At 61.9% G+C, this 55812-nt stretch carries 57 protein-coding genes and 1 pseudogene (2 of these 58 running past the window's edge); 25 read left to right on the top strand and 33 right to left on the bottom strand.

What is annotated here, in order from left to right:
* The 3 genes in view from R3E82_22815 to ubiA are tightly spaced (at most 5 nt apart) and all read right to left on the bottom strand, a layout consistent with a single transcriptional unit that may run on beyond the window.
* Positions 1 to 1332, bottom strand: the 5' portion of a protein-coding gene (locus tag R3E82_22815; GenBank protein MEZ5553728.1) for a TRAP transporter large permease subunit. Its footprint begins 120 nt before the window's first position; only the first 1332 of its 1452 coding nucleotides appear in the window; it begins with the start codon at positions 1330 to 1332; its stop codon lies off the left edge, out of view.
* Entirely contained in the window at positions 1322 to 1834 is a 513-nt protein-coding gene (locus tag R3E82_22810; protein ID MEZ5553727.1) for a TRAP transporter small permease subunit, read from the bottom strand. The genes R3E82_22815 and R3E82_22810 overlap by 11 nt, the downstream gene beginning before the upstream one ends.
* 5 nt (positions 1835 to 1839) lie before the next feature.
* Complete coding sequence (gene ubiA / locus R3E82_22805) at positions 1840 to 2724, bottom strand: 4-hydroxybenzoate octaprenyltransferase (protein ID MEZ5553726.1); 885 nt, start codon at positions 2722 to 2724, stop codon at positions 1840 to 1842.
* A gap of 169 nt (positions 2725 to 2893) precedes the next feature.
* On the opposite strand from ubiA, the gene R3E82_22800 reads away from it, so the two are divergent.
* Both R3E82_22800 and R3E82_22795 read left to right on the top strand, forming a co-directional pair.
* Positions 2894 to 3061, top strand: a complete 168-nt coding sequence (locus R3E82_22800) for a rubredoxin (protein MEZ5553725.1) — start codon at positions 2894 to 2896, stop codon at positions 3059 to 3061.
* Positions 3062 to 3132: 71 nt separating this feature from the next.
* A complete protein-coding gene (locus R3E82_22795; GenBank protein ID MEZ5553724.1) occupies positions 3133 to 4419 on the top strand; it encodes a dicarboxylate/amino acid:cation symporter in 1287 nt (428 codons plus the stop codon).
* 55 nt (positions 4420 to 4474) lie between these two features.
* On the opposite strand, the gene R3E82_22790 is transcribed toward R3E82_22795, so the two are convergent.
* From R3E82_22790 to R3E82_22760, 7 genes are all read right to left on the bottom strand, one after another.
* Positions 4475 to 5794 (bottom strand): HDOD domain-containing protein, encoded by a 1320-nt coding sequence (locus R3E82_22790; protein MEZ5553723.1) that lies wholly within the window; start codon positions 5792 to 5794, stop codon positions 4475 to 4477.
* Between the two features lie 89 nt (positions 5795 to 5883).
* Positions 5884 to 7899, bottom strand: a complete 2016-nt coding sequence (gene recG, locus R3E82_22785) for an ATP-dependent DNA helicase RecG (GenBank protein MEZ5553722.1) — start codon at positions 7897 to 7899, stop codon at positions 5884 to 5886.
* On the bottom strand, positions 7883 to 8278 hold the full coding sequence (locus R3E82_22780) for a RidA family protein (GenBank protein MEZ5553721.1): 396 nt from the start codon (positions 8276 to 8278) through the stop codon (positions 7883 to 7885). Before R3E82_22780 ends, recG begins: the two co-directional genes overlap by 17 nt.
* Positions 8279 to 8317: 39 nt before the next feature.
* Positions 8318 to 10648: a bifunctional (p)ppGpp synthetase/guanosine-3',5'-bis(diphosphate) 3'-pyrophosphohydrolase gene (locus R3E82_22775; GenBank protein MEZ5553720.1), complete on the bottom strand. Its 2331-nt coding sequence runs from the start codon at positions 10646 to 10648 to the stop codon at positions 8318 to 8320.
* The gene (gene rpoZ, locus R3E82_22770; protein MEZ5553719.1) at positions 10626 to 10898 is read right to left on the bottom strand and encodes a DNA-directed RNA polymerase subunit omega; all 273 of its coding nucleotides are present in this window, start codon (positions 10896 to 10898) and stop codon (positions 10626 to 10628) included. Before rpoZ ends, R3E82_22775 begins: the two co-directional genes overlap by 23 nt.
* 47 nt (positions 10899 to 10945) lie before the next feature.
* A complete protein-coding gene (gene gmk, locus R3E82_22765; GenBank protein ID MEZ5553718.1) occupies positions 10946 to 11599 on the bottom strand; it encodes a guanylate kinase in 654 nt (217 codons plus the stop codon).
* A complete protein-coding gene (locus R3E82_22760; GenBank protein MEZ5553717.1) occupies positions 11596 to 12450 on the bottom strand; it encodes a YicC/YloC family endoribonuclease in 855 nt (284 codons plus the stop codon). The genes gmk and R3E82_22760 overlap by 4 nt, the downstream gene beginning before the upstream one ends.
* A 163-nt stretch (positions 12451 to 12613) precedes the next feature.
* Between R3E82_22760 and rph the strand changes: the two genes are divergently transcribed.
* From rph to R3E82_22745, 3 genes are all read left to right on the top strand, one after another.
* A complete protein-coding gene (gene rph / locus R3E82_22755) occupies positions 12614 to 13330 on the top strand; it encodes a ribonuclease PH (protein ID MEZ5553716.1) in 717 nt (238 codons plus the stop codon).
* Positions 13331 to 13990 (top strand): orotate phosphoribosyltransferase, encoded by a 660-nt coding sequence (pyrE, locus tag R3E82_22750; protein MEZ5553715.1) that lies wholly within the window; start codon positions 13331 to 13333, stop codon positions 13988 to 13990.
* An 82-nt stretch (positions 13991 to 14072) separates the two neighbouring features.
* Positions 14073 to 14684 (top strand): hypothetical protein, encoded by a 612-nt coding sequence (locus R3E82_22745; GenBank protein ID MEZ5553714.1) that lies wholly within the window; start codon positions 14073 to 14075, stop codon positions 14682 to 14684.
* Between the two features lie 39 nt (positions 14685 to 14723).
* Here the strand turns inward: R3E82_22745 and slmA are convergent, their stop codons facing one another.
* The 4 genes from slmA to coaBC all read right to left on the bottom strand — a co-directional run bounded on the left by slmA (position 14724) and on the right by coaBC (position 20270).
* Positions 14724 to 15305 (bottom strand): nucleoid occlusion factor SlmA, encoded by a 582-nt coding sequence (gene slmA / locus R3E82_22740; GenBank protein MEZ5553713.1) that lies wholly within the window; start codon positions 15303 to 15305, stop codon positions 14724 to 14726.
* A complete protein-coding gene (gene argB, locus R3E82_22735) occupies positions 15298 to 16242 on the bottom strand; it encodes an acetylglutamate kinase (GenBank protein ID MEZ5553712.1) in 945 nt (314 codons plus the stop codon). The genes slmA and argB overlap by 8 nt, the downstream gene beginning before the upstream one ends.
* Positions 16243 to 16248: 6 nt before the next feature.
* Entirely contained in the window at positions 16249 to 18876 is a 2628-nt protein-coding gene (locus R3E82_22730; protein ID MEZ5553711.1) for a phosphomannomutase/phosphoglucomutase, read from the bottom strand.
* A 119-nt stretch (positions 18877 to 18995) separates the two neighbouring features.
* The gene (gene coaBC / locus R3E82_22725; protein ID MEZ5553710.1) at positions 18996 to 20270 is read right to left on the bottom strand and encodes a bifunctional phosphopantothenoylcysteine decarboxylase/phosphopantothenate--cysteine ligase CoaBC; all 1275 of its coding nucleotides are present in this window, start codon (positions 20268 to 20270) and stop codon (positions 18996 to 18998) included.
* A 17-nt stretch (positions 20271 to 20287) separates the two neighbouring features.
* Between coaBC and radC the strand changes: the two genes are divergently transcribed.
* From radC to R3E82_22700, 5 genes are all read left to right on the top strand, one after another.
* On the top strand, positions 20288 to 20992 hold the full coding sequence (radC, locus tag R3E82_22720) for a DNA repair protein RadC (protein MEZ5553709.1): 705 nt from the start codon (positions 20288 to 20290) through the stop codon (positions 20990 to 20992).
* Positions 20993 to 21122: 130 nt separating this feature from the next.
* Entirely contained in the window at positions 21123 to 21359 is a 237-nt protein-coding gene (gene rpmB, locus R3E82_22715) for a 50S ribosomal protein L28 (protein ID MEZ5553708.1), read from the top strand.
* Positions 21360 to 21417: 58 nt separating this feature from the next.
* Complete coding sequence (gene rpmG / locus R3E82_22710) at positions 21418 to 21573, top strand: 50S ribosomal protein L33 (GenBank protein ID MEZ5553707.1); 156 nt, start codon at positions 21418 to 21420, stop codon at positions 21571 to 21573.
* 72 nt (positions 21574 to 21645) lie between these two features.
* Positions 21646 to 22482: a bifunctional DNA-formamidopyrimidine glycosylase/DNA-(apurinic or apyrimidinic site) lyase gene (gene mutM, locus R3E82_22705; GenBank protein ID MEZ5553706.1), complete on the top strand. Its 837-nt coding sequence runs from the start codon at positions 21646 to 21648 to the stop codon at positions 22480 to 22482.
* A gap of 122 nt (positions 22483 to 22604) precedes the next feature.
* The gene (locus R3E82_22700) at positions 22605 to 22934 is read left to right on the top strand and encodes a hypothetical protein (GenBank protein ID MEZ5553705.1); all 330 of its coding nucleotides are present in this window, start codon (positions 22605 to 22607) and stop codon (positions 22932 to 22934) included.
* 101 nt (positions 22935 to 23035) lie between these two features.
* Here the strand turns inward: R3E82_22700 and coaD are convergent, their stop codons facing one another.
* Positions 23036 to 23515: a pantetheine-phosphate adenylyltransferase gene (gene coaD / locus R3E82_22695; GenBank protein MEZ5553704.1), complete on the bottom strand. Its 480-nt coding sequence runs from the start codon at positions 23513 to 23515 to the stop codon at positions 23036 to 23038.
* A gap of 57 nt (positions 23516 to 23572) precedes the next feature.
* Positions 23573 to 24115: a 16S rRNA (guanine(966)-N(2))-methyltransferase RsmD gene (gene rsmD, locus R3E82_22690; protein ID MEZ5553703.1), complete on the bottom strand. Its 543-nt coding sequence runs from the start codon at positions 24113 to 24115 to the stop codon at positions 23573 to 23575.
* A gap of 22 nt (positions 24116 to 24137) precedes the next feature.
* Here rsmD and ftsY point away from each other — a divergent pair, with 22 nt between their 5' ends.
* From ftsY to trmB, 6 genes are all read left to right on the top strand, one after another.
* Complete coding sequence (gene ftsY / locus R3E82_22685) at positions 24138 to 25133, top strand: signal recognition particle-docking protein FtsY (protein ID MEZ5553702.1); 996 nt, start codon at positions 24138 to 24140, stop codon at positions 25131 to 25133.
* Positions 25133 to 25855, top strand: a complete 723-nt coding sequence (ftsE, locus tag R3E82_22680) for a cell division ATP-binding protein FtsE (GenBank protein ID MEZ5553701.1) — start codon at positions 25133 to 25135, stop codon at positions 25853 to 25855. Before ftsY ends, ftsE begins: the two co-directional genes overlap by 1 nt.
* The gene (locus R3E82_22675; GenBank protein ID MEZ5553700.1) at positions 25848 to 26849 is read left to right on the top strand and encodes a permease-like cell division protein FtsX; all 1002 of its coding nucleotides are present in this window, start codon (positions 25848 to 25850) and stop codon (positions 26847 to 26849) included. The genes ftsE and R3E82_22675 overlap by 8 nt, the downstream gene beginning before the upstream one ends.
* 111 nt (positions 26850 to 26960) lie before the next feature.
* A complete protein-coding gene (gene rpoH, locus R3E82_22670) occupies positions 26961 to 27815 on the top strand; it encodes an RNA polymerase sigma factor RpoH (protein MEZ5553699.1) in 855 nt (284 codons plus the stop codon).
* A gap of 84 nt (positions 27816 to 27899) precedes the next feature.
* Complete coding sequence (locus tag R3E82_22665) at positions 27900 to 28226, top strand: DUF423 domain-containing protein (GenBank protein MEZ5553698.1); 327 nt, start codon at positions 27900 to 27902, stop codon at positions 28224 to 28226.
* A gap of 26 nt (positions 28227 to 28252) precedes the next feature.
* Positions 28253 to 28978 (top strand): tRNA (guanosine(46)-N7)-methyltransferase TrmB, encoded by a 726-nt coding sequence (gene trmB / locus R3E82_22660; GenBank protein ID MEZ5553697.1) that lies wholly within the window; start codon positions 28253 to 28255, stop codon positions 28976 to 28978.
* Positions 28979 to 29001: 23 nt separating this feature from the next.
* Here trmB and hemW read toward each other — a convergent pair whose 3' ends face one another.
* The 8 genes from hemW to R3E82_22620 all read right to left on the bottom strand — a co-directional run bounded on the left by hemW (position 29002) and on the right by R3E82_22620 (position 35251).
* Complete coding sequence (gene hemW, locus R3E82_22655) at positions 29002 to 30132, bottom strand: radical SAM family heme chaperone HemW (protein ID MEZ5553696.1); 1131 nt, start codon at positions 30130 to 30132, stop codon at positions 29002 to 29004.
* On the bottom strand, positions 30129 to 30734 hold the full coding sequence (gene rdgB / locus R3E82_22650; protein MEZ5553695.1) for an RdgB/HAM1 family non-canonical purine NTP pyrophosphatase: 606 nt from the start codon (positions 30732 to 30734) through the stop codon (positions 30129 to 30131). Before rdgB ends, hemW begins: the two co-directional genes overlap by 4 nt.
* Positions 30731 to 31240, bottom strand: coding sequence for a DUF4426 domain-containing protein (locus R3E82_22645; GenBank protein MEZ5553694.1), 510 nt, complete (start codon positions 31238 to 31240; stop codon positions 30731 to 30733). Before R3E82_22645 ends, rdgB begins: the two co-directional genes overlap by 4 nt.
* Positions 31237 to 31836 carry a methionine biosynthesis protein MetW gene (gene metW, locus R3E82_22640; GenBank protein ID MEZ5553693.1) on the bottom strand — a complete coding sequence of 200 codons (600 nt, stop codon included), beginning with the start codon at positions 31834 to 31836 and terminating at the stop codon, positions 31237 to 31239. Before metW ends, R3E82_22645 begins: the two co-directional genes overlap by 4 nt.
* Positions 31826 to 32980, bottom strand: a complete 1155-nt coding sequence (locus tag R3E82_22635) for a homoserine O-acetyltransferase (GenBank protein ID MEZ5553692.1) — start codon at positions 32978 to 32980, stop codon at positions 31826 to 31828. Before R3E82_22635 ends, metW begins: the two co-directional genes overlap by 11 nt.
* Positions 32981 to 33090: 110 nt before the next feature.
* A complete protein-coding gene (locus R3E82_22630) occupies positions 33091 to 33633 on the bottom strand; it encodes a YggT family protein (GenBank protein MEZ5553691.1) in 543 nt (180 codons plus the stop codon).
* Entirely contained in the window at positions 33630 to 34496 is an 867-nt protein-coding gene (proC, locus tag R3E82_22625; protein MEZ5553690.1) for a pyrroline-5-carboxylate reductase, read from the bottom strand. Before proC ends, R3E82_22630 begins: the two co-directional genes overlap by 4 nt.
* Entirely contained in the window at positions 34493 to 35251 is a 759-nt protein-coding gene (locus tag R3E82_22620; GenBank protein MEZ5553689.1) for a YggS family pyridoxal phosphate-dependent enzyme, read from the bottom strand. Before R3E82_22620 ends, proC begins: the two co-directional genes overlap by 4 nt.
* Positions 35252 to 35523: 272 nt before the next feature.
* On the opposite strand from R3E82_22620, the gene R3E82_22615 reads away from it, so the two are divergent.
* Together R3E82_22615 and R3E82_22610 are read left to right on the top strand one after the other, a co-directional pair.
* A complete protein-coding gene (locus R3E82_22615; GenBank protein MEZ5553688.1) occupies positions 35524 to 36558 on the top strand; it encodes a type IV pilus twitching motility protein PilT in 1035 nt (344 codons plus the stop codon).
* An 8-nt stretch (positions 36559 to 36566) separates the two neighbouring features.
* Positions 36567 to 37709 carry a PilT/PilU family type 4a pilus ATPase gene (locus tag R3E82_22610; protein MEZ5553687.1) on the top strand — a complete coding sequence of 381 codons (1143 nt, stop codon included), beginning with the start codon at positions 36567 to 36569 and terminating at the stop codon, positions 37707 to 37709.
* A gap of 254 nt (positions 37710 to 37963) precedes the next feature.
* Here R3E82_22610 and ruvX read toward each other — a convergent pair whose 3' ends face one another.
* Genes ruvX through gshB form a run of 4 tightly spaced genes read right to left on the bottom strand, consistent with a single transcriptional unit; the run spans position 37964 to position 40755 of the window.
* Positions 37964 to 38359: a Holliday junction resolvase RuvX gene (gene ruvX, locus R3E82_22605; protein ID MEZ5553686.1), complete on the bottom strand. Its 396-nt coding sequence runs from the start codon at positions 38357 to 38359 to the stop codon at positions 37964 to 37966.
* Positions 38360 to 38364: 5 nt separating this feature from the next.
* A complete protein-coding gene (locus R3E82_22600; GenBank protein ID MEZ5553685.1) occupies positions 38365 to 38925 on the bottom strand; it encodes a YqgE/AlgH family protein in 561 nt (186 codons plus the stop codon).
* Complete coding sequence (locus R3E82_22595) at positions 38915 to 39775, bottom strand: TonB family protein (protein MEZ5553684.1); 861 nt, start codon at positions 39773 to 39775, stop codon at positions 38915 to 38917. Before R3E82_22595 ends, R3E82_22600 begins: the two co-directional genes overlap by 11 nt.
* Positions 39763 to 40755: a glutathione synthase gene (gene gshB, locus R3E82_22590; protein MEZ5553683.1), complete on the bottom strand. Its 993-nt coding sequence runs from the start codon at positions 40753 to 40755 to the stop codon at positions 39763 to 39765. The genes R3E82_22595 and gshB overlap by 13 nt, the downstream gene beginning before the upstream one ends.
* Before the next feature lie 366 nt (positions 40756 to 41121).
* Between gshB and pilG the strand changes: the two genes are divergently transcribed.
* From pilG to R3E82_22560, 6 genes and pseudogenes are all read left to right on the top strand, one after another.
* Positions 41122 to 41505 (top strand): twitching motility response regulator PilG, encoded by a 384-nt coding sequence (pilG, locus tag R3E82_22585; GenBank protein ID MEZ5553682.1) that lies wholly within the window; start codon positions 41122 to 41124, stop codon positions 41503 to 41505.
* Between the two features lie 19 nt (positions 41506 to 41524).
* On the top strand, positions 41525 to 41890 hold the full coding sequence (locus R3E82_22580; protein MEZ5553681.1) for a response regulator: 366 nt from the start codon (positions 41525 to 41527) through the stop codon (positions 41888 to 41890).
* Positions 41891 to 41892: 2 nt separating this feature from the next.
* Positions 41893 to 42438: a chemotaxis protein CheW gene (locus tag R3E82_22575; protein ID MEZ5553680.1), complete on the top strand. Its 546-nt coding sequence runs from the start codon at positions 41893 to 41895 to the stop codon at positions 42436 to 42438.
* 215 nt (positions 42439 to 42653) lie between these two features.
* A pseudogene (locus tag R3E82_22570) lies at positions 42654 to 43748 on the top strand (methyl-accepting chemotaxis protein).
* 9 nt (positions 43749 to 43757) lie between these two features.
* Entirely contained in the window at positions 43758 to 50036 is a 6279-nt protein-coding gene (locus tag R3E82_22565) for an Hpt domain-containing protein (protein MEZ5553679.1), read from the top strand.
* Between the two features lie 3 nt (positions 50037 to 50039).
* Entirely contained in the window at positions 50040 to 50510 is a 471-nt protein-coding gene (locus R3E82_22560) for a chemotaxis protein CheW (protein MEZ5553678.1), read from the top strand.
* Positions 50511 to 50596: 86 nt separating this feature from the next.
* On the opposite strand, the gene R3E82_22555 is transcribed toward R3E82_22560, so the two are convergent.
* Positions 50597 to 51823 (bottom strand): hypothetical protein, encoded by a 1227-nt coding sequence (locus tag R3E82_22555; protein MEZ5553677.1) that lies wholly within the window; start codon positions 51821 to 51823, stop codon positions 50597 to 50599.
* Entirely contained in the window at positions 51823 to 52356 is a 534-nt protein-coding gene (locus R3E82_22550) for a hypothetical protein (GenBank protein ID MEZ5553676.1), read from the bottom strand. The genes R3E82_22555 and R3E82_22550 overlap by 1 nt, the downstream gene beginning before the upstream one ends.
* A 104-nt stretch (positions 52357 to 52460) precedes the next feature.
* On the opposite strand from R3E82_22550, the gene R3E82_22545 reads away from it, so the two are divergent.
* Positions 52461 to 53315 (top strand): LLM class F420-dependent oxidoreductase, encoded by an 855-nt coding sequence (locus tag R3E82_22545; protein ID MEZ5553675.1) that lies wholly within the window; start codon positions 52461 to 52463, stop codon positions 53313 to 53315.
* Between the two features lie 25 nt (positions 53316 to 53340).
* On the opposite strand, the gene R3E82_22540 is transcribed toward R3E82_22545, so the two are convergent.
* The 3 genes in view from R3E82_22540 to metK are tightly spaced (at most 25 nt apart) and all read right to left on the bottom strand, a layout consistent with a single transcriptional unit that may run on beyond the window.
* The gene (locus R3E82_22540) at positions 53341 to 54069 is read right to left on the bottom strand and encodes a 16S rRNA (uracil(1498)-N(3))-methyltransferase (protein MEZ5553674.1); all 729 of its coding nucleotides are present in this window, start codon (positions 54067 to 54069) and stop codon (positions 53341 to 53343) included.
* The gene (locus tag R3E82_22535; GenBank protein ID MEZ5553673.1) at positions 54066 to 54944 is read right to left on the bottom strand and encodes a methylenetetrahydrofolate reductase; all 879 of its coding nucleotides are present in this window, start codon (positions 54942 to 54944) and stop codon (positions 54066 to 54068) included. Before R3E82_22535 ends, R3E82_22540 begins: the two co-directional genes overlap by 4 nt.
* A 25-nt stretch (positions 54945 to 54969) precedes the next feature.
* Positions 54970 to 55812, bottom strand: the 3' portion of a protein-coding gene (gene metK, locus R3E82_22530) for a methionine adenosyltransferase (protein ID MEZ5553672.1). Its footprint extends 312 nt past the window's final position; the window shows 843 of its 1155 coding nt (coding positions 313–1155); its start codon lies off the right edge, out of view — the gene reads right to left on this strand; it ends in the stop codon at positions 54970 to 54972.

Raw genomic sequence — 55812 nt, 5'->3', positions numbered from 1 at the left:
GACCGAGTCCGGGGCCGCCCCGCGAAGATAGAAGAGCGCAAAACCGAAGGGTGGAGTGAGGAAGGAGGTCTGCAGATTCACGGCAATGAGCACGCCGAGCCAGACCGGATCCATACCCATGGCGAGCAGCGCGGGCCCGACGATGGGCACCACCACATAGGTGATCTCAATGAAGTCGAGCATGAAGCCCAGCAGAAAGATGACCAGCATGACGATTCCCAGCGCGCCCCACATGCCGCCGGGCAGATCCACCAGCCAGCCGTGCACGAGCACATCGCCGCCGAAGCCGCGGAACACCAGGGTGAAAATCGATGCGCCGATCAGGATGAAGAACACCATGGCTGTGGTGGTGAGCGTGGAGCGGCAGACGTCCCTCAGGGTGGTGAGGTCCAGACCGGAGCCGAACAGTGCGAGTGCACTTGCGCCGGCAGCGCCAACACCTGCGGCCTCGGTTGGCGTTGCGAAGCCGCCGAGTATGGAACCGAGTACCAGCACGATCAGTCCCAGCGGTGCAAGCAGGTCGCGCAGCAGCAGCCAGTAGTGGTTGCGCCTGACAGACGGATCTGTGCCGTGGAGGGTTGCGCCTCCCGTGAGCTCCGGTGCTGATTCAGGTGCGGCAACGCCAGGCACCGCGGCAACCGCCGCCGCTGGTGCTTGTGCGGGTCTGAGAAAGGCGACGGCAAGCACGTAGGCAAGGTAGAAGAACACCAGCAGCAGTCCGGGCAGCAGCGCGCCGGCAAACAGATCGCCGACGGACACCGTCTTCGGCGCGAAGACACCCTGGCTAAGCTGCGCCTGCTGATAGGCGTTGGATAACACGTCACCGAGCAGGACCAGTGCGATGGAAGGCGGAATGATCTGGCCGAGCGTCCCGGTGGCCGTGATCACCCCGGTGGCAAGCCGGGGGTCGTATCCGGCGCGTAACATGGTCGGCAACGCCATCAGACCCATGGTCACCACAGTAGCGCCGACGATGCCCGTGCTCGCCGCGAGGAGCATGCCGACGATCACTACCGCAAGTCCGAGACCGCCACGCAGGCCCATCATTGCCGTGGTCAGCTGGGTGAGAAGGCGCTCGGCGATACGCGTTTTTTCAAGCATCACGCCCATGAATACAAACAGGGGTACCGCGATCATGGTTGGGTTGGTCATCACCCCGAACAGGCGATTGGGAATGAAACCGAAGTCGGTAGGATTGAAACTGCCCAGCGCAACTCCGGCGAAGGCAAACAGCAGCGACACACCTGCCAGAGTGAGCGCAACGTTGTAACCGAGTAACAACACGGCAAACACCGCAGCGAACAGCAGCAGGGGAATCAGCTCAGCGTCCATCGACCGGGACACCGCGGCGAAGCAGGCTGATCGAGCGAACGCTTTCTGCCACGCCCTGTAACAGCAGCAGACCGGCGGTCAGAGGCAGCAGGCTCTTCAGCAGAAAAATCCCCGGAATGCCGCCGACTTCCGGCGAACCTTCCAGCACCCGCCAGGATGCCGCCACATAGGGCAGGCTGGTCCAGAGTATGGTGACTGCCACCGGTACCAGTAGAAACAGGTGACCAGACAGATTCACCCAGGCTTTGCCTGCCGGACTGCGGCGGGTGTAGAAAACGTCGACACGCACATGGGCGTCCTGCTGCAGCGCGTAGCCGATGCCGAGCATGAAGCTGGTGGCGTGCAGGTAGAGCACGGCTTCCTGCAGAACAATGGAACCGTCGCCCGCCAGATAGCGGAGCAGCACCACCAGCAGAGTAGATGCCACCATGATGGCCATGCACCAGGACACGGTATGTCCGATGCTGCGGGTGATCCGATCGATGAAATGGGTGGTGCGCATTGTGTTCAGACCGGTGCCGTCCCGCTGGCCAGCACAACCTCAGCCACACTGCCGAGGAACAGCGCAAACCCGACCCAGACATTGTTGAGAAAGGCTGCGAAGCATCCGGCTTTGGTGCGATCGCGGATCAGATACTGCTGGTAGACGAAGAAGCCTCCGGCGGCGACAACGCCTGCCTGAAAGAATCCTGCATAGTCCTGCTGAGAAGCCAGCATCAGCAGTGTGGTCAGCGTGGCCGTCTGCAGCAGACCGACCATCAGGCGGTCCGCCGACCCGAACAGGATGGCGGTGGAACGGATACCGACCTTGAGATCATCGTCCCGGTCGACCATTGCATAGAGGGTGTCATAGGCCACGATCCACAGCAGGCTCGCGATGAACAGCAGCCAGGCCACGGGGGGCACTTCGCCCTGCACGGCAGCGTAGGCCATAGGCAGTCCCCAGCTGAATGCAGCGCCCAGGCCGACCTGAGGCAGATAGGTCCAGCGTTTCAGAAAGGGATAGAGGGCGGCGATGGCGACACCGGCGAGGGCCAGCCAGCGCGTAATCGGATTGAGCGCAAGCAGCAGTGCAGCACTGGCCAGCAGCAGGAGGACGAGAATGCCGAAGGCGTGAGCGATGGGAATGCGCCGGGTTGCCAGGGGTCGATTCGCGGTGCGTGCGACGGCGCCGTCGAAGTCGCGGTCCGCGAGGTCGTTGATCACGCAGCCTGCGGTACGCATCAGCAATGTGCCGGCGGCAAACACCAGAACTAGGTGCAGGGGCGGCCAGTTTCCGGCTGCCAGAAACAGGGCGGCGAGAGTAGGCCAGAGCAGCAGCAGTGTGCCCACCGGCTTATCGAGCCGCATCAGCTGAAGGTAGGGTCGGTAGTTGATTTTGTGTCGCAGCATGATGACCGTGCGCCGGGCAGTGTAGCGGATTCACGCTGGGCGGGCGGCTCGCGTACATTGATTTTTAGGGATCGGACCAGTAGCTTACCGGCCTTGCTTCAGAAGCGCCGCAGGTATCTCAGGATGTCGCGGAGCGCATGCCGTGTAAGCGGCCGACAAGGAAAAACCCATGCGTAAATGGCAGTGCATCGTCTGCGGCTGGATCTACGACGAGGCCGAAGGCTACGAAGATGAAAACATCGCCCCCGGCACCCGCTGGGAAGATGTCCCGGAGGATTTCGTGTGCCCCGAGTGTGGCGTCAGCAAGGAAGACTTCGAGATGATCGAGATCGGCTGATCGTCCGGTCGGCGAGAACTTCGACCGAACGGGTCTGGCGGATGCCGGCATCCGGTCCCTAAGGAGCGCACATGAACCTGACCGTCCGTATTCTCATCGGCATGGCTGCCGGCGTCGTGCTGGGGCTGGGTGTGCAGGCACTCGGTCTGCCGGCAGAGCACTGGTTGCGCAGTGTCGTCGTGGATGGCTTTGTCGATGCCGGTGGCGACATCTTCATCCGCTCGCTGATGCTCATGGTGGTTCCCCTGGTCTTCATTTCCCTGATCTGCGGTGCGGCCAGCCTCGGCAGTCATGGCAACATGGGCCGGGTCGGCGGTAAAACCATCGGCCTGTATCTGCTGACGACCTCAATCGCGATCTCGGTCGCACTGCTGCTGGCCACCATCGTGGCACCCGGTGAAGGCGCGCGGGGTAAGGAAGTGGTCTTGACCGAGTTCGTGGCGAAAGATCCGACACCGATCAAAGACACGTTCGTGAACATCTTCCCCACCAATCCGGTTGCGGCCATGGCGGAAGGCAACATGCTGCAGGTCATTCTGTTTGCGCTGCTGCTGGGCATTGCTCTGAGTCGCAGCGGTCCGGCAGGGACCCGGCTGCTGGCGCTTTTCGACGATCTCAATACCGTGATGATGAAACTCATCACACTGCTGATCGAGCTTGCACCATTGGGCGTCTTCTGTCTGATGACGACGCTGTTTGCCTCGGTCGGCTGGCAGGAAATCTACAAACTGCTCGCCTATTTTCTGACCGTGGTTGTGGCGCTGCTGGTTCATGCCGGCATTGTCTTCCCGACCCTGCTGACTCTGCTTGGCCGGGTGAGTCCGGTGAAATTCTTTGTGAAGATGCGGGAGCCGATGCTGGTGGCTTTTTCCACGGCGTCCAGCGGCGCCACGCTGCCTGTCACCCTGCGCACGGTGGAGCAACGGCTCGGAGTGAAAAATGAAGTCGCCGCCTTCGCCATACCTTTAGGTGCGACCATCAACATGGACGGCACCGCCATCATGCAGGGTGTGGCCACGGTCTTCATCGCCCAGTTCTATGCCATCGACCTGACGCTGGCCGACTATCTGATGGTGATCCTTACAGCAACCATGGCATCGATCGGTACGGCTGGCGTACCCGGCGTCGGCCTCATCATGCTGGCCATGGTGCTCAATCAGGTCGGCCTGCCGGTGGAAGGCATCGTGCTGATCATCGGTGTGGACCGTCTTCTCGACATGCTGCGCACTTCCGTGAACATCACCGGCGACGCCATGGTGGCGACCATCGTGGCGAAGTCCGAAAACGATCTGGATCTGGCGGTGTTCGAAGACCCGGATGCAGGTCGGGTGATCCCGAAGAAGGCGCACGCTGACTGACGCGGAGGCGGCTCGGGGTATAGGTGCGCTGAACGGCTCTTTCGGATCGACCCTGCTACATCGCGGCTGCCAGTCCATCCAGCTGATCCCGTGAATCCCGGATCAGCGTGACCACACTGTCGAGTTGAACCTCGGAGATTCCCAGACGCGCGTCTTCCACCGCGGGCAGCAGCCCCGCCGGGGGCAGATCGGTGATGCCCTGATTTCCCAGTGCCTGGCGTGCGACGCGCAGCAGGTTCACATAGGTTGCGTTCGCGCCCCGATAGTCGGCGGCGTGCTGGAAGCGGATTGCATCACAGATCGGCTCCGGCAGTTCCCACTGTTCGAGCAGCGCGCTGGCCAGCACCTCGCGACCCACACCGAGGATGTGGGTGTCTGCGTGGAGGTGAGGCAGATGGCGGTTGACCTCCTGCAGGAGACAGATTTCCCGATACTGGGGCGGGAAAACATGGCCGAGCACCAGAGTCCCGAAATTGGCGAGCAGGCCGGCCAGATAGCAGAGACCCCGCTCGGGACGCTGACCGGCAGGCACCTGCCGCGCCAGTGCTTCCATGGTGGCCGCCGTGTATACCGCGTCCAGCCAGTAGGAGGGCAGACCGTTCACGTGGGACTCGGGCAGCCTCAGTGAGGCACCCAGCGACATGCCCAGAGCCATACTCAGCACCGTGTCGAAACCGAGCACGCGCATGACGGCGTCATCTATGGAGTTTGCGGGCGGATTCACATGATAGAAGGCCGAGTTGGCCCAGCCCATGATGCGGGCGGCGATGCTCGGGTCGGTCTCGATGATGGCCACCAGATCCTTGAGGTCATAATCGTCCGTCGCCTGCAGGGCGATGATGCGGCGTGCGGCCTCGGGCAGAGGTGGAATGTGCAGGGTCTGGTCAAGCCGCTGCTGGATGCGGCGCTCGGTAAAGCGGCTCACCGCGGCATCGATGCGGATCCTGTCCGCATCGCGGCTGCCGCTGGGCTGATCGAGCTGCACCGGGGCAGTAAACGGAAATATGCGGGTTTCAAATGACTGCTGGGCCAGGGCCTCGCCCCGGATGCGGAAGTACTCCCCGGGGATCGCCCCCGCGAGGGCCAGCTCGGATTTCTGAATGAGGCACTGATCGACTACCACGGGCAGGCGATAGTCACCCGGTACCGCGCTCGTGCACTCTTCGAGATCGTACATGCGGGCCCGGAGTTGCCGCTGCAGGGTCTGGTTGAGGCGGCCGTGTTCGATGAGCCCGACTTCGGGTGCGACCACCTGCACTTCACCCTGGCTGTCGCACATGATCAGTCCCCGGACCCGGGCCGCCATGGGCGGGTTGCTCCAGCGGGGCAGATCGGGCGGCGGGGATGCGCCGGAGGCGCGGCTGGATTCGGGCATGTTAATCGCCTGTTCTCGAAGGGACTTGGAGAAAGTATAGAAAGGGATGGGATTTTGGCCCGGAACGGTCGGTCAGACTGAACCTGGCCTCATACTCCGATGGGTCCGGTATCAGCGGGCGCCCAGATGCGCAGAAGCTGGGTAACGGTCTCCGGGTCTTCGGCGAGCAGCCGGTCTCCGAGGGCGACGGCCTCGGGGATCATGTGGGCATGTTCGCGCAGATCGGCGATACGAAACTGCTGTTCGCCCGTCTGGCGCAGGCCCATCAGGTCGCCGGGACCCCGCAGCACCAGATCCTGCTCTGCGATGTAAAAGCCATCCTGGCTGCTGCGGATGACTTCGAGTCTGGCGCGACTGACCTCGCTCAGCGGGCCGTGGTAGAGCAGCACACAGTGGGACTGAGCCCGGCCCCGACCCACCCGACCCCGGAGCTGGTGCAGCTGAGCCAGGCCCAGACGTTCCGGGTTTTCGATGACCATGAGGGTGGCGTTGGGGACATCCACCCCCACCTCCACCACAGTGGTCGCCACCAGCAGCTGGATGTCGGCGGCCTTGAATCGGGCCATGATGGCCGCCTTTTCCTCACCCTTCATCCGGCCATGGAGCACGCCCACCTGGATCCGTGGCAGGGCTTCGATCAGATGGGCGGCGGTGGTTTCGACCGACGCGGCGGGCACTTCGTCGGACTCCTCTATGAGCGGGCAGATCCAGTAAGCCTGTTCACCCCGTTCAAGCTGTACCGCCATGCGCGCGATCACCTCATCACGGCGGCCATCGGCCAGCACCCGGGTTTCGATCGGCCGGCGGCCGCTGGGCAGCTCGTCGATCACGGAAACGTCCATGTCCGCATAGAGCGCCATGGTCAGGGTTCGGGGGATGGGGGTGGCGGTCATGACCAGCTGGTGAGGCAGTTCGCCCTTGGCGCGCAGGGCCATGCGCTGGTGCACGCCAAAGCGATGCTGCTCATCGACAATGGTCAGCACCAGCCGCCTGAACACCACCTGGTCCTGGAAGAGCGCGTGGGTACCTACCGCGACCTGTGCCTCCCCCGAGCCGATGGCGGCGAGCGCCTGGTTACGCTCCCGCGCGCTCTGGGAACCGGTCAGCAGTACCACCCGGATGCCCAGGGGTGTCAGCCACTCCGAGAAGGTCAGATAGTGTTGTTCTGCGAGGATCTCAGTGGGGGCCATCAGGGCCGTCTGGCAGCCGTGCTCGCAGGCGCGGATCGCGGCGAAAGCGGCGACCACCGTCTTGCCCGCACCGACATCACCCTGCAGCAGTCGCCACATGGGTTTGGCCTCGGTGAGATCCTCCAGCACCTCACGCACAACGCGTTTTTGTGCGCCGGTGAGCGCAAATCCCAGGTTCTTCAGCAGTTGCCGGCCGAGGTGTTGGGCCTGGGGCAATGGCACGGCGGGCTGTTGCTGGCGCAGCGCCTGACGCCGCCGCATGACCAGATAGTAGGCAGTGAGCTCGTCCCGGGCGACGGTTGCCTGGACATGGGCGATGTCCTCCGGAGTGGCAGCCGGCGGCGGCCGATGGAGAAATTTCAGGGCAGCGAAGGGCAGTCCCTCGCCCTCGGGCCAGTCCCGCTCGAGCAGCTGGCCGGTGAGCGCGCGCAGGCGCGCCTGACCCAGGCCCTGGGTGATGGGGTACACGGGGGTCAGCGTGCCCTCGGGTGTGCCTGGCGGTTCGTGAAAGGTCCGGTATTCGGGATGCACCAGCTCCAGAGACTCATGACCGAACCGGGCGCGGCCGTAGGCCTGCACGTAGATGCCGGGCTGCAGCGCTGCCTGCTGGGCACGGGAAAAGTAGAACAGGCGCAGATTCAGGAAGCCGGTGCCATCCTCGAGGGTCACCAGCAGGCTGCGGCGACGACCGTAGGTCAGTCGAGCGGCAACGATCCGGCCCGACACCAGCCCCTCCTGATCTGCGCGCAGGGCACCCAGTGGCACGATGCGCGTGCGATCCTGGTAGCGGCTGGGCAGATGCAGCAGCAGATCGAGCAGGCGCTCGACCCCGAGGCGGGCCAGCTTCTCCGCCAGACTGGGCCCGACGCCTCTGAGCGCGGTTACCGGCTGCTGGGGGTCAATGGGCCCCGCCACCGGGCACCATGATTGCCTCGACCTCCACACCCGCGCCTTTCGGGAGCGCAGAAACCCCGATGGCGGCGCGAGCGGGGAACGGTTCGCTGAAGTGACGCGACATGGTTTCGTTGACGATGGGGAAGTGGCTGAGATCGGTGAGGTAGACGGTGAGCTTGACGATATCATCGAGGCTGCCGCCGGCGGCGGTCGCAACCGCGGCAAGATTGACGAACACCTGTTCGGTCTGGGCGCGTATGTCCCCGTCGACCAGCACCATGGTGTCCGGAACCAGCGGAATCTGCCCCGAGAGAAACACCATCCCGCCGGCCTCGATGGCCTGGGAATAGGTGCCGATGGCGGCCGGAGCGGCTGTGGTACTGATAGCACGTCTGGTCATCTGGTTTCCTCTGAATGCGGGTCAGGCGCTGACCGCGGGTCAGGCGCTGACCCGGTTGATACCCAGGACGTTGGGCACGGTGCGCAGGCGGCGGATCACCCGGGCCAGGTGACGGCGGTCGGTGATGGACAGCCGGGCGATCACACTGGTGACCTCGGCGTTGCGCTCCTCGACATGGATGTTTTCCACCCCGGCATCCGACTCCGAAATGGTGGTGGCAAGCTCCGCGATGATGCCCTTTTTGCGGTTCACTTCGATGCGCAGAGTCGTGAGGAACTCCTCGTGTTCGGTGCCCGCCCAGTGCGCCGGAATGATCTCTTTCGCCCCGCGTCGACGGATCTCCACCATGTTCGGGCAGGTCTCCACGTGCACCACGAACCCCTTGCCAGGAGTCATGTGACCGACGATGGGATCTCCCGGCACAGGACCGCAGCAGCGGCCATAGTTGATCACCAGACCTTCGCCGCCGCGGATAGCCACCGGCCCGCCGGACTCCACCGGCACCCCTTCGAAATCCGGATCATCGACGACCAGCAGCCGCTGGGCAACGACGTAGGACATCAACTGTCCGTTGCCGATTGCCGCGAGTACATCGTCCAGGCGCTTTACTCCGAACTCCTTGAACACCCGGCGCAGGCGGCGGAAGTCGAGGTCGTTGATGGACTTGTTGGCCGTGGCCAGGGAGCGGTTGAGCAGCTGGCGGCCGAAGACGATGGCCTGGGATTTCTGCTGGGTCTTGAGTGCCTGACGGATACCGCTGCGCGCCTTGCTGGAGACCACGAAGGTCAGCCAGTCCGGGTTCGGGCGCGCCTCCTGGGAAGTGATGATCTCCACGTTCTGACCACTCTGCAGCTGCTGCGATAAAGGCGCGAGGTTGCGATCGATACGGCAGGCGACGCAGTGATTGCCGACATCCGTGTGCACGGCGTAGGCGAAGTCGACGGGGCATGCGCCTCGCGGCAGCTCCATGATGTCGCCTTTCGGAGTGAATACGTAAACCTCGTCCGGGAACAGATCGACCTTCAGGCTTTCGATGAACTCCATCGGATTGCCCGCCCGCTGCTGGAGATCGAGCAGGTCCCGGACCCAGCGATGGGCACGCTGCTGAGAAGGCCCGAAATCCGCGGTCTCGGACTTGTACAGCCAGTGCCCGGCTATGCCGTTGGCAGCGACGGCGTCCATGTGCCTGGTGCGGATCTGCACTTCGATGGGTACACCGTGCATGCCGAAGAGTGTGGTGTGCAGCGACTGGTAACCGTTGGCCTTCGGAATCGCGATGTAATCCTTGAAGCGGCCGGCAACGGGCTTGAAGAGATTGTGCACCACCCCGAGCGCGCGATAGCAGTCGTCGACATCGTCGACCACCACCCGGAAGCCGAATACGTCCATGATTTCCGAAAAGGACTTGTGCTGGGTCTTCATCTTCCGGTAGATGGAGTAGAGGTGTTTTTCCCGACCATGCACCTCGGCGGGAATCTCCTCGGCCAGCAGCGATTTGCGGATCGACTTGCGCAACTCCTCCATCAGTTCCTTGCGGCGCCCGCGGGCGGTCTGCACCGCCTCGCCGATCCGGTCGGCGCGCAGTGGATAGAGGGCGTGAAAGCCGAGCTCCTCGAATTCGAGCTTGATGCTGTGAATGCCCAGCCGGTTGGCGATGGGTGCGTAGAACTCGAGGGTTTCCCTGGCGATGCGCTTGCGCTGCTCATCAGACATCACACCGATCGTGCGCATGTTGTGCAGCCGGTCGGCCATCTTCACCATGATGACCCGGATGTCCTTGGCCATCGCCAGGGCCATCTTCTGGAAGTTCTCCGCCTGGGCTTCGGCCCTGGAGCGGAAGATTTTCGAGAGTTTGGACACCCCGTCCACAATATCCGCCACCGAAGCGCCGAAGCGGTCGCTGAGGTCTTTCTTGCTGACTCCGGTATCTTCGATCACGTCATGGAGCAGGCCGGCGATGATGGTTTCCGGATCCATGCGCAGACTGGCGAGGATGTTGGCCACCGCGAGGGGGTGGGTGATGTAGGAGTGCCCCGTGCGCCGCCACTGGCCTGCGTGGGCGGATTCCGCGAACGCGTGCGCTTCGGCAATGGTGCGGACGTGCTCGGCGGGGAGGTAGCTGGCGGCGAGCTTCAGCAGTTTATCGATGGTTGCCGGTGCGGCGACCGCATCCCGACGGGCGGTATCCGCCAGGCGGCGGGCGAAAAAGGATTCGGACGGGGTTCGCCGGCTGGCGGCGGCGCTGGACTTTCGCTGTTTGGCTGCCTCGGCACCCGTGTGCTGATGCGCAAGGTGGCCGCCGGCGCGTCTGCTACGCGCGCGGGAGGACTTGCCGGTCTTGCGTGCGTTAGAAGTCGCTGGCCTCGTCATTGCCCACGGAGAAAGTGATCTTGACGTCTTCATCCTCCGTGGAGGCCTCTTGTGCGTCAAGCATTTCTTCGGAGATCAGGCCGGCTGCAATTTCCCGGAGGGCGATGACAGTGGGCTTGTCGTTTTCTTCGGGAACCAGTGGATCCACACCATAGCGGCGCATCTGTCGGGCACGGCGGGTCGCGAGCATCACGAGGTGAAAGCGGTTGTCGACGTGATCGAGACAGTCTTCGACAGTAATTCGTGCCATGGGCTTGAAACCGTTGTGAAAAACGAGCGCGCGAGTTTAGCGGCCGGTCAGGGGGCTGACAAGAGATCCTTCAGCAGCGGTTGCAGGAGTGCGGCGCGCCGCACCTGCCGGCAGCGCTGTGCCCGGGTGATGGCGCAGAGCTCCTCGAGGGCATCTTCGAAGCGGTCGTTGACCACCAGAAAATCGAATTCCGCGTGATGAGCCATCTCGCCCCGGGCCTCGGCCAGCCGGGTTTCGATCACCGCAGGGTCGTCCTGGCCGCGCTTGATCAGCCGGGCTCTGAGGGTGGCGGTGGAAGGTGGCAGGATGAAGACGCTTACCGAATCGGGGTGGCTGCGACGGATCTGGGCCGCCCCCTGCCAGTCGATTTCGAGAATCACATCCGCGCCCTGCCCCAGGCGTGCATCCACCACGGCGCGGGCGGTGCCGTAGCGGTGGCCGAAGACTTCGGCGTGTTCGAGAAAATCGCCGGCTGCCACCATCGCCTCGAACCGGGCCGGGCTCACGAAGTGATAGTTCACTCCGTCGGTCTCGGACGGCCGTCGGGGCCGGGTGGTGTGGGATACGGATACCGCCAGAGCCGCATCTTTCTCCAGCAGGGCGTTCACCAGGCTGGTTTTTCCCGCACCCGAGGGGGCTGAGACAATAAACAGGGTACCCGGCGGCGTGGCAACGGGCGAAGTCGTGGCGGTTGAACTCATTCGATGTTCTGCACCTGTTCGCGGATCTGCTCGATGGCCACCTTGAGGTCCACGGCTTTCTGGGAGATTTCCGCCATGCTCGATTTAGCACCCAGGGTGTTGGCCTCCCGGTTGAGCTCCTGGGTGAGGAAGTCGAGCCGGCGACCGTGGGGGCCCGCTCCGCGCAGATTACCCCGGGCCTCCTCGACATGAATGCCCAGCCGGTCCAGCTCTTCCGCCACATCCGCCCGCTGCGCCAGCAGGGCGATCTCCTGTTCGAGCCGCTCGGCGTCGACGCGACCCGTCAACTCAGTGAGCCGGTCGGCAAGTTTCTTCTGGATCTCGTGGCTTAAGGAGGTGGTGCGGGCCTTGATGGTGGCGACCAGACGGTCGATGTCACTGAGTCGCTCGTTGATGGTCTGGGCGAGCTGGGTACCTTCGCGCTGGCGGTGTTCGAGGAGCTGACTCAGGGCTTCTTCGAAGAGATCCGTGACCGCCTCGGCAAGCCCGTCGTCTTCCAGACTGGCGTTGTCGCCGATCACACCGGGCCAGCGCAGCAGGTCGATGGCGCTCGGTGCAGCCAGCTCCGGCGCATCCCGGCGGACCTGTTCGACGATGCCGAGAATCTGAATCAGTAAAGGACGGTTGAGCTCGAGACTGGCATCACCCCCCTGGCGCTCCACCCGCAGGGCGCAGTCCAGCTTGCCGCGATGCAGGTGGGCGCGGGTCGTTTCCCGCAGCGGATGCTCCAGGCCCCGCAACTGCTCGGGCAGCCTGAACTGGGTTTCCAGAAACCGGTGATTTACGCTCCGCAGCTCCCAGGTCAGAACCAGACGATTGAGGTGGCTCTGGCTGCGGGCGAAGGCCGTCATGCTGTTGACCATGTGAAAAAGGGCTTGCCGCTGGAGAGGGAGCCGATTGTAACCCGCGCCTGGGGACTGCGCTCGTGGTCGGCACGGTGGAACCCTATAATGGCCGCCACGCGAAAGAGGCGTCGTGTACAGACGACTCAGCGAAAGCCAGATCAGGAACCCGATGACAGCCAGCAGACCCAGCGGGCGCGCGCCCGACCAGCTCAGAACCGTTCGCTTCACCAGAAATTTCACCAGACATGCAGCGGGGTCGGTGCTCGTGGAATTTGGCGATACCCGGGTAATCTGCACCGCGTTCGTAGAGGAGTCGGTCCCCGGCTTCCTTCGCGGGGCGGGGGTGGGCTGGGTCACGGCGGAATACGGCATGTTGCCCGGCTCCACCCACACCCGGGTGGATCGCGAGGCCGCCCGGGGTAAGCAGGGCGGTCGAACGCTGGAGATTCAGCGCCTCATCGGCCGCTCGCTGCGCTCGGCGGTGGACATGAAGCAGCTTGGTGAACGGACCATCCGCATCGATTGCGATGTGATACAGGCGGATGGTGGCACCCGCACTGCCTCGATTACCGGCGCTTCGCTGGCGCTGGCGGACGCCCTCTCCCAGGCGGGAGTTCAGGGCGCATTCAGGGAGCATGTGGCATCTGTATCCGTAGGATTGTGGAAAGGTATACCCGTGCTCGACCTCGATTATGCGGAAGACTCCACCGCGGACACGGACATGAATCTGGTTTCCCTTGCCTCCGGCGGCATGGTGGAGATTCAGGGCACCGCGGAAAAGGCACCGTTTTCCGATGAGGAACTGGCCGCCATGCTGAAACTGGGTCGGGCCGGTATGGCCGAGCTGTTGCAGCTCCAGCAGCGGGCACTGGAGGGCGCTGCCTGAATGGACGTCCAGCGACAGACCCTTCTGCGACTGCTGATCGACCAGCGGGTGCTCCAGTTTGGTGAGTTCACGCTCAAATCCGGAAGGCTCAGTCCCTATTTCTTCAATCTCGGCATGATCAGTACCGGGGCCGGGATTACGACCCTGGGGGACGCCTATGCGTCCCGCATAGAAAGCCTCGATCTGGCCTATGACACCGTATTCGGACCGGCCTACAAAGGCATTCCCATCGCGGTTGCCACCAGTGCGGCACTGGCACGCAGGGGCACAGATACCGGCTGGTCCTTTAATCGCAAGGAGGCCAAGGACCATGGTGAGGGTGGCCAGTTTGTCGGTGCCCCGGTCACAGGCCGGGTGCTGCTGGTAGACGATGTGCTGACCGCAGGTACCGCCGTGCGTGAAGCTGTGCAACTCATCAGAGCGGCCGGCGGCACACTGGTCGGGGTGCTGATCGCCCTCGACCGTCAGGAGCGGGTGGCCGGTGCACAGACCGCGGTGAGTGCCCTGGCGCAGGAGCTCGGCGTACCTGTCGTCAGCATCCTCACACTTCAGGACGTGATCGAGTACCTTGACTTGAATGCGGGGTCAGACAACCATCCCGCGACACTGCTGGCGGCCATGAAGGCCTATCAGAAAGCGTTCTGTGAGGCACCACTTTGAGCGCGGTGCGGGTTCTCACGGCGGTTGTGAACGGGAAGCTGTTTTCGAGGATGGTTCGAAGCGGGTGGCTGCGATGGTAAGAATGAGCATTTTAGCGACGGGACTGCTGGCACTGCTGCTCACCGCGGCCGTCAGTCAGGCAGCTCAGCTTTACCGCTACATCAACGAAAAGGGTTATCAGGAAATCGGCCATGCGATACCCCCGCACCTGGTGCCGAACGGTTACGACGTGATCGATGAGAGCGGACGCCTGGTGCGCCGGGTAGCCCCCCAGCTTTCAGAAGACGAGTATGCGGCGAAGCTCGAGCGCGAGCGGCTGTTCGACGAGTGCGAAAGAGCCCTCACCCGTGTGAAACGCCTTTACCAGTCCATGGCCGACATCGACCAGGCGGAAATGCTCTATGAGCGGAATGCTCAGCAGAGCATGCAGAATGATCAGGTGAATGTGGAGCTGGCGCAAACCGAGCTGAAGCGATTGCAGCAGAGCGCTGCCCGTTTCGAACGGGAAGGTACGCCGGTTCCCGAAAACGAGCTTACCCAGATCGCCCGGCGGGAATCAGAGATCCGGACCCTGACCGCCCAGCTGGAAGCCCGGCGCAACGAGTTGCCCGCAAAGGCGGGAGAATTCGAGGAAGACCGGCGGCTTTTCAAACGGGGCAGCTGCGACCGGGAACAGCCGGTTGCGGGGCGCTGAGGACAGCGGCAGAGTCTGATCTCCTGCCCGGGCTGAACTTCAGCGGAACACAGAACGCTCCAGCGCTTTCCATTGCTCGGCCCAGTTCGAGGTGGGCAGATTGCGGAACTCGCTGCGCACAAACTGACTGATGCGACCTTCCGCAGCTGCCAGCAGCAGATTCGCACCCGCCGCTGTGCCGAGCTCCGGTCCTGGCACACGCGTCACCGCCCACTCCCGCAGTATCAGCCGCAACTGAGTTTCGAGCCTGTCGAAGACCTGGCGCATGCGGGTTCGCAGCCGCTCGGTTTCACCCTGCAGCGCATCCCCCACCAGCAGTCGGGCCATGCCGGGATTCCGCTCAGCGAAGGTCAGCAGCAGGCCGAGAACTTTGTTGCAGCGGCTCTGCGCCGTGGGTTCTTCTGTCATGATCCGGCTGATGCGGGCAAACAGGGTTTCTTCGATGAATTCGATCAGACCTTCCAGCATCTTCGCTTTGCTGGGGAAATGCCGGTAAAGGGCCGCTTCCGAAACCCCCACCTGTGCAGCCAGCGCTGCGGTTGTGATGCGCGAGCCCGGATGGGTCTCCAGCATGGTGGCGAGCGCTTCGAGGATTTCCTGACGGCGATTCGGTTTAGCCATTGCTGCCGGAGGTTCCAGCGCCTTGAGCAGAAATGTCTTCGAAAACGTTGGCCAGCTTGGTACCAATACCCGCGTCCGTAAAAACTTCGAGCAGCAGTGAATGGGGCACGGTCCCGTCAATGATCTGCACGCTCGCCACACCGTGTTCAAGCGCAGAAAGCGCACAATCGGTTTTGGGAATCATGCCTTCATTGATGACACCCTCGGCCATCAGTCTCCGGGCTTCTTCCGGGGTCAGGGAGGTGATGGTATTGCCATCTGCATCGAGTATGCCGGGCTTGTTGGTCAGCAGAATCAGTTTTTCCGAACGAAGCTCTTCAGCGATTTTCCCTGCGACCAGATCTGCATTGATGTTGTATGAAGTGCCCCTGGGACCGACGCCGATCGGTGCAATCACTGGAATGAAGTTGTCCCGGATCAGTGCGTTGATGACGGCGGGATTCACGCTGGCAACTTCGCCCACGTGGCCGATGTCGATGATCTCAGGCGCAGATACTTCCGCGCCGGTCTGGGAAACCTGCAGCTTGCGCGCGCGGATGAGATCGCCGTCCTTGCCGGTGATACCGACCGCACGTCCGCCATTGGCATTGATCAGAGAGACTATTTCCTGGTTGACCAGACCACCGAGCACCATCTCCACGACATCCATGGTCTGTTCGTCGGTGACGCGCATGCCATTTACGAATCGGGTCGGGATGTTGAGCCGCTTGAGCAGATCGCCTATCTGAGGGCCGCCACCGTGTACGACGATGGGATTCAGTCCGACGAGTTTCATCAGCACCACATCGCGGGCGAAGGTATTCTTCAAACGCTCTTCCACCATGGCGTTGCCACCGTATTTCACGACCAGGGTGCTGCCATGAAAACGCTGTATATAAGGCAATGCTTCGGTGAGAACACTCGCGACGTTGCGCGCCTGTTCCGGGGAAATGGCCATGTCGGATTATCCTATCTTCAAGCTGGGATCGAGTCTGGTCAGCTGAGTCTGAAAGATCTTGCGGATTCTTTCCAGCGCTGACTGACCGTCAGCCTCGAAACGCAGTGTGAGTACCGGACTGGTATTCGAAGCGCGCACCAGTCCCCAGCCATCGGCGTAGTCCACCCGCACGCCATCAATCGTGGTGACTGTGCCGTCGCTCCATGTCGCGGTTTTTGCGAGCTTCTCAATGATTTCGAACTTTGCTTTCTCGGTGGTCGCGATCTTGATTTCGGGTGTGCTGTAGGTAATCGGAAACTGACCGAAGATTTCGTCCGCGGATTTGTCTTCCGAACCGAGAATCTCAAGCAGTCGCGCAGCTGAGTAGAGCGCATCATCGAAGCCGAACCAGCGCTCGCCGAAACAGATATGGCCGCTGAATTCCCCCGCAAGAAGCGCACCGGTCTCCTTCAGTTTGGCCTTCATGTGCGAGTGGCCCGTGCGCCACATGATCGGGCGACCGCCGTACTCGCTGATGAGATTGTTGAGGTGACGCGAGCATTTCACGTCATAAATGATGTCGGCACCGGGATTGCGTCCGACAATATCCCGGGCGAACAGCATCAGCAGTTTGTCCGGCCAGATGATTTCGCCGCTGCTGGTGACCACACCGAGCCGATCGCCGTCGCCATCGAAAGCCAGACCGATATCGGCCTTTTCCGCTTTCACCACCGTGATCAGGTCTTCCAGCGTATCCGGATCTGCAGGATCCGGGTGGTGGTTCGGGAAGTCGCCGTCGACGTCGCAATACAGGGGCACGACTTCGCAACCCAGTTCTCTGATCAGCCTCGGTGCCAGATTTCCTGCGACACCGTTGCCGCAATCAACGACGACTTTGCAGGGCTGAGCGACGACCACGTCTTCGAGTATCCGGTCCACATAGTGATCGTTCAGATCGACGGTCTCCACATCGCCGCTGCCTTCGCTGAGGTTGTTCTCCTCGATGCGCGTACGCAGCGCAAGGATACGTTCCTCGGCAAGGGTTACACCGCCGATCATCATCTTCAGACCGTTGTATTCCGGTGGGTTGTGGCTGCCGGTAATCATGATACCAGTGCCCGTATCCAGCGCATGAGTTGCAAAGTAGAGAACGGGTGTCGGAACTTCACCGATGTCGAGTACGTCCACACCGCCTTCAGTCAGTCCGCGGACCAGTGCTTCCTGCAGCGTCACAGAGGAATGGCGACCGTCCCTGCCGACGGCGACACGGGTCTGTTGTTCGGATTGCGCTTCGGCTGCGAACGCGCGGCCGATCCAGTAGACGACATCCGTTGTCAGATTGCGGGTAGTGATGCCGCGAATGTCATAGGCACGGAAGATTTCGGGAGACAGCTTCAGTCCCATGTCGATGGGACCGACGTCTTCGCTGACCTCGATACCGAAGTTGTCCGCCGCGCTGTTGGAGTTGTCGACTTCGAGGAAGCTGTCGCCGTCGTCGAGCAGCTCGTCGGTATCCGCGTCTGCCGGCTGCCTGGCCTGCCGCCTGCTGCCCCGCGCCGGTTTTTTCGCTGCCGGCTCCGAGAGCAGATCGTCCACTGAGCCATCTTCGAGTGCGACGTCCTGCCCCGCAGCCGGGCCCTTGCGATTGCGACTGTTCTGAGCGAATGCGGCCGCCAGCTGTTGAAACAGAGGCAGGCGATAACGTTCGAGCTTCGCACCGCGGCGTCGGAGAAGTTGCAGCGTATAGCCGGAGAGCTGGTCGGCGTCTGCCTGCAGCTTGCGCGACAGGCTGGAAAAAGCGAACAGAATCGCGGCCAGTATGAATGCGGCGAGCATGGCGAGACCTGTAAGCAGCTCGGTTACCCCGGCGTGGGCTTTCAGCTCCGCCATGTTCGGGTCGAACCTCAGCTCCCAGTTCGGCACGTTCAGCTGGGTGCGCAGGGGTGCTGCACTGCCACCCTCTACACCAAAGGCAAACACTTCGTAGGGGCTGGCACCATCCAGCGACTGCATGATGGTGACCCGACCGAGATTGGCATCCATATGCACCAGAGGATCGAAGAACAGTCCTTTCTTATCGAGGGCGCCGAAGAGTACGCCCCGTACCACACCATCCTGCAGAATAGGCTGGGCCAGGAAAACCAGGTCCTCCTGGGTTCGGGAAATTTCCGGACCCACGAAGGGTGCGTTTTCGGCGCGCTGAATCAGATTCAGAGCGGCAAAGGAAATGGGCGCAGAGCCGAAATTGTCTGTCTCCGCCTGACCCTTCGGAATGATCTCGATACGGCGGGCGAATCCATGCTGGGCGGTGAGCTGGCGGCTCAGCGCGGCGATTCTTTCCGGGTCGTTGCTCGCCAGTGCATCAATGGTTTCTCTGGAATTGGCGAAGGCGGCGAAACGCACTCTGATCTCCGCAACCTGGCCGTTGAAGAACCCTGCGTAATATCGGTTGATGAGTTCGATCTGTTCCCGGGAAGCGCTTTCTCCGGCTCCGGCGACAAGCTGCCACCACATCAGCAGGCCGGTACAGAACAGTCCGAAACCGCTGATCAGGATGGCGATGAGGGCGTGATTCCAGATTCCGTTACTGGTTCTCCGACCTGAGGGTCGCCGCGGCGTTTTCAGAGGAGTTTCGCCGCTTTTTGCTCTGTCCATGAGGGATTCCGTGTGTTCCGTTCGGCCCGTTGGCACACCGCCGCAGCACGGCGTGTCGCTGCGGATCCGCGTGTGGTCGCTGCGGTATGGTAGAACGCAAGCTTCGGGCTTGCCAGCCGCTAATCTGCCATGTCTGCGGGGTTGGTGTGCGCTAACTGGTGCACAAAAAGGGTGCTCACCTGCCTGAGCACTGCCTGTGCAAGGGAGTATTTGTCCTGTTTTGCCAGCTGCATCTCACCCTCTGCCCAGATGAGGGTTGCAGCGTTGTCATCGCTGTTGAAGCCGATATCAGTCCGGGAGACGTCGTTGACGACGATGGCGTCGAGGCCCTTGTGCTTGAGCTTCCGGCGGGCATGGGCGAGCGCCTGCTCGGTTTCCGCAGCGAAGCCGATTACCACAGGGCCGCCAGGAAGCGCTGCGACGCCGGCGATGATGTCCGGGTTCTCGATGAGGTCCAGTGAAAGCCGGCCGCCAGCCCCGGGCTTTTTCTTGATCTTCTGATCGGCCGCCGCCGCCGGGCGGTAGTCGGCGACCGCGGCTACACCGATGAACAAGGCGCAGTCAGGCGCGTGCTGGAGGCTGGCGTCGTGCATTTCCAGTGCACTGTTTACGGCAATCAGGGTGACTCCGGGCGGTGCCTGGAGCCGCACAGGACCGGAAATCAGTATCACCTCCGCGCCGGCGTCCCGGGCCGCTTCGGCCATGGCGTAGCCCTGTTTGCCCGAGCTGTGATTACTGATGTAGCGCACGGGGTCAATCGCCTCCCGGGTGGGGCCCGCGGTGATAACGACCCGCTTCCCGTGCAGAAAAGCTGGATCAGCAGGCGACGACTGATCCAGCGGCTGGCCGCTGGCCGCCGCGCAGAGCCGGGCGATGATCTGTTCGGGCTCAGCCATGCGGCCATCGCCCGTCTCGCCGCAGGCCTGGTCGCCGTACTCCGGTCCGATGATGTGAACACCGTCGGCTTTGAGCGTCGCCAGATTGCGTGCGGTAGGGGCGGCTTCCCACATGACAGTGTTCATGGCCGGAGCCAGCCATTTCGGAGCTCGGGTCGCCAGCCAGATGGCCCCGAGCAGATCGTCGGCGTGCCCGGTTGCGGCACGGCTGAGACGATCGGCGGTCGCAGGCGCCACCAGCAGCAGCTGGGCCCAGCGGGCGAGTTCGATGTGACCCATGTGGGCCTCAGCCGCAGGATCCCAGAGGTCATCGCGTACCGGGCGTCCGCTCACCGCCTGCAGGCTGGTCGCTGTCACAAAATGTGCAGCACCCGCCGTCATCACGACCTGAACCTCCGCACCCTGCTGGCGCAGAAGGCGCACAAGTTGCGGTGTTTTGTACGCTGCGATGCCGCCGGTGATTCCCAGTAGGATGCGTATTCCGTGGAGCGGGCTCATGGGCGCGATCATATAGCATGCGGATCAAGGCACCAACGCGAGAGGGCAAGCGTCCGCGGCGGCCGCGAGAAGGGCCGGATCCGCGCCGTCACCTCCTCGAGCGCGGCGGCGAAGGGCTTTCGGATGCAGACCTGCTTGCCGTCTGTATGGGGGCCGGAAGTTCGACCACGGATGTTTTCGAGCTGGCGCGCAATCTCATCGTGCGGTTCGGAGGTTTAGGGAATCTACTCGACGCAGAGGTAGCGGTGCTCCTGCTTGAGGCAGGTCTGGGCCCTGCGCTGGTGTCGCGGCTGAAGGCGGCGGTGCTTCTGGCCGAGCGCCGTGCCGAGGAGCGGCTGCGGGATACTCCCCTGCTGACCAGCGCAGAGGCGGTCCGTCGCCATCTGCGTCTGAAGCTGGCGCGCGCGCCCCGGGAGATATTCCTGTGCCTGTTCCTGGACAGCCGCCACCATCTCATCGCCAGCGAATCCCTGTTCCAGGGCACTGTGGATCGGGCTTCCGTGCATCCCAGGGCCATACTGCAGCGCGCCCTGGCATTGAACGCCGCTGCGGTGATTCTGGCGCACAATCATCCTTCGGGGGTGGCGGAGCCGAGCGCCAGCGATCTGGATCTGACCCGGGATCTTGCAACCCTGCTTGCGAAGATTGATGTCCGGGTACTCGACCATATTGTGGTAGGCCGGGGGATCGAGGTGTCCTTCGCGTCCCGGGGCTGGCTGTAGGGCGGGGTCTGGAGTTAAGCTGTTTTACTGACAGAATCAGTGAACATGGCATCCCACAGGCGTGGTCCGGCTTGCCCGCCTTCGGGCACTGGTGTATAAACGCGCCTCATTTTTTCAAGGGTTCCTGATCATGTCGCAGGTTTGTCAGGTGACGGGAAAACGCCCGATGTCGGGTAACAACGTCAGCCACGCGCAGAACAAGACTCGGCGGCGCTTTTCGCCGAATCTGCACAGTCACCGCTTCTGGGTCGAGAGCGAAAACCGCTTCATCAGGCTGCGGGTCTCCTCCAAGGGCATGCGCATCATCGACAAGAAGGGCATCGATGTGGTGCTCGGTGAAATGCGCAAGCGTGGTGAAAGCGTCTAGCAGGGTCGGGCCTCACCAGCCTGCCTGAACTTTCTGTCGTTAGCTAAAGGAGCCCATTATGCGGGACAAAATCAAACTGGTTTCCAGTGCGGGCACTGGCCACTACTACACCACCGATAAGAATAAGCGTACGACTCCGGACAAGCTGGAGATGAAAAAGTATGACCCGGTGGTCCGCAAGCACGTCAAATACACCGAAGCCAAGATCAAGTAGGCCGCTTGCGGCCGTCCGGCCGCCGAGCGGTGGCGGCTGATCGTTGCACGATGCATACCTCCCCCGCACCCCTTGCCTGAACTGCCTGAGGTCGAAACTACCCGGCGCGGCGTAGCGCCCCTCCTCGAATCCCGAATCCTCGAGTCGTTTGATGTCAGAGATGCGCGTCTGCGCTGGCCTGTTGTGCTGCCGCCGACGCTGGCCGGCCAGCGACTGCTGGGTGTCGAGCGCCGCGGCAAATACCTGCTGTTCCGCTTCGAAACCGGGACACTCATTGTCCATCTGGGGATGTCCGGCAGTCTGCGGGTGCTGGCGGTCGGTGCACCCCGGCGGAAACACGATCACCTCGAGTTCAGGTTTGCCGATGGCCAGGCCCTGCGATTCCACGATCCGCGACGCTTCGGCAGCGTGCACTGGCACACGGGGGATCCTGCCGAACACTGGCTGCTCGCCCCTCTCGGCCCGGAGCCCCTCGATGCGTCATTCGACGGGTCGCTGCTGAAACGGGCGGCCCGGGGCCGCCGGGTCGCGGTGAAGAGTTTCATCATGGACAGCCATGTCGTGGTGGGCGTGGGCAATATTTACGCCAATGAGGCGCTTTTTCTCGCCGGTATCCGACCCACAGTCGCGGCAGGACGGGTGACCCTGGCGGCTTATCAGGCACTGGCGGACGCCATCCGCCGCACACTGCATGCCGCCATCGAACAGGGGGGCACGACCCTCAGAGACTTCGTAAAGGAAGATGGCAACCCGGGCTATTTCAGCCAGTCGCTCAATGTCTATGGCCGGGAAGGACAACCCTGCCGGGCCTGCGGCCGTGCACTGCAGTCGCTGCGCATCGGCCAGAGAGCGACGGTTTTTTGCAAACATTGCCAGAAGTCTCAGTGTTTTAGCCGACCCCGGTGGTAAAGTGCCTAAGCTTTGATCCCCGCGTGGGACTTCAGCATATTGACTGGACTGGCCAGGAGACCGATCCGCCATCGGCGGCTGAGCGTTCACGGCCGGGAGATATGGACATTGAGGAACCTGCTATGACACTCATCAACCGTGCAGCCTTTCGCGCCATCGGTGCAGCTCTGCTGATCGCAGTGACAGCCACTCCGGCACTGGCGAGGGAAGATGCACCGCGCTGGGAAGATCAGACCCTGGATATCGTCGTTGCGCGACCGCTGGGGGTCGTGGCCACCGGTGTGGGCGCCGTGCTGTGGGGCGTGAGTCTGCCGTTCACCCTGCTTGGCGGCAACGCCGGAGAAGCTGCCGACTCCCTCGTCCTGGGCCCGGCCCGGGAGACCTTCATTCGCTGCCTGGGCTGCAGATCCGAAGGTCGGCGTCAGAAGGTGGCGACGGACGATGCGCGCTGAAGCACGAGCGCGCTGAAGCACGAGCGCGCTGAAGCACGAGCGCGCTGAAGCACGAGCGTATTAAAGTCCGGGCGCCTGAGGCCAGGCAGGAAGCCGGTCGATCAGCGTCCGGTCGGTGCGTAAGCCTTTACGACTGCGGGATGTACAAACTGTGAAATGTCGCCGCCGAGTGCGGCGATTTCCCGCACCAGCGTCGAAGAAATAAACGAACAGTCTTTGGATGTGGGCAGGAACACGTATTCGATGCCGGGATCCAGGGACTGATTCATTTCCGCCATCTGAAATTCGTAGTCGAAGTCAGTCACCGTCCGCAGTCCGCGGAGGATGAATCGCGCTTCCCGGCTGCGCACGTAGTCCACCAGCAGCGTATTGAAGCCTTCCACGCTGACACGGTCACCGAACTCGGCCAGTACCTCTTTGCAGAGGCTGATCCTGTCCGCGAGGTCTACGGAGGGGTTCTTCTGGGCAGATGTGCCGATTGCGAGAATCACGTGATCGAATAACCGCAGCGCGCGTTTGATCAGGTCTGTGTGGCCGTTCGTGATTGGATTGAACGAACCCGGATACACCACCGATTTCATGACGGCCCCATTCCTCTGTCCCCCCTGGATTGGAGTCGGCGGATGGTAGCGGCCTGGTCAGGGCCTGGCAAGCAAACCGAATTGACAATCCCCCGCGCGACTGTGCTTGTGCAGCAGCTCCGGGTGGGGCAGCTGGTCCTTCCCGGAGCGTTCTATGTAGATCAGACCGTTCGGCGCCAGGTGATCCTTGAGTATCAGTTCCAGCAGGCGATCGCTGTCGGGATAGCGGAAGGGAGGATCAAAAAAAACCAGATCCCAGCTGCTGTGATCGCGATTGAGGAAGGCTTCCGCCGTTTCGCAGTGTATTGTTGCGGACGTCGCTTCGAGCCGATCTGCGCTGGCTCGAAGCGCAGCCGCCACTCTGGGTGCCTGGTCGACCAGGACGACTTCGGCGGCACCGCGGGACAGGGCCTCGAATCCAAGCGCACCGCTGCCCGCGAAAAGGTCGAGGCAGCGGGCGTCCAGCACCGCGCGATTGAGCCAGTTGAAGAGGGTTTCCCGTACGCGCCCCAGTGTCGGACGCAAATCCTGACTTTCGGGAAACTTCAGCTTCCGCCCTCTCCACCGACCACCGATAATGCGAACTTCGTTGACCAGCATCGATTCAGAGTATTCGAAAAGCGTGACCGATTCACAGCAGGCATCAAAACAACAGGAATCAAAGCGGGGTGGTGGGTTCTGGAGCCGACTGAAGTCGGGGCTGGGCAAAACCCGGGAGCAGCTTTCCTCCGGTGTGGGCAACCTGCTGCTCGGGGAAAAGGAGATCAACGAGGAAATCCTCGAAGACCTGGAAACCGCTCTGCTGCAGACGGACGTGGGCGTGGATACCACCGCGGAAATCATGGCCGCTCTGACCGCCGGTGTCCGCCGTAAAGAGCTCAACAACACTCTGGCACTGCATGGGGCGCTGAAGACCCTGCTGAAGGCGCAGCTTGAACCCCTTGCAGGCTCGCTGGAGATACCCGCTGACCTGCGGCCTTACGTGATCTTCTTTGTCGGCGTGAACGGGGTCGGCAAGACCACGACCATCGGCAAACTGGCGCGGCTGCTGGGTGAGCGGGGCTTCAGTGTGCTGCTGGCGGCAGGGGATACCTTTCGAGCGGCCGCGGTGGAGCAGTTGCAGCAGTGGGGAACGCGCAACAGGATCAGCGTCATCGCCCAGCGCCAGGGCGCGGACAGTGCCTCAGTGGTGTACGACGCGGTGCAGGCCGCAAAAGCCCGTGAAGTCGATGTGGTGCTGGCCGATACCGCAGGCCGGCTGCAGGCCAAGACCAACCTCATGGAGGAACTGATCAAGATCAAGCGGGTGGTCGGCCGGCTGGATGAGAAGGCCCCGCACCAGGTGCTGCTCGTGCTCGATGCCGGCGTCGGACAGAACGCCTTGAGCCAGGTGCAGGAGTTTGATGCAGCCGTCGGGGTCACCGGCCTGGTCGTCACCAAGCTGGATGGCACCGCGAAGGCCGGCGTGCTGTTTGCCATTGCCCGAAGGATGCGCACTTCGGGCGCCCACTGGCCCGTTTACTTCATTGGCGTGGGCGAGGGGGTCGAAGACCTGCGCCCCTTCGATCCGGGGCAGTTTGTGGATGCCCTGCTGCCAACCGAGCCTGGGAGTGGCTGATGGCTCAGATCGAATTTCACGACGTCACCAAACGCTTTGACAACGGTCAGGAAGCCCTCGTAGATATCTCGGCGGATTTTGCGGAAGGCTCCATGACCTTCCTCACAGGGCACTCGGGGGCCGGGAAGAGTACCTTTCTGAAACTGCTGCTGTGTCTCGACAAGCCATCCCGGGGACAGATTCTGGTCAATGGGGTGAATGTCACCCAGATGACGGGGCCCAGGCTGTCCTTCTATCGTCAGCACCTGGGCGCCGTTTTCCAGGATCATCACCTGCTCGGTCACCGCAGCGTTTACGACAACGTCTCACTGCCCCTGCGTATCACCGGCATGAAGGAAAAAGACATCGCCAGGCGGGTGCGAGCGGCCCTGTCCAGGGTGGGTCTGCTGGACAAGGAGCGTCTGTTTCCGCGCTATCTCTCCACCGGGGAGCAGCAGCGTGTCGGCATCGCCCGGGCGGTCGTCAATCGCCCGAAAATCCTGCTCGCCGATGAGCCCACTGGCAATCTCGATCCGGAGCTGTCCAGGGACATCATGAAGCTCTTCCAGCAGTTCAATCAGATCGGCACCACGGTCATCGTCGCTTCCCACGATCGGGAACTTATCGAGTCGCTGGGCCTGCGGATCATTGAGCTGGACCAGGGCCGTATCGTCCGGGTTGGTCTGGACACGCGCCGGGAGCTGGAGTCCGAGGAAGCGACCGCAGGGCAGGAAGATGACTGAAGCAACAGCCACAGACCGTAAAAGAGATACACAAAGGCCGCGCCTGCGTGCGCGGGATCCCTGGCCGCCGCTCAAGCCAGGGATGGGTGCCTGGTGGCGCGACCACCTGCGGATCGGCCGGGAAACCCTGCGCTTCATCAGTGTGCGTCTCGGCACCAGCCTGCTGGTGTGGCTGCTGGTCGGCATTGCGCTGGCGCTGCCGGCGGGGCTTTTTCTGCTCCAGGTGAATCTCGGGGGTATGACGGACGCCTGGGAAGGCCGGCCGGGGCTGACCCTGTATTTTGAGCTTGATGCGACCAGGGCACAGATGGAAGCGGTAGCCGCGACGCTCACGACCGAGCCTTCGGTGGAGTCGGTGCGTCTGACCAGTCGGGAGGCCGCCCTGGAGGAGTTCCGCGGCTACACGAGCCTGGCGGACGCGCTCGACGTGCTGGGGACCAATCCGCTGCCCGCCTCCCTGCGGGCTACCCTGGAGCCGGATGTGGAAGTGGTTGATCTCGAAGCGCTGGCAGCACTGGCCGGGGCCGGGAAAGGCGTGGCTGAAGTGGTGGTGGAGAAAACCTGGCTCGAACGGGTCTCTTATGTTTCCTCCGTGGTGACTCGACTCACCTATGTGCTCGGATTGATGTTCGGAGTGGGTGCTGTACTGGTGACCGCAACCTCGGTGCGGCTTGCCATCGAGGCCCGGCTCGAGGAGCTTAAAGTGCTGAAGCTGGTGGGCGCCACCGATCCCCAGATCAGGCGCCCGTTCCTCTACTATGGACTCTGCTACGGCCTCGGCGGTGGCCTGGTCGCCGCGATGCTGATCAGTCTGTGTCTGGTCATCGTTGAGGCACCGCTCACAAAACTGCTGGGCAGCTACTCCCAGGACTTGGAATTGGCGGGCTTTGATCCCATATTCCTGTCCGCACTGCTGCTGATTGGCGGCGTTTTGGGCGTAGGCGGCGCCAGAATGGCGGCGCGGGCACGCCTGAGGGACCTGGAAATCCTTTAAATTCAGCGTGTTGATCCGGCGATCAACGGGAGCACGGAACATCGCTCGGGGTTAGCAGTCAGATAAGCCGAGTGCTAGACTTGTCTTATTGAGTGTTACCGGAGGTATCAGATGACCACAAACGTACTTGCGCTGAACAGCCTTGCCCCGGGCCAGGATCTGAATGCCTATGTACGCACGGTCAGCGCCTTCCCAGTGCTCAGCGCGGAGCGGGAGAAGGAGCTGGCTGAGCGCTTCTACCATGACGAAGATCTCGAAGCCGCCCGTGAACTCGTTCTCTGTCACCTTCGTTTTGTCGTGCATCTGGCGCGCGGCTATCGCGGTTATGGGCTCTCTGAGGCGGACCTCATTCAGGAAGGCAACGTCGGCCTGATGAAGGCGGTAAAACGCTTCAATCCGGAAGTCGGTGTGCGGCTGGTGTCTTTTGCCGTGCACTGGATCAAGGCGGAGATGCATGAATTCATTCTGCGCAACTGGCGGATCGTGAAGGTTGCGACCACCAAGGCCCAGCGCAAACTGTTCTTCAATCTGCGCGGTGCCAAACAGCGACTGGCCTGGCTGACACCGGAGGAAACCCAGGCGGTTGCCGCCGATCTGGGCGTATCCGAAGCGGAAGTCACCCGCATGGAAGGCCGGCTGGCGTCTTCGGACATGGCCTTCGACGGGGCGGCCGATGCGGATGATGAAGAGATCGGAACCGCACCAGCCCATTTTCTCGCGACCTCAGATGAAGACCCTGCAGATCTTGTGGCGGAAGAAGACTGGCAGTCAGGGGCCAGTGAAAGGCTCACCCAGGCACTGGCTACTCTGGATGACCGCAGTCGTGCGGTAATCGAGCGTCGCTGGCTCACCGACGACAAGTCGACGCTGCATGAGCTTGCTGCCGAATATGACGTCTCTGCGGAGCGTATCCGGCAGATTGAAAAAACTGCGATGCAGAAGTTGAAACTCGCCGTTGCAGCCTGATCCCTGGATAGCACCCGATCCGAGGCGCGGCTCCTGAGCGCACAATTTTTTCTCGGTGCCGGTGCCCTCGCAGGCGGCACCGGGGTGCTGTTGGGTGCCTTCGGCGCACATGCGCTGAAATCCCGCCTTGCGGAATCTTCTCTGTCCACCTGGGAGACGGCTGTTCAATACCAGCTGGTGCATGCCCTGGCGCTGGTGCTCGTTGCTCTGTTTCTGCGGACCAGCGCCGCTAATCCGTCTTCTGCGCTGACGGCCGCAGGCTGGTGTTTTCTCGCGGGTATTCTGCTTTTCTCCGGCAGCCTCTATGTGCTCGCACTCGGCGGGCCGAGACTGCTCGGCCCCGTCACGCCGATGGGTGGCGTTGCCTTTCTCGCTGGCTGGATGGCGCTGCTGGTCGCCGCCTGGCGGTGACGGCGGACGGACCGGCGGACGGACCGGTGAATGAATCGCCCGTAAAACAGACAGACACACGGGGCGGGACGGCGATCAGCGAGCCGGAGCAGTACCGTCCTTTCCTGCGCCGACGGGGTCGGATCACGCGTGGGCAACAGCGTGCGCTGGAATCTCTGTCAGCGCGTTACTGTGTCGATGTTACGCACCTTACTTCGATCGACGCCACACTGTTTGGTCGTGCTGCACCCGTCGGGCTGGAGATCGGTTTCGGTATGGGCCACGCGCTGCTCGACTGGGCCTGCCAGGCGCCGGAGTGGAATCTGCTGGGTATCGAGGTCTATCAGCCGGGTATCGGTGCGCTGCTGCTGGGTGTGGAGCGTCTCGAAATCGACAATGTCCGGGTGATCGAATCCCCGGCGGAAGTGGCGCTGGCGCGGTGGATCGCAGAGGCTTCTCTCGATGAGGTACGCATTTTCTTTCCCGATCCCTGGCCGAAGAAGCGGCATCATAAACGGCGCCTCCTGCAACCGGATTTCGCGGCGCTGCTCTGCTCCAGGTTGCGCCCGGGAGGCCGTCTGCTGCTGGCGACGGACTGGGAGCCCTATGCCCACTGGATGTACACTGTGCTCGAGCAGACACGGGGACTGATCAATGTCTGGGAAACTCAATTCGGACCTCGTGCCGAAGAGCGGCCGATCACCAACTTCGAAGCCCGTGGTCAGCGTCTCGGCCATGCGGTCTGGGATCTGGAATACCGTCGGGAGTCCTGATCAGGGATGGCGGGTCTCAATGCTCAGAGAAATGCGGTTACCAGACCGTCCAGCATGGCATAGCCTCGCGGGGTGGCTGCAAGCCGGTCGGCTCGCAGAAGCCCGCGTTCAATCTGCTGAGTCCTTGCGGGTTCCAGGGCGCCAAGGGACAGACCCGTGCGCTGCTGGAAGGTGTCGTGAGAAACACCCTCAACCAGCCGCAGTGCGTTGAGCATGAATTCCCCGGGTAAATCGGCGACCTCGATCGACGCCCGGGTGATGTTCCGGGGGGCCGCCAGATAGAGGCGCGGCTGACGGGGTTTGACCGTTCTGATAAAGCGCGCTCGCGAGTCCCCTGTCGGGGGTGCTGTCAATTTCCCGTGAGCACCGGCACCTGCACCGAGATAGTTGCCGAATGACCAGTAGTTGAGGTTGTGCCGGCATTCTCTGCCGGGTCGTGCGTAGGCGGAAACCTCATAACGCGCGAAGCCTGCATCGGCGAGCAGGGCATAACCGCGACGCTCAATTTCTTCCATCATGATGTCCACGGGCAGCATCGGCGGCCGCCGCGCAAATTCCGTACGGGGCTCGAGGGTCAACTGATACCAGCTCAGGTGCTCGGGATCGAGAGAGAGCGCCGTCTGCAGATCGGCGGCGGCTTCGCGAGGACTCTGACCGGGCAGACCGTACATGAGATCCAGATTGATGTTGCCGAATCCGCCTTTGCGCGCGGCGTCCACGCTGCGGAAGGTCTCCGCCGCCTGGTGGATGCGGCCAAGAGTTTTGAGCTGGGCGTCGTCGAATGACTGAGCGCCGAAGGAAACCCTGTTGATACCTGCAGCGCGATAGCTGCCGAGGTCATGGTGTTCGGTGGTGCCTGGGTTGGCTTCCAGGGTGATCTCCGCATCCTGTGTGAGATACCCTGTCAGACGTTCGAGGATCCGGGCGAAGGTATCCGGAGAAAACAGGCTCGGAGTTCCGCCACCGAAGAAGATCGATGTGATCTCGACCTCTGGCTGGCTGCCCAGCTGATCTTCGAGATCCTCGAACAGGGCCGCCAGGTAGGCGCCCTCATCCAGCGGGTCGTTCAGCGGATGGGAGTTGAAGTCGCAATACGGACACTTGCGCACACACCAGGGGAAGTGCAGGTAGAGGGCGAGCTGTGGTGCCGTCATGGCTGGAGGGTGGACTGCAGGGACTTAAGCTGTTGCAGCAGGGTGTCTATCGCACGACCCCGGTGGCTGATGCGGTTCTTTGTCGCCGGATCCAGCTCGGCCGCGGTCTGCTCCGAGCCTGCCGGTTCGAAGTAGGGATCATAGCCGAATCCGTTGCCGCCCCGGGCGGTGCGGATGATCTGACCGCGCCAGATTCCGGTAGCGAGCAGCGGAGCAGGGTCTTCCGGATGTCTTACTAAAACGAGGACACAGTAGTAGAAGGCGGTGGCGGAGCGCCTGTAAGCACCCAGCGTCTCCTGGAGTTTCAGATTGTTGTCTGCGTCACTGGCGTCGGGACCGGCAAAGCGGGCGGAGTGGATTCCCGGTGCGCCGCCCAGGGCGTCCACGCAAAGCCCGGAATCGTCCGCGAGTGCTGGCAATGCGCAGTGGCGGCTGGCATGCCGGGCCTTGAGCAGTGCATTTTCCACGAAGGTGGCAGCAGTTTCTTCGGCGGAAAGCAGCCCGAAATCGCTCTGGTTGACGAGATCCAGCCCCCGGGGTTCCAGCAGCATGCGCAGCTCCGCAAGCTTGCCGGCATTCCCGCTGGCCAGCACGACTCTCATCTGCCGTCCCAGTACATCTGCTGCTGAAATTTCAGTTCGTGTGGCGTGTCGCCCGGTACCGCGATCCGGATCGAAAACCTCAGAGTCTCACGGTCTGTGTGTTTGATCGGCGCAAGGTAGTAAACAGCACTGCCCTCGCGAACCTCGGTGAATTCGAGCTGCTGCTGCTGTCCGAGCAGGTTGGTCATGGTTCCCTCAACCTGTGCAGTTACAGGGACCTGATCTGCATTGAGAATCGACAGATTCATCAGGGCGCGATCTTTCCCCCGCACGATGTCGTAGCGATCTGCGATGGCGGGATTGAAAAACGACGTCGGCACGACCACATAGTGCACTTCATATTCACCCAGCTTCTGCATCTGCTCGGCCTGTGCTGACAAGCCGGCGAGCAGAAGCAGAAAAGACGCAGCCATCCGGCAGGAAAGCCACCGCCTTGCGGAAGCAATCTGCCACAGCCGGGAAGACAGAGCGAAGGTCGACTGGAATATGCAGGCGAGAGGGTTCATGAGCGGATCTTCTCCAGGCGATAAAAGGCGAAGGTGCCGAAGAAATTCGGAAACCGGTTGATCAGGCCTCGATTGATATGGGCAGCATCGACTACGAATCGTTCAATGATGTTGAAGCCTCTCTCCTGACACAGCTGTTCGAAATCCTTGAAGGTGCACAGGTGTATGTTTGGTGTGTTGTACCAGGCATGAGGCAGGTGTTCGGAAACGGGCATGCGACCGTTTGATGCGAGGTAGAGGCGGCAGCGCCAGTAGCCGAAATTTGGAAAGGTAACGATGCATTCCCGGCCGATGCGAAGCATCTCTTCGAGCAGGATATCCGGTGCTTTTACCGACTGCAGTGTTTCGGTCATCACGACCATGTCGAAGCTCTGATCTGAAAAATTGCCCAGACCGCTGTCGAGGTTCTGCTCGATGACGTTCACCCCCTTGCGGATGCAGGTGGTGATGTTGTCCGGATCTATCTCCAGTCCATAGCCGTTGACCGACTTGGTGGCCTGGAGATGCGCGAGCAGTTCGCCTTCTCCACAACCCAGATCGAGCACCCGGGCGCCCGGGTGGATCAGGTCGCTGATGATGGCGAGGTCAGGACGCATGTTCGATCTCGGTTGCAAGACGATCAAAGTAGCCGCCGAGCACATCGAAGTATCTCGGGATGGGCAGCAGAAAGGAGTCGTGACCGTGTTCGGACTGAATCACTGCGCTCGAGACATCTTTTCCTGCTGCAATCAGCGCATCGACAATTTCTTTGGAGCGCTCGGCTGAGAACCGCCAGTCGCTGCTGAAAGCGATCACACAGAAGCGACACTGCACATTCTGCAGTGCGGCGACCAGGTTGTCTTCGAAGTCACCCGCCGGGTCGAAGTAGTCCAGCGCGTGAGTCATCAGCAGATAGGTGTTGGCATCGAAGCGCTGAGAAAACGAGCGTCCCTGGTAGTGCAGATAGCTTTCGACCTGAAACTGCACATCGCGCCCGTTGCGGATGTCGCCGGATTTGATCTCCCGTCCGAATTTCATGCGCATGCCGTCGTCCGAGAGATAAGTCACGTGGCCCACCATACGGGCGAGCATCAGGCCGAGATCCGGGTTCGTGCCCTTTTCCCGGTAGTGACCGCCATGGAACCGGGGGTCGCTCTGAATGGCCTTGCGGGCGATCTCGTTGAAGGCGATATTCTGCGCCGACAGTCGCGCTGCGCTGGCGATCAGCACTGCACAGCGAAGGCGCCGGGGATAGTCCATCGCCCACTGCATGGCCTGCATGCCGCCAAGACTGCCGCCGATCACGGCGGCGAATTGCGTGATCCCCAGATGGTCTGCCAGCAGTGCCTGGCTGGCTACCCAGTCTTTGACCGTCACCCCGGGAAAGTCGGGACCAAAGGCCCGACCGGTGGCGGGATCGATGCTCAAGGGTCCGGTGCTGCCATCGCAGCCGCCCAGGTTGTTCAGGCTGAGAACGAAGAAGCGGTCCGTGTCGATGGGCTTACCGGGTCCGATGCAGCTGTCCCACCAGCCCGGCTTGCGTTCCTCGCCGCTGTGGTAGCCGGCTGCGTGATGATTACCGGACAGGGCGTGGCAGACCAGTACCGCGTTGGACCGCTCGGCGTTGAGCGTGCCGTAGGTTTCGTAGACGAGTTCGAAGCCCGCGAGATGCTCGCCGCACTGCAGCTCGAAGGTGGACGGATGGCGAAATCGTTGCGGTATGACGATTCCGACAGAGCTTTCTGTCCGTGATTCGGTCATGGACCGCGGGACCTGCATCAACTGGACGGCGGAGTCTATAGCAAGGAGCGAAAAGCCATCAAGGCGCCGGCCGGTAGGGGCCGGCTGTCGATCGAGCGTGTCGATCAAGCCTAGAGATACAGCTGGGGCAGGATGCGCTCCAGTACACCGATGAGCAGAAACACGACGATGGGTGAGAAGTCCAGGCCACCCATGGGGGGCAGCAGCCGCCTGGCCGGGGCGAGTACAGGCTCGGTAATCTGCTGCAGCAGAGTCAGAGCCGGATGATGGCTGCCCTGGGCGAAGAAGCTGGCAATGATCACGATCAGAATCGACCACCAGATACCCTTCACAATGAAGAGCACCACCGTGATCGCAGAATTGACGACGATGGTGAGGAAGCTGCCGGGATAGGCGGCGGAAATGGCGGCCAGGGCGAAAGTCAGCAGCACCTGTGCGGCGAGGGCAGACAGGAAGGAGGCGAAGTCGAGATTGCGATAACCGGGGACTGCCATGCGCAGCGGTTTGAGCAGCGGGTCTGTCACTTTGACGATGCCCTGGGATATCGGGTTGTAAAAATCCGCGCGGCAGGCCTGCAGCAGGAAGCGGGCAATGAAAAGCACGGTGACCAGGTGCAGGATGTAATAGACCACATAGGCAAGCGCGTCATTCATGAGCGACCAAACTCCTCTGCCAGTTCTTTCGAGCGTTGGGCGGCACCGGTAAGGGCTTCTTCCACCGATCGCCGCACTCCGGCGGCTTCGAGGATGGACAGCGCGCGCTCGGTGGTGCCGCCGGGTGAGGTGACATTGGCGCGCAGCCGAGCGGGTGCGCGATCACCGGCGCGGGCCATCAGGGCGGCACCGTAGGCGGTTTCCAGGGTCAGCAGGGTGGCTGTCTCCTCGTCGAGGCCGAGACTGACACCGGCATCCACCATGGCCTCCATCAGATAGAAGAAGTAGGCGGGTCCGCTTCCGGAAACGGCTGTTACCGCATCGAGCTGGGCTTCGTCTGCAACCCAGATGACTTTGCCCGCTGCCGCCAGGATCTGTTCCGCGAGCTGCCGCTGTGCGGCATTTACCCTTTCATCGGCGAACAGGCCGGTGATGCCGGCCCGCAGCAGTGCCGGCGTGTTCGGCATGCAGCGCACGACGGGCTGGTCAGGACTCGACCACTGTCTGATCGCTGTCAGCGGCACACCGGCTGCGATAGAGATCAGCAGCTGAGCATTTTCCAGGCCTCGCAGATCGCGCAGGACCTTGCTCAGCAGCTGAGGTTTGACAGCGAGCACCACCACCGCCGCGTCGACGATCGCCTCATCGTTGGAGGCGACGGCTGTCACGCCCATATCTGCAAGCACCTTGCGTTGCTCGGCAAGGGGCTCGCTTACCCGGATCCGGGCCTGATTCCAGCCGGCTGCGAGCAGTCCGGTGATGAGGCTGCGGGCCATGTTGCCGCCACCGATGAAGGCAATCCGCGTGCTGCCGGGCGCCCTGCTCTGCGCGATGCCTGCCGTGTTTCCCGGTTTGTCTGTCAAAGGGGGTCCTCAGTTTGTCCTTGTGTTCTGGTGTCTTCCGCAGCGGGCGACTGGGCCGAAGCATCGCGCGGACCGAAGATTGCTGTTCCGATTCGAATGTGGGTGGCGCCCGCTGCGATGGCAGCTGCGAAATCCCCGCTCATACCCATGGAAAGCGTATCCCAGTCCGGGGACGCGCGATCGGCCAGCGCTGCGAACAGGTCATGCAGCCTGGCGTAGCTCAGGATCGGGTCAGAGCGCGGATCGAGTATGGTCATCAGGCCGCGGACCCTCAAGTTGTCGAGGTCTCCACAGGCGTCCAGCAGTGTACCTGTATCGTCGGGGACCACGCCCGCCTTGTTGGGATCTTCATCCACATTCACCTGCAGGCAGATGTTGAGACGCCTGCCGGCGGGGCACTGGCGATCCAGACGCCGGGCGATCCTGATCCTGTCCACGGTGTGGACCCAGTCGAAGGTGGCAGCCAGGATGCGGGTCTTGTTGCTTTGAATTGCACCTATGAAGTGCCACACGAGGTGCGGATCGTTGACCGCCCGGATCTTATCGACCGCCTCCTGAACATAATTTTCGCCGAAGTCGCGCTGGCCGGCCGCAGCGGCTTCGCGAATGACCTCTGGCGGCTGTGTTTTCGACGCCGCGATCAGACACACCTGCTCCGGTCTGCGCCCGGCGAGAACTGCAGCCGAGTTGATCTGCGCGTGCACAGCCGCCAGGCGCTCGGAAATAGTGGCTGTTTCTGTCGGGATGGGGTGCAAAGTCAGTGTGCCAACGGTGTCGCAGAAAACGCACCGGTGTGAGTGGAACGGGCCGATAGCGTGGTGCATCGCAGGCGCAGATAATACTATATCGAGCGATGAACGGATGCTGTTCGCGCTGAAGAAGGCCGCCATTGACCCCGGGCACAGACGCCCGGGTGTGAAAAGCAGGCTGAAGCAGGCTCTATGAATGCCCGGCAAGCTAGAGAGCTGAATAGGCAAAGAGAAAAGGATTGACGGTCTCACCGACCGAATTGCAGACAGGGATTACGATGGACATAACCGAACTGCTCGCGTTCAGCGCCAAACAGGGCGCTTCGGACCTGCACCTTTCTGCAGGTCTGCCGCCGATGATCCGGGTCGACGGCGACGTCCGCCGGATCAATCTGCCGCCGCTCGAACACCCCGAAGTGCATTCGCTGATCTACGAGATCATGAATGACAAACAGCGGAAGGACTTTGAAGAGTTTCTGGAGACAGACTTCTCCTTCGAGGTACCCGGCGTTGCCCGCTTCCGTGTTAATGCCTTCAATCAGAATCGGGGCGCGGGTGCGGTGTTCCGTACCATTCCTTCCAAGGTGCTCACCATGGAAGATCTGGACATGGGCCAGGTCTTCAAGGACATCTCCATGGTGCCGCGGGGTCTCGTGCTGGTGACCGGACCCACCGGCTCCGGCAAGAGCACGACCCTGGCGGCGATGATCGACTTCGTCAACGACAACCGTTACGACCACATTCTCACCATCGAAGATCCGATCGAATTCGTCCACGAATCGAAAAAGTGCCTGGTCAACCAGCGGGAAGTCCATCGCGACACCCATGGCTTCAACGAAGCGCTCCGCTCCGCGCTGCGGGAAGACCCGGACATCATCCTGGTGGGTGAGATGCGGGACCTGGAGACCATCCGTCTGGCGCTCACCGCGGCTGAGACCGGTCACCTGGTATTCGGCACGCTGCACACCACCTCCGCGGCCAAAACCATTGACCGGGTGATCGACGTGTTTCCTGCAGAAGAAAAATCCATGGTGCGCTCCCAGCTCTCCGAGTCACTGCAGGCGGTGATCTCCCAGACGCTGCTCAAGCGCGCCAACGGTGGCCGGGTGGCAGCGCATGAAATCATGATCGGCATTCCCGCCATTCGGAACCTGATCCGGGAAGACAAGGTGGCGCAGATGTATTCAGCGATCCAGACCGGCAGCGCGCACGGTATGGTGACACTGGATCAGAACCTGCAGGAGCTGGTGAAGAAACGTGTTGTCACACGCGATACCGCCAGAGAGAAAGCCAAGATCCCGGACAACTTCTAGAGGTCAGCATGGAATTCGACAAACTGCTTCGGCTTGTGGTGGAGAAAGGCGCATCCGACCTGTTCATCACAGCAGGTAAACCGCCCATGTTGAAAATCAACGGCAAGCTGTTTGCTGCGGGGAAGTCCAGCCTTGCGCCGGAACAGTCCCGGGATGTAGTCCTCGGCGTGATGAACAAAGAGCAGCAGGAAACCTTTCTAAAACAGCACGAATGCAATTTTGCGATCAACACCCGGGGCCTCGGCCGTTTCCGGGTCAGTGCATTTCAGCAGCGCAATCTGGTCGGCATGGTGCTGCGGCGGATCGAAACGACGATCCCTCTGGTGTCAGACCTGGGCCTGCCCCCGATCATCGAAGATCTGGCGATGACAAAACGCGGCCTGATCATTTTTGTCGGGGCGACAGGCACCGGGAAGTCCACCTCCCTTGCAGCCATGATCGGTCATCGCAACGAGAACTCCACCGGACACATCATCAGCATCGAAGATCCCATCGAGTTCATTCACCAGCATCGCGGCTGCATCATCACCCAGCGTGAAGTCGGTGTAGATACGGAAAGCTTCGAAGTCGCACTGAAGAACACCCTGCGTCAGGCGCCGGACGTAATCATGATCGGCGAAGTGCGCTCGCGGGAGACGATGGAGCATGCGGTTGCCTTCGCGGAAACCGGCCATCTGTGTCTGTGCACACTCCACGCAAATAACGCCAACCAGGCGCTGGATCGGATCATCCATTTCTTTCCCAGCGACCGGCATACCCAGGTGTGGATGGACCTGTCGCTGAACCTTCGCGCCATGGTGGCCCAGCAGCTGATACCCACGGTCGATGGACAGGGCAGACGCGCGGTGGTGGAAGTGATGATCAATACGCCACTGGTGTCTGACCACATTCGTAAAGCGGAAGTGCATCTGCTCAAAGAGCTGATGTCGAAATCCACCGAGCAGGGCATGCAGACCTTCGACCAGGCGCTCTACAAACTGTACCGTGAAAACGAGATCACCTACGAAGCCGCCCTGGCCCACGCCGACTCGCCCAACGATCTGCGCCTGATGATCAAGCTGGGTTCAACCTCGGGTGAGCAGACACTGGCTGCGTCGGATTCGCTCAGTCTCGAAGAGGATGTGGACAGCGTGGTCAGATACCGCCGCTGAGCTGACACCGCGGGAGCGCCATCCGTCCCTTAGACCGACTCACGGACTGCTCCCGGACCAATATCGGAAAAGTCTGATCATAGCGTGGTCGAGGACCTGCGACCCCAGGCCTCGCTCGGCAGCTCCGCTGTGCCCTCGTGTAGCTATTTGCCTCGCGGGAAGCCCGGAGGGCCCGAGCGTAGGTCCGCCACACCCCCTCTCCACCCCAGCCTCGTAATCCGCTCCGAAAACAGGCCCCTGAAGGGAGCGCCCCGCTAACGGCGCCCATTGAGCCAGGTTTCAGCGATCAGGACCGCCGCGACGCCGTGCAGGTCGTTCGGATCCAGAGATTTCGCGGATCGGGATGTCAGCCGCTCGTCGACGAGCGCCACCGGTGTATTTGTTCTGCGCTCGAGTGATGTGGCGAATGCCCGGGCCCTTTCGCTCATCCCGCTTTCCGTGTCATCCATGTTCAGCGGCAGACCCACCAGCAGCAGCACGGGACGCCACTCTGCCACGATGGACTGCAGCACCGACCAGTCGGGTTGCCCGTCGCGCGCCTTCAGTGTGGTCAGAGGACTGGCCGTGCCGGTAATGGTCTGGCCGCAGGCGACCCCGATGAAGCGCAATCCGAAATCGAATGCCAGCACGTAACCCGTCGGGTCAGCCATCCTGATCAGTCGTGTCCGGCCTGACCGGACATGAGCCTGAAATCGATACCAAGCACCTCGGCGGCGCTCGCCACCCGTTCCTGGAAAGGCGTGTGGAAGATGATGCGGTGCTCGGCGGGGCAGTTCAGCCAGGCGTTTTCCTGAAACTCCCGCTCGAGCTGGCCGCTGTCCCAGCCTGCGTAGCCCAGAGTGACCAGGTACTCGGCCGGTCCGTCGTCCACCGCGATGGCTTCGAGTACTTCCCGTGCCGAACTGAGCATGAGGCCGTCGCCGAGATCCAGAGAGGCCTCGAAGCGGCTGTCGAGGCTGTGCAGCACGAAGCCGCGCTCGGGTGACACGGGTCCGCCGACCATGACCGGCACCTGGGCGAGGGCGACCTCGGCGTCAATGCCCAGCTGTGCCAGCAGCTCCTTCAGAGAGACATCCGAGGGCCGGTTGATCATCAGACCCAGGGCACCCTGCGCATTGTGCTCGCAGATATAGGTCACCGTGTCACCGAAGTAACTGCCGGTGAGGCCGGGCATCGCGAGCAGAAACTGGTTTTTGAGGTTCAGCTCAGCTGTCAAGGGATGTTCCAGAGCGGGTGAAACGCCAGGTGCGGATGATCTCGAGCTGGTCGTACTGCTTGCGCATTTCTACAGGGAAATCCTGAAACGGGGAGGCCAGTCGGACAATCCGCAGGGCGGCTTCGTCCAGCGCCTTGTGGCCGGAAGACTTGAGGATCCGCAGATCCTCCACCCGGCCATCAAAGTTGAGCACCACCAGCATTCTCAGGTCGCCGAAAATATTACCCGCCGGATAGTTGGCATTGCCCACCCGCTCTACCTTCTGGCGCCACATGTTGAGGTAGGCGGCTTCATCGGCTGAACGGGTCGACACGCTGGTCAGCCGCTTGACCCGGGGCTCCCGGGCCAGGGCCCGCTGCTCTTCCGCGATGCGGGCTTCGAGACTGGCAATTTCCCGGGCAAGCTCATCGTAGGAGCGGTTCTGCAGGGTCAGCTCGGGCAGCTGCTCGTCGACGGGTGTTTCATCCCGGGTCGGCGCGGCATCGTCCGGATTACTGAGGGTGGTGAGCAGTTCCCGACGCTCCAGGCGCGTGGCCCGGGGTACCGGCGGTGGTGCGGACAGCACCTGGTTGAGCTGACTGTCGCTGAAATCCGTCTCCTGCTGGACGGTCATTTCCACGATTTCACTCTCGGTGCCGCTGCCGATCTGGTTGGACTGGGCAATGAAGTCTGCCGTTTCGGGCGCATCCGGGTCTGAGAACTGGGCCAGGGTGACCTCGATGGTGGGCGAGGCAGCTTCCTCCAGCCCGGCCGTGAAACCGATGCCGAGAATCAGCGCCGCATGCAGGGAGGCCGCCAGAAAAAGCGTAAAACTGAGACGATCGTTGGGGGTTACCGTCAACGCTGCCATCGGGATTCAATCGTGTCCATCAGCATACCGGCGATGTCCAGGGAAAACTGTGTGTCGAGTTCGCGTATGCAGGTCGGGCAGGTCACGTTGACCTCGGTGAGATAGTCACCGATCACGTCGATGCCGACAAACAGAAGACCGCGGGCCTTCAATTCAGGCCCCACGCATCGGGCGATTTCCCAGTCCCGCTCGGTCAGGGGGCGCCCCTCGCCGGTTCCCCCGGCGGCGAGATTGCCCCGGGCTTCGCCGGCCATGGGAACCCGGGCCAGAGCGTAAGGGATCGGCTCGCCGTCAATGAGCAGAATTCTTTTGTCGCCCTTGACGATATCCGGCAGAAACAGCTGCCCCATGATCTGGTTGCGACCGAAGTCGGTGAGGGTTTCCAGTACCACCCCGAGGTTGGGGTCCGCGTCCATGATGCGGAAAACCGACGCGCCACCCATGCCATCGAGGGGCTTGAAGACGACGTTTTTGTGCTGACGCTGGAAGGCACGCAGAACATCGTGGCGTCGGCTGACCACCAGGGGCGGGCAGACTTCGGCAAACTGGGTGGCGAAAAATTTTTCGTTGCAGTCCCGCAGGCTCCGGGGACGATTGACCACCACCACGCCGTCCGCCTCGGCACGCTCGAGAAAATAGGTGGCGTAGATGTATTCGAGGTCAAAGGGGGGATCCTTGCGCATCATGATGATGTCCAGATCCTTCAGCGGAGTGAGTACTTCCTCACCCAGCTCATGCCAGCTGCCGGCGGCTGCCGCGTCGGAGGGCGCAAGGCTTTCGGCGAACGCACCGGTCAGTTTCAGGGATCGGATCAGCCCCTTCGCCTGCCCTTCGTGGAGCAGCATATCCGCGATGCCAAGGCAGCTTACCTGCCATCCTCGCCGCTGTGCGGCGCGGATCATGGCCAGGGTGCTGTCTTTCTTGAGGGACAGGCTCTGCAGCGGGTCCATCACGAAGGCGATTTTTGGTACGGATTTCATCGGTTTTCAGCTCGCAAACGGGTGCAGTCAGGGTGCGGCGTCGCATGCCGCGAAAACGCCGGTAAAGGTACCGTTATGGGTACTGTGCAGCAACACAAATGAGACCAAATTCCCTTTCCTATCCAGTGCTTATGGATCAGTTCCGCGAAATCGTGATACAACGCCTGCCAGGAATCTACTGGTCTTGAAGACACCTTGAGATCGCAGGGATGGCGCTACGCGCCGGTGCGTTCGAAACAGGCTACTGGCAGCACCAGCACCACCGCACCCGCGTCGAAGCAGCGACGGCTCGACGACCAGCGGGGCGACGAAAAGGACAGCCGTGCGGCCCGCACAATCGGGTCGGGTTTAAGTAAGGATGAGGTGATGGAAGAAGAAGAGCTTCACGGCGTGCGAGTTCTCGTCATTGACGACAGCAAGACGATCCGTCGCAGTGCCGAGAACCTTCTGAGCAAAGAAGGCTTCAAGGTGATCACAGCCACCGACGGCTTTGACGCCCTCGCCAAGATCGCCGACTCCCGACCGGAAATCATCTTCGTCGATATCATGATGCCGCGGCTCGATGGTTATCAGACCTGCGCGCTCATCAAGAACAACTCGGAATTCAAGACCACGCCCGTGGTGATGCTGTCCAGTAAGGATGGGCTGTTCGATAAAGCCAAAGGCCGTATCGTCGGTTCGGACAGATACATCACCAAACCGTTTTCCAAGGAAGAGCTGCTGGGAACCATCCGTACGCTGGTTCACTGAGCAAGAGGTCGGAAGCAAGATGGCACGCATTCTGGTAGTCGATGATTCGCCCACGGAGACACACCGCTTCGTTAATGTGCTGGCGCGCCATGGGCATCAGGTCCTCACCGCCGCAAGTGGCAGCGATGGCATCACCATGGCCTCTGAAGAGCTGCCCGATATCATCCTGATGGATGTGGTCATGCCCGGTATCAACGGGTTCCAGGCTACCCGTCATCTGACACGCAACGAAAACACCTCGCACATACCAGTCATCATCGTCTCCTCCAAGAGCCAGGATGCCGACCGGGTGTGGGGAGAGCGACAGGGTGCCTGTGGTTATCTCACCAAACCGGTGGATGACAAGACCCTGATCAGTACCGTCAACAACGTGCTCAGCGACTGACGATGGCTAAAAGTCAGGCGCTCGACATCCTCCACGATATCCGCTCGGCGACTTTCGCGAACGCGGCCCCCCTGCCGCTGAAAGAAAATGCTCAGCCGGAATGGCGCGGTATGGGCTATCAGGTCGGCGGTGTCCGCCTCGTCTCACCCATGGGTGAAATCAGTGAAATTCTCAAGGTGCCGCGGCTCGCGTCACTGCCGGGAGTGCGCAGCTGGGTGCTCGGCATCGCGAACGTGCGGGGCCGGCTGATTCCGGTGATCGATCTGCACGACTATCTCGATATGACACCCACGCTGCCGATGGCACAGTGGCGGGTATTGATTGTGGAAGACGACGACCTGGTTGCAGGATTTCTGGTGGAGCAGAGTCAGGGTATCCAGCATTTCGTCGAAGACAGTTTCGAAGACACAGTGGTCGATGGTGTGGAAGCTCTGAAGCCCTATGTGCAGGGTGCTTACCGGCATGGTGGCAGGGTCTTCTACCAGGCCCATCTGAAAGCCATTCTCAGAGACGATCGGTTTTTCGATGTGGCGGAGCAGACTACCTGAAGCGTTATCCGGGAGCAGGAGCCCGGGATTGAACGCAGATACTTGGAGCAGAATCGAAGAGCAGGAACTCACGAGCAGGAAAGAAGGACATGAAATCAGGAAAATTTTCACCGCTACTGGTCACACTGCTGTTAGGACTTGCCGCGGCATTATCCGGCCTCGCTTACTTTACGCTGACCGACGAAACAGCGATGGTGAACAACACCGGCCTGATGTTCGCCGTGGGCGGCATCGTGCTGGTGGCATTGATCGGTCTGGTCATGATACGCGACACCCGCAAGCAGCTCGCCGAACAGGCTTCCCAGAATGAACGCAACCAGGCCGCCATCCTCCAGCTGCTCGACGAGATTGCCGACCTCGCGGAGGGTGATCTGACCATCCATGCGTCGGTGACCGAGAACTTCACCGGGGCCATTGCAGACTCCATCAATTTCGCCATCGACCAGACCCGCGGTCTGGTGTCGAAGATCAATTCTCTCTCACTGCAGGTAGCCAGCGCGGCGAGTACGACCCAGGGCACTGCCGGAAACCTGGCTAAGGCGGCGGAGAACCAGGCGAAAGAAATCGGTGCTGCTTCCCAGGCGATCAATGAGATGGCGGTATCCATTGACCACGTGTCGTCGAACGCGGCGGAGTCCGCGGCGGTTGCCGAGCGCGCTGTGGAGATTGCCAACAAAGGCGCTCAGGTCGTGCAGACCACCATCCAGGGTATGGACACGATCCGCGGCCAGATTCAGGAAACCTCGAAACGCATCAAGCGGCTGGGTGAAAGCAGCCAGGAGATCGGTGATATCGTCTCGCTGATCAATGACATTGCAGATCAGACCAATATCCTTTCACTCAACGCAGCGATCCAGGCTTCGATGGCCGGCGACGCAGGCCGTGGCTTCGCGGTTGTGGCAGACGAAGTCCAACGCCTGGCGGAGCGATCCAGCGCGGCCACCAAGCAGATCGCCGCGCTTGTGAAAACCATTCAGACCGATACCAATGAGGCGGTCATCTCCATGGAGCAGACAACCAGCGAAGTGGTGCATGGTGCGAAACGGGCCCAGGATGCCGGGGTCGCTCTGGAGGAAATCGAGAGCGTATCCTCGAGTCTCGCCGAACTCATACAGAACATTTCAAACGCCGCCCGCCAGCAGGCAGCTTCGGCGGGGCACATTTCGAATACCATGGCCGTCATTCAGGAAATCACTGCCCAGACCGTGGACACCACGGAGCTCACCGAGAGTTCGATCGGTCAGTTATCCGGGCTTGCGAACGAAATGCGCGCATCGGTGGAGGGATTCAAGCTGCCGGTTCACAGGTAAGACCATCTCATGGCGAAACGCCGGGAACATTTTGCGCTCGACTGGATAAAGAGCGAGCTCCTCGAAACTCTGAACGACGCGCGCGAGACCCTTGAGTCATACGTGGAGTCGGACAGAGACAGCGCGCGCATGCGTGCCTGTCTGACAGCGCTGCACCAGGTGCATGGCACACTGGTGATGCTGGAACTCAAGGGCGTCACCCTGCTCGCCGACCATCTGGAGCGTCTCGCTCAGGTCATGTGGGATGGCAAGGTCGATGATGAGGATGGGGCCAGTCAGATCCTCATGCAGGGTATTCTGGAACTGCCCGGCCATCTCGAGGAAGTCCGTGGCGGCGCGACGGACACTACCGCACCCGTACTGCGGCTGGTCAACGAGCTGCGCCGTTATCTGGGCGAGAGCGCCCTCGCAACCCCGGGAGAAGTCACTCGACTCACCGTCAATCAGCACACACTTGATCGCTTCGATGACATAGACGGCATCGACAAGGCGCGCAAGATCCGGGCCGCCTATCAGCAGGTGCTGCTTTCCGTTCTCAAGGGTGAAGATGTCCAGGGTGCGGTGGTGATGCTCGGCAAGGTAGCCCAGAGTCTCCAGCGCGTATGTGAAGGTGCGCCTCAGGAAATTCAGTGGCGCGCCTTCGGTGAATTTGTCGAAAGTCTCGGCAGCCAGACCGGCTCGTTGCCCAGTGACGCACTGAAGCTGCTGCGTCGGGTCGATTCGGAAATCCGCGATCTCGCCAAGGACGGTGCTGCGGCGCTGCGCACGCCGGTTTCCACTGAACTTGTCGCTCAACTGCTCGACGCCGCAGAGCGTCGAGGCCGTCACAGTGAAGTCATGATCGAGCTGCGCGAGCAGCTGGACGAAGCACCCGCCGACCAGGGTATGACGGTTTCCGGAAAACAGGCACTGGCCAGCGCGGCGTCTGCACTGCGAGAAGAGCTGCTGCTCGTGAAAGACAGGCTGGACCTGATCGTGCGCACCGAGACGGTGTCTGCGGATGAGCTGAGTTCGCTGGTTGCACCGCTCAAGCAGATCGGCAGTACTCTGTCTCTGCTCGGCTTCGAAAGTTCGAAGACGATCATTGCCGACCAGATCGATGTACTGAACAAGGCAATCGATGGCGAGTCACTGGATCAGCAGGGATTGCTCGCTGTTGCGAGTGCGCTCGTGCAGGTCGACGAGAACCTCTCGAGCTTCAGCCAGGGCGGAAAGGGCGAAGCAGAACGGATTACCGATGAAGCCCAGCGCGCGGTCATTGCCGAGGCGAGGACGGGACTCGAACAGGTGAAGCAGGAGATCGTCGATTTCATTTCATCCCAGTGGGATGGACGACACCTGCAGAACACGGGTGCTGTGTTGTCAGGTATCAGCGGTGCTCTGGACATCATTCCACTGCCCCGGGTTTCCCGACTCCTGGAAAGCTGCCGCGGCTATATCACCACGAATCTGGTCGATGGCGACCAGCCCAGCTGGGAGCAGATGGATCTGCTTGCAGACGCAATCAGCGGCGCCGACTACTACCTGGAACGACTGCACGAAGAAAACGGCTATGGTGCCGAAGACGTGCTCGATCTGGTGGAGCGCAGCCTTAAGGGCCTGGGTGTCGATCTGAATCTGCACGGGCGGCCATCGTCCATCGCGCCTGACGCAGCTGAAGCCGCGGCTGAAGCGGCAGCCGATGAAGCAGTCGTCCCTGAGTCGGAGCCGGACCTCGTGGTCGGAGAATCCGAGATCGAATCTGTGGCAAGCGATGAAGGCTTCGTGCTCGAACTCGAAGAGCCCCAGGCCGATGCAGAGCTAGCGGACGAGCCGGACGAAGACGCAATTGCGGCGCTCGGCGGCGAACCTGAGCCGGTGGTGGATGTAGAAGCCGTCAGCCTCGATGAGGAAGCCGAGGATCGCGAGCCCGTCCTGGAAATGGATCCCGATGGCGGCTTCGATCTCGATGAAGACATTTTTGATGATCTGGTCCCGGATGCCGGGCGGTCGGCGGCGGCCGCAGACATCCCGGAGGACGAGGCGCAATCCGACGCCCAAGATCTGTCTGCAGACGACGGGCTGGCCGACAGCGAAGCGGCGACAGAAGATGCAACGGAAGACGCAACGCTTTTCGAAGTCGAAGAAGGCACCGAAGCAATCGACCTCCTGCCGGAAGTTGCAGAGGTCGATGATGTGGCAGCGCCTGCCACCCCCTCACCCGCCGCACCCGTACGGAAGCCCGTCGGTCCTGTGCCCACACTGGTGGACACTTTCGAGTCCGATCTGGAAATCGTCGAAATCTTCGTCGAAGAAGTGGGCGAAGTACTCGAAACTGTGGATCAGTGGATACCCCAGTGGCGTGCTGATCTGTCGAGCGAGGAAGCGCTCAGCGAGGTCCGCCGTGCCTTCCACACACTTAAAGGCAGTGGCAGGATCGTGGGTGCGAACGTGATCGGCGAAGTCGCCTGGTCTGTCGAGAACATGCTGAACCGCCTGATCGACGGTACCGTCCAGCCCAGCGATGAGTTCGTGCAGGTTGTCGAGGAAGCACGCAGTCTGGTGCCCGTGCTGCGGGATGCTTTTGAAATTCGCGCGTCCGCAGACATGAATGCCGTCGGCTGGATCATGGAGCGGGCGGACATGCTCTCCTCCGGCGGTAATCTCGAAGATGCGCAACCGGAAGATGTTGGCGCGGAGGGCGCCGAAACCGGTGCGGACACCGGTAGTACAGATGCCGGTGGTGCAGACACCCAGGACGACGACACCATGACCGTGTTCCTCGGTGAGGCAAACGTGCACCTGGAGACTCTGGCGCGATCGGCGCAGGACAGCGGCGTTGCGCTCACCGAAGCAAGCCTGCGTGCCCTGCACACCCTTTCCGGTAGCGCGGGTATGGCGGGGATCGAGGCTGTCGCCGATCTGGCCCGTCCAACATACGAGCTGGCATCGACCCTGCGCGGCGACGAGGACCGGACCCTGACCGGGGAGTTTGGCGACTATCTGCGCCGGGCGATTGCCGCGCTGCTGCAGACCGTGAACGATCTCGAGGCTGGCATCGAACCCGAAGATCACTTCCAGCTGATTGCCGAGGTCGATCATCTCATTGTCGCGGCATCTGAACTGCCGGAAGTCGAGCAGGCCGCGGCTGCCCAGAGTCTGCTCATGGGCCTCGACGGTCTCGCGGTTCTGATGGATACCCCCGACTACCTGCGCAGCTGGCATGAAGGTGCGATGGACCTGGAGTTCGGAGAAAAGCTGCAGGCAGCGCTGGATGAGGTCGGCGAAGTGGCGGCTGCGGAGAATCATGGTGCGATCGCCGGACTGTGTCGGGCGCTGGGAGCTGCACACGAACATCTTGCCCACGAAGTGCTCACCGACTCGACACTCACGGTGCTCGAGCGCGGTCAGGAACGATTGCTCGGCCTTTTCGATGCGCTGGCTGCGGAACAGACCCCGGAACCGGTAGACGACACGATCGCGGAGCTTGCGAAGCTGCTCGAAACCGTTGCCTTCGAAGAAGACGAACCCCTGCTCCTCGAGGATGAACCGCCTGCGCTGAATACGCTCTACGACCTCGATGTACCGGCAGACGAAGCAGCGGCTGGCGGAAGCGATGCTGAGCCCGAGATGGCGGCGCCTGAGAAGGAAGACGGGGCAATCGAAAGCCGCGAAGAAGCCCTGGATCGACTCGAAAGCGCAGAAATCGATTCGGACACCGATACCCTGGGCGATGACGAGATCAGTCTGGAAAGCCTTTCGGATGAACTGCTGGCGGATATCGCCCGGGAGGCCTCCCGCAGCAGCCGACCCGCAGAGGTACGGACAGAGAAGGCAGCCTCCGGCGACCGCAGGCAGGAAGAGCTGCAGGCGCGGCAACAGGCAGCGAGCCCGCCGCCGTCATCCGGCGCCTCGGAGGATCTGCTGCCGGACGACCTCGATGCTGAGATCATCGAAGTGTTCTTCGAAGAAGCCGACGAGCTGCTCGAAGCACTCGAAGCGGACATCGACCAGTGGAAGTCCGAGCCGGAAAACCGGGTGCATCTCGAACATCTGTTGCGTGGACTGCATACCCTCAAAGGGGGTGCGCGGCTGACCGGACTGAGCCGGCTGGGCGATGCCACCCATCAGTTCGAGTCATTCCTCATCGATGTGCAGAGCGATGGCAGTGCGACAGGTGGCGAATTCTTTACCGACCTGCACGGACGCTTCGACGAATTGACCGGTCTGCTTGCATCAGTGCGACGGGCACTTTCGGGTGAAGCGACTGGAAATGCCGCACCGGCAACCCCGTCACACGGACACGGCGAAAATCTTGAGCTGCCGAAGCCGCCGGCCGCCGGGAGGACGCGACAGGAGACTGAGCCGGCGGACACTGAAACACCGGCCACCAGCAACGTCCGCCCCATCAAAAGGGATCCGGTGGCCCCTGCCGTGCGGGAGCCTGCGTCTGCGCAGAGCGCGAGTGTCAAAACCGCCGGGAAAGAACCGCGGGAAGCACGAACCGCCCAGGAAATGGTCCGGGTCGGCTCCGGACTGCTCGAGTCACTGGTCAATCTCGCGGGTGAAAGCTCGATCATCCGTGCCAGGGTCGAGCAGGGCTTAAGTGACTTCACCAACTCTCTCGATGAGATGGAGACGACGATCGAGCGACTGCGCGAGCAGCTGCGGCGCCTCGAGATCGAGACCGAAACACAGATTCTGTTCCGACAGGATCGGCCGGAAGGCCCCGCCTATGCGGACTTCGATCCCCTTGAAATGGATCGGTATTCCCAGCTGCAGCAGCTTTCCCGGGGTCTGTCGGAAAGTGCGTCGGATATGCTCGATCTGAAAGACACCCTGCTGTTCAAGGCGCGGGAATCAGAAACACTGCTGCTGCAGCAGGCACGGGTGAATACGGAACTCCAGGAAGGTCTGATGCGCACCCGCATGGTGCCATTCAGCCGCCTGCTGCCCCGCCTGCGGCGTATCGTCCGTCAGGTTGCCGGTGAGTTGAACAAGGACGTGGAGCTGCACGCCTACAACGCGGAAGGTGAGCTGGATCGCAGCCTGCTGGAGCGCATGGTGCCGCCGCTGGAGCACATGTTGCGCAACGCGGTCGACCACGGCATCGAGTCTCCCGAGCTGAGGAAAAACTACGGTAAACCACCAGCAGGTCGAATCGATCTGCGGCTCTCCCGGGAAGGTGGCGACGTAGTGATCGAAATCAGCGACGACGGTGCCGGCATCGACGTGGAAACGGTACGCGCCAAGGCCGTGGAACGCGGGCTGATGGCAGACAGCGCGAAACTCAGAGACGATGAGATCATCCAGTTCGTGCTGGCGCCGGGTTTCTCGACCGCGAAATCGGTCACCCAGATTTCCGGGCGCGGCGTAGGCATGGACGTGGTGCACAGCGAAGTCAAACAGCTCGGCGGCAGCATCCAGATTGCCTCACGCACCGGCCGCGGCACCCGCTTCGTGTTGCGGGTACCTTTCACCGTCTCGGTGAACCGGGCGCTGATGGTTTCAGTGGGCGACGATCTCTACGCGATTCCGCTCAACAACATCGAAGGCATTGTGCTGCTGAGCCCGAATGAGCTCGAACGGCTCTACGCACCGGACGGCAACACTTTCGAATATGCCGGTATTCCCTACCGGGTACGCTATCTGGGCCACTACCTCGGCCGCGAATTCCGGGCGGTCAATCAGCCCAGCTCGATCCCTGTGGTCCTGGTTCGATCCGGCGACCATGCGGTCGCCGTGCACGTCGACAGCGTGCAGGGCAGCCGCGAGATCGTGGTGAAGAGTCTGGGTCCACAGTTTGCCGGAGTCGGAGGTATATCCGGCGCCACCATTCTTGGTGACGGCAGCGTGGTGGTGATTCTCGATCTGCTGGCGCTCATCCGCGCCCAGGGTGGAGAGAGTTTCCTCGGCAGCAAGCGCTCACTCGGCAGTGGTGTACGGACACGCTGTGTCATGGTGGTGGATGATTCGGTGACGGTCCGCAAGGTGACCTCCCGCCTGCTGGAACGGCAGGGCATGGATGTGATCGTCGCCAAGGACGGTGTCGAAGCGGTTGCCCTGCTGCAGGAGCGACGGCCCGACGTGATGCTGCTCGACATCGAAATGCCGCGCATGGACGGCTTCGAAGTCGCCCGGCAGGTGCGCCATGATGAGCGGCTCAAGGATCTGCCCATTGTGATGATTTCTTCCCGCACCGGTGAAAAGCATCAGGAGCATGCGGCGCAACTGGGTGTGAACAGTTTCCTCGGCAAGCCGTTCCAGGAGAACGAATTGCTGGCAACCATTGATCGGCTGGTGGATTAACAGGTGACGGCGGCTCAAGTGGCAGAAGATCTTGCGGAACTTTCCTGTGTGCTGATTCCCCTGCAGGGATCTCAGCTTCTGCTGCCCAGTGTGTCGATCGCCGAGATACTGCCCTGGCGCAGAGTCAAAGCCCTCGCGGATACACCGGACTGGTGTCTCGGCATGCTCGGCTGGCGCGGTGAAATGGTGCCGGTGGTGCGTTTTGAAGTGCTCAACGGTGCAGCCCCCGAAGCGCGCAGGAGCGGTCGTTGTCTGGTGGTGATGAATCGTGCCCGTAACTCCAAGGGTCTGGCTTTCTACGCCATCGCAGCAGAGGGACTGCCGCGGCTCGTGCAGCTGGCTTCGAACGATCTTACCAACGAAAGCACCCGGCTCGGGCGCGGTGAGTCGGTTGCCGTGAAGGTCGGTACTGAGTCCGCTGTCATCCCGAACCTCGATTTCATTGAAACGGCGGTAGCGAAACTGCTGCGCTGAACGTGCTGCGCTGAATGTGCTGCAGCCTGGTTGCTGTCAGATCATGTTTTTCCCGGAGCCGGCTGACTGCCCGGCAAGACAAGGCTTCAGTCGGCCGGTGGAAGCAGCGGGTCCCGGCGATGGTCATTTCGATTCGGATTTCGAAAATACTGATCCATCCAGTTAACCTCCAGCCAGCCCCGGGCTTCGAACTCGATGACCGGCGGTGACTCCTTCAAGGTTACTCCGGTCAGCAGCACCGCGAAAAAAACAGCCTGGCCAACGCGCAGAAAAACCCTGTCGTACGGCTCGGCCCAGCGCAGTTCTGGCGCATCCCTGTCACGAATCTCCGGCTGCCAGGCGATCTCTCCAGGGGCTTCAAAGAGCCGTCCCAGATCGTGGACATAGCCGCGCAGATGAGCGGTAATCCGGCGCAGCGTGGCGATTGCGTCTACAGGTTGCGCGTCTGGAGCGCGTTCATCCTCGCTGCGGGTTTTCGTGTCCGCGCGCTCCTGCACAGGCAGACGCTGTTCGACCTGCCGCACGGCATTCCGATAGCCGAGCGGATCGAGAAAACAGGATTCGGCAAGCCCTTCCATCGTCAGCTGGAACGTGGTGAGCAGGCGGCGTTGCAGCGCGGGCGCCCAGGTGATCGGCCAGTAACAGCAGTTCAGGATCTGAGCCAGCAGCAGCCAGCGGCGATGGTGCAGTTTGATGCGGCACAGCGCCTGAATGATCAGCACGTCCTGGGCGCTGACCGGCCAGTGCAGGGCGGCAGCCGGGAAGCCGATGCGATGGCGTGAGTTCAGGTTGCGTGGCTGAGCGCCTTTCAGCAGCACAAGGCTGAGCGTCTGCGGCACACTCAGGCGACGCTGCCAGTGTGCGAGGCGCAACATCAGACGCTGTGTTTCAGGTGCTCCGGACTTCCCGTGGAACTCCTGCAGCTCGAGCGCGGCCCGGGTCTTCCGGTGGCTTGTGATAAGCGCAATCAGTGCGGCACCGAAACCAGTCATCCAGACAGCGGCCAGCAGCATCCAGCCCGGGTGCGGATGCGGGCTCGTCTCGGGTAACACGTCGACAAACACAACCATTCGATAGGCAGGCAGCAGCCAGACGCTCAAGGGAATGGCGATCATGGCAACCAGACTCGACTTGCAGAATGCTTCGCCAAGCTGCACGTCTTCGATTGGAATCCTCGATTCGAAAAAGCGCAGAAAGGCCACGAGCACAGTCGCCGCAAGCATGGCGCGCACAGAGTCTGGCAGGCTGTCGAGCAGGGCGATGCCGGTGATGAGAATTCCGGAAACCAGTTCGAACAGCAGATCCGGCGACATCAGCGGAACAGAATCCCGAGCAGGGATACCATCAGGCTGTAAAAACCGGCAACCGAGAGGGCGAAAAGCAGCGTATAGAGGATTGACCTGTCGCTTCTTTTTCCAAGTGCGAAACGCAGGCAGTTGTTTAATCCCAGCAGAACGGGAATGAGTATCAAAGACACCGGCAGCGCCTGCATCCAGCCGGAGTGCTCAGGCAGGAGGCGGATCAGGGGTGCGCACAGCAGCAGCAGGAACTGCGAGCCAGCCAGAATCCAGACAGCGGCAAGCTGGGCAACCCGAAGGCGTTGTCGGGGCACCCGGCGGGTGAGCAGGGCCAGCGCCAGATAGAGTCCGGTGAGCAGGCTGAAAAGGAAGACGCCGATCTGCAGTACACCGCTTTGCAGTGCAAGGCGCTGTGCGGCGATCGAGAAAACAACCAGCAACAGCAGTGCCGTGAGCATGCTGCGGTTTGAGAAGGCGATACGCTGCGGTGAACCGCCGAGCAGGGTGATCCGATAGATGGAATGACCGAGAGTGCGCACGCTTTGCATGGCGCGAATATAGCGCGAACGCGGCGGACACCGTCAATCTGCTCGTTGAGTCTGTGCAGTACCGGCGATAGTCTCGACGCTCACTGTAATCGGGAGGCAAGGTCATGCACATCGGCGCGACGCTGGCATTCAGTCAGGACAGCCCTGTCGACTATATCGTTCAGGCTGCACAGTTCCTCGACCAGTCCGGCCTGCACTCATTGTGGGTGCCGGAACATGTGATGTTCTTTCCCGCCTACGCTTCGCGCTATCCCTATTCGGACGATGGCCGTCTTGCCGGTAACCCGAAAGGACTGATCGATCCGCTGGCGATGCTGACCTTCATCGCCGCCCACACCCGTAACATCCGGCTCGGCACCGGGATCTGCCTGGTTCCCCAGCGCCAGCCGATCTACACCGCGCGACTGGTCGCCGATCTGGATTACCTGTCCGGCGGGCGGGTGGATTTCGGCATCGGCATCGGCTGGCTGGCCGAGGAATTCGCCGCCCTGGGCATGGACTTCGCGACCCGTGCGCCACGCTGTGCCGAATACATCGCTGCGATGAAGGCGCTGTGGACTCAGGAGGTCGCGGAATTTCATGGGGAAACCCTCGACATTGCCCCCTGCTACTTCAATCCGAAGCCTGTGCAGCGGCCGCATCCCCCCATTCTGGTGGGGGGTGAGAGCGACGCCGCGCTGCGCCGGGTCGCCACCTTCGGAGACGGCTGGTATGGCTTCAATCTGGAACCGCTCCGCCTGCGGGAGCGCCTGTCCCGGCTCGATGAACTGCTCGCGGCGGCCGGCCGCAGGCGTGCGGACATTTCCGTCTTCGTGTGCCCGAACCGGCATCCGCTCACGCCGGAGCTGCTTGCCGGTTATCGTGACTGTGGTGTCGACCAGCTGATCGCGCCCCTGTTTGCCCGCAATCTCGATGATCTGCAGCGCCGCACGGCGCGATTGCTGGAACTGGTGGCCTGAGCAGGTTTTCTGGAACGCCGCGCGATCAGCGCTGCCAGTGCCAGCTGTGACGGATGGCGGCCAGTACCACCAGCGGTGCGGTTTCCGCACGCAGTGTCAGGTCACCCAGACCACAGGCGATGGCACCGGTGCTGCGCGCCTGGGTCCGCTCCCCTTCAGACCAGCCACCTTCAGGACCGATCAGCAGCAGCAGTGGCGTGGGTCTGGTGCCCGCCTGCAGGGCCGGACTGTTGAGGTCGAGCATCAGTGTCTGCCGCTCCGGCGATGCCGGGGCAGATGCGAGCAGCCCGGTGAGTGACTGGGGCTCACTCACCTCGGGGACGAAGAGGCGCCCACTCTGCTCACTCGCACTGATGGCGATCCGCTGCAGATGGAGCAGACGCTGGGCCAGTCGCGCCCCGTGCAGGTGCACGTTACAGCGCTCGGTAACCAGTGGGATGATGCGACTCACTCCGAGTTCGGTCGCCTTCTGCACCACCGTATCCATGGCGCCGCCCTTGAGCCAGCCCTGAGCCAGAATCAGATCGGTGGGGGCAGCCTCCTGACGGTCCAGCGCCAGCGTTTCGAGCGTAACCCGCCGCCCTTCCGTATTCAGGATGCGCACCCGCCACTGGTTGCCGTGACCATCGAAGCAGAAGAACTCAGAGCCGTCGCGCAGCCGCAGCACCCGCAGCAGATAGTGGGAACGATCCTTATCGAGCGTGGTGCGCTCACCGGCCTCGGGTACCTCGGGAAGGTACAGGCGCTGGTTCATGAATCGGGTGTGAGCAGTCCGAGCCGGTTACAGATGGCACGGGTCGCACCCCAGCGGTTCAGCGTGTAGAAGTGCAGCCCCGGCGCGCCCGCCTCGATGAGTTCGGCACACATCCGGGTGAGGGTGTCGATGCCGAAATCCCGCAGTCCGGCCTCGTCATCGGCGAGCGCTTCGAGCCGCTTGAACATCCAGCGCGGAATGTCGGCGCCGCATTTGCGCGAGAAGCGCACGATGCCCTCGAAGTTCGTGATCGGCATGATGCCGGGCACGATGGGAATATCGATGCCCGCCCTGCTGCAGCGCTCTATGAAATCGTAGTAGGCGTAGGGGCTGTAGAAATACTGGGTGATCGCGCTGTCCGCACCGGCAGCCACCTTGCGGCGGAAGTATTCCAGATCCTGATCGGGACCGCCCGCATCGGGGTGAATTTCGGGATAGGCGGCCACTTCGAGATGGAAGTGAGTGCCGGAATGGTCCCGGATCCAGCCCACCAGCTTTTCGGCGTTGTTCTGGATGCGCGGTGCGCCCATGCCCGAGGGTGCATCGCCCCGCAGCGCAACAATCCGGCGCACGCCGAGCTGCCGATACTGATCGAGCAGCGCGAAGACCGTTTCCTTCGAATCGTTGCCGATCGAAAGGTGGGGGGCGGCGGCGTAGCCCTGTGCCAGCAGGCGGGCGATGGTTTCCCGGGTGCCGTCCCGGGTAGTGCCCCCGGCACCGTAGGTGCACGAGTAGAAGTCGGGCTGCAGCGACTGCAGTTTGCCCGCCACCGCGTCGAGACTCTTCAGACCGCCTTCGTCACGCGGTGGAAAAAATTCACAGCTCAGACGCAGAGTGCGCCTGGGCGCCGATTCAGTTCCGGGTGTGTCGGTCATCGTTCAAGCCAGATGCCCCGGTGCGCTACAGCGCCGCGGCAAGGGCCTCTGCCCGGTCCGTGCGCTCCCAGGTGAAGTTGGGATCCGTGCGCCCGAAATGGCCGTAGGCGGCCGTAGCCAGATAGATGGGGCGCTTTAAGTCCAGCATCGCGATCAGGCCCTTGGGCCGCAAATCGAAATGCTCACGCACCAGTTGAACCAGTTTCTCTTCGGACAGTTTGCCGGTACCGAAGGTGTTGATGCTGATGGAGGTAGGCTCGGCCACGCCGATGGCGTAGCTCACCTGGATTTCCACCCGGTCAGCGAGACCGGCGGCCACGAGATTCTTGGCCACGTAGCGGCCGGCATAGGCGGCGGATCGGTCCACCTTCGAGGGATCTTTGCCGCTGAATGCGCCGCCACCATGGCGGGCCATGCCGCCGTAGGTGTCGACGATGATCTTGCGGCCCGTCACGCCACAGTCACCCACGGGTCCGCCGATCACGAATTTTCCTGTCGGGTTGATGAAGATGCGGGTGTGCTTCGAAATCCAGTTGCCGGGGATAACGGGCTTGATGATCTCTTCCATCACCGCCTCGCGCAGGTCGCCCTGACTGATGTCCGGATCATGCTGGGTGGAGAGGACCACGGCATCGATGCCCACCGGGTTGCCTTCGTCGTCGTAATGGAAGGACAGCTGGCTTTTCGCATCCGGACGCAGAAAGGGCAGGCTCGAACGGCGCATTTCCGCCTGGCGCTGCACCAGTCGATGGGCGTACGTGATCGGCGCGGGCATCAGCACGTCGGTTTCGTTGGTGGCATAGCCGAACATCAGGCCCTGATCGCCGGCGCCCTGTTCGTGGTCGTCGGCTTCGTCCACACCCATGGC

It is taken from the genome of Pseudomonadales bacterium (assembly GCA_041395945.1).
In the GTDB taxonomy this organism is placed as follows: domain Bacteria; phylum Pseudomonadota; class Gammaproteobacteria; order Pseudomonadales; family Azotimanducaceae; genus SZUA-309.
Note: the sequence above shows the minus strand (reverse complement) of the source record. Positions and strands in the feature narration are given on the sequence as shown.

Bases quoted from the DNA above. Each gene is read 5' to 3' on its own strand.
- coaD (MEZ5553704.1), bottom strand. From the start codon at position 23,515: ATGAAATCGGTGGTGTATCCGGGTTCGTTCAATCCAATCACGAACGGC.
- R3E82_22780 (MEZ5553721.1), bottom strand. From the start codon at position 8,278: ATGACCAGACGTGCTATCAGTACCACAGCCGCTCCGGCCGCCATCGGC.
- R3E82_22635 (MEZ5553692.1), bottom strand. From the start codon at position 32,980: ATGACCGAATCACGGACAGAAAGCTCTGTCGGAATCGTCATACCGCAA.
- R3E82_22580 (MEZ5553681.1), top strand. From the start codon at position 41,525: ATGGCACGCATTCTGGTAGTCGATGATTCGCCCACGGAGACACACCGC.
- R3E82_22535 (MEZ5553673.1), bottom strand. From the start codon at position 54,944: ATGACCGACACACCCGGAACTGAATCGGCGCCCAGGCGCACTCTGCGT.
- R3E82_22595 (MEZ5553684.1), bottom strand. From the start codon at position 39,775: ATGGCAGCGTTGACGGTAACCCCCAACGATCGTCTCAGTTTTACGCTT.
- R3E82_22790 (MEZ5553723.1), bottom strand. From the start codon at position 5,794: ATGCCCGAATCCAGCCGCGCCTCCGGCGCATCCCCGCCGCCCGATCTG.
- R3E82_22540 (MEZ5553674.1), bottom strand. From the start codon at position 54,069: ATGAACCAGCGCCTGTACCTTCCCGAGGTACCCGAGGCCGGTGAGCGC.
- metW (MEZ5553693.1), bottom strand. From the start codon at position 31,836: ATGCGTCCTGACCTCGCCATCATCAGCGACCTGATCCACCCGGGCGCC.
- slmA (MEZ5553713.1), bottom strand. From the start codon at position 15,305: ATGGCTAAACCGAATCGCCGTCAGGAAATCCTCGAAGCGCTCGCCACC.
- radC (MEZ5553709.1), top strand. From the start codon at position 20,288: ATGCGGATCAAGGCACCAACGCGAGAGGGCAAGCGTCCGCGGCGGCCG.
- gmk (MEZ5553718.1), bottom strand. From the start codon at position 11,599: ATGAGTTCAACCGCCACGACTTCGCCCGTTGCCACGCCGCCGGGTACC.
- coaBC (MEZ5553710.1), bottom strand. From the start codon at position 20,270: ATGAGCCCGCTCCACGGAATACGCATCCTACTGGGAATCACCGGCGGC.
- gshB (MEZ5553683.1), bottom strand. From the start codon at position 40,755: ATGAAATCCGTACCAAAAATCGCCTTCGTGATGGACCCGCTGCAGAGC.
- R3E82_22545 (MEZ5553675.1), top strand. From the start codon at position 52,461: ATGCACATCGGCGCGACGCTGGCATTCAGTCAGGACAGCCCTGTCGAC.
- rpmB (MEZ5553708.1), top strand. From the start codon at position 21,123: ATGTCGCAGGTTTGTCAGGTGACGGGAAAACGCCCGATGTCGGGTAAC.
- rpoH (MEZ5553699.1), top strand. From the start codon at position 26,961: ATGACCACAAACGTACTTGCGCTGAACAGCCTTGCCCCGGGCCAGGAT.
- hemW (MEZ5553696.1), bottom strand. From the start codon at position 30,132: ATGACGGCACCACAGCTCGCCCTCTACCTGCACTTCCCCTGGTGTGTG.
- ftsE (MEZ5553701.1), top strand. From the start codon at position 25,133: ATGGCTCAGATCGAATTTCACGACGTCACCAAACGCTTTGACAACGGT.
- R3E82_22760 (MEZ5553717.1), bottom strand. From the start codon at position 12,450: ATGACGGCCTTCGCCCGCAGCCAGAGCCACCTCAATCGTCTGGTTCTG.
- rph (MEZ5553716.1), top strand. From the start codon at position 12,614: ATGACAGCCAGCAGACCCAGCGGGCGCGCGCCCGACCAGCTCAGAACC.
- R3E82_22795 (MEZ5553724.1), top strand. From the start codon at position 3,133: ATGAACCTGACCGTCCGTATTCTCATCGGCATGGCTGCCGGCGTCGTG.
- R3E82_22610 (MEZ5553687.1), top strand. From the start codon at position 36,567: ATGGAATTCGACAAACTGCTTCGGCTTGTGGTGGAGAAAGGCGCATCC.
- argB (MEZ5553712.1), bottom strand. From the start codon at position 16,242: ATGGCCATTTCCCCGGAACAGGCGCGCAACGTCGCGAGTGTTCTCACC.
- pyrE (MEZ5553715.1), top strand. From the start codon at position 13,331: ATGGACGTCCAGCGACAGACCCTTCTGCGACTGCTGATCGACCAGCGG.
- R3E82_22555 (MEZ5553677.1), bottom strand. From the start codon at position 51,823: ATGTCGCCGGATCTGCTGTTCGAACTGGTTTCCGGAATTCTCATCACC.
- rsmD (MEZ5553703.1), bottom strand. From the start codon at position 24,115: ATGCTGGTCAACGAAGTTCGCATTATCGGTGGTCGGTGGAGAGGGCGG.
- rpoZ (MEZ5553719.1), bottom strand. From the start codon at position 10,898: ATGGCACGAATTACTGTCGAAGACTGTCTCGATCACGTCGACAACCGC.
- R3E82_22775 (MEZ5553720.1), bottom strand. From the start codon at position 10,648: ATGACGAGGCCAGCGACTTCTAACGCACGCAAGACCGGCAAGTCCTCC.
- R3E82_22730 (MEZ5553711.1), bottom strand. From the start codon at position 18,876: ATGGACAGAGCAAAAAGCGGCGAAACTCCTCTGAAAACGCCGCGGCGA.
- R3E82_22745 (MEZ5553714.1), top strand. From the start codon at position 14,073: ATGAGCATTTTAGCGACGGGACTGCTGGCACTGCTGCTCACCGCGGCC.
- rpmG (MEZ5553707.1), top strand. From the start codon at position 21,418: ATGCGGGACAAAATCAAACTGGTTTCCAGTGCGGGCACTGGCCACTAC.
- R3E82_22575 (MEZ5553680.1), top strand. From the start codon at position 41,893: ATGGCTAAAAGTCAGGCGCTCGACATCCTCCACGATATCCGCTCGGCG.
- R3E82_22615 (MEZ5553688.1), top strand. From the start codon at position 35,524: ATGGACATAACCGAACTGCTCGCGTTCAGCGCCAAACAGGGCGCTTCG.
- rdgB (MEZ5553695.1), bottom strand. From the start codon at position 30,734: ATGAGAGTCGTGCTGGCCAGCGGGAATGCCGGCAAGCTTGCGGAGCTG.
- R3E82_22810 (MEZ5553727.1), bottom strand. From the start codon at position 1,834: ATGCGCACCACCCATTTCATCGATCGGATCACCCGCAGCATCGGACAT.
- R3E82_22700 (MEZ5553705.1), top strand. From the start codon at position 22,605: ATGACACTCATCAACCGTGCAGCCTTTCGCGCCATCGGTGCAGCTCTG.
- pilG (MEZ5553682.1), top strand. From the start codon at position 41,122: ATGGAAGAAGAAGAGCTTCACGGCGTGCGAGTTCTCGTCATTGACGAC.
- ruvX (MEZ5553686.1), bottom strand. From the start codon at position 38,359: ATGGCTGACCCGACGGGTTACGTGCTGGCATTCGATTTCGGATTGCGC.
- R3E82_22645 (MEZ5553694.1), bottom strand. From the start codon at position 31,240: ATGAACCCTCTCGCCTGCATATTCCAGTCGACCTTCGCTCTGTCTTCC.
- R3E82_22800 (MEZ5553725.1), top strand. From the start codon at position 2,894: ATGCGTAAATGGCAGTGCATCGTCTGCGGCTGGATCTACGACGAGGCC.
- R3E82_22630 (MEZ5553691.1), bottom strand. From the start codon at position 33,633: ATGAATGACGCGCTTGCCTATGTGGTCTATTACATCCTGCACCTGGTC.
- ubiA (MEZ5553726.1), bottom strand. From the start codon at position 2,724: ATGCTGCGACACAAAATCAACTACCGACCCTACCTTCAGCTGATGCGG.
- R3E82_22550 (MEZ5553676.1), bottom strand. From the start codon at position 52,356: ATGCAAAGCGTGCGCACTCTCGGTCATTCCATCTATCGGATCACCCTG.
- R3E82_22675 (MEZ5553700.1), top strand. From the start codon at position 25,848: ATGACTGAAGCAACAGCCACAGACCGTAAAAGAGATACACAAAGGCCG.
- R3E82_22565 (MEZ5553679.1), top strand. From the start codon at position 43,758: ATGGCGAAACGCCGGGAACATTTTGCGCTCGACTGGATAAAGAGCGAG.